General features: G+C 36.7%; 51 protein-coding genes and 1 tRNA gene (2 of these 52 running past the window's edge). 11 read left to right on the forward strand and 41 right to left on the reverse strand.

The genetic code is table 11. From position 1 onward, the window contains the following. Both MP477_RS03785 and MP477_RS03790 read right to left on the reverse strand, forming a co-directional pair. Positions 1-912, reverse strand: partial view of a hypothetical protein gene (locus MP477_RS03785; protein WP_257189202.1) — the 5' portion only. Its footprint begins 1977 nt before the window's first position; only the first 912 of its 2889 coding nucleotides appear in the window; its start codon is at positions 910-912; its stop codon lies off the left edge, out of view. A gap of 4 nt (positions 913-916) precedes the next feature. Continuing rightward, positions 917-2563: a T9SS type A sorting domain-containing protein gene (locus MP477_RS03790; RefSeq protein WP_257189203.1), complete on the reverse strand. Its 1647-nt coding sequence runs from the start codon at positions 2561-2563 to the stop codon at positions 917-919. Positions 2564-2829: 266 nt separating this feature from the next. Between MP477_RS03790 and MP477_RS03795 the strand changes: the two genes are divergently transcribed. Both MP477_RS03795 and MP477_RS03800 read left to right on the forward strand, forming a co-directional pair. Continuing rightward, positions 2830-3744, forward strand: a complete 915-nt coding sequence (locus MP477_RS03795) for a helix-turn-helix transcriptional regulator (RefSeq protein WP_257189204.1) — start codon at positions 2830-2832, stop codon at positions 3742-3744. 68 nt (positions 3745-3812) lie between these two features. Next, positions 3813-4982, forward strand: a complete 1170-nt coding sequence (locus tag MP477_RS03800; RefSeq protein WP_257189205.1) for an iron-containing alcohol dehydrogenase — start codon at positions 3813-3815, stop codon at positions 4980-4982. Between the two features lie 85 nt (positions 4983-5067). On the opposite strand, the gene MP477_RS03805 is transcribed toward MP477_RS03800, so the two are convergent. From MP477_RS03805 to MP477_RS03835, 7 genes are all read right to left on the reverse strand, one after another. Continuing rightward, positions 5068-5457, reverse strand: a complete 390-nt coding sequence (locus tag MP477_RS03805) for a hypothetical protein (protein WP_257189206.1) — start codon at positions 5455-5457, stop codon at positions 5068-5070. A gap of 223 nt (positions 5458-5680) precedes the next feature. Then, entirely contained in the window at positions 5681-6067 is a 387-nt protein-coding gene (locus MP477_RS03810; protein ID WP_257189207.1) for a hypothetical protein, read from the reverse strand. A 100-nt stretch (positions 6068-6167) separates the two neighbouring features. After that, on the reverse strand, positions 6168-8495 hold the full coding sequence (gene bglX, locus MP477_RS03815; RefSeq protein ID WP_257189208.1) for a beta-glucosidase BglX: 2328 nt from the start codon (positions 8493-8495) through the stop codon (positions 6168-6170). 188 nt (positions 8496-8683) lie between these two features. Then, the gene (locus MP477_RS03820; RefSeq protein ID WP_257189209.1) at positions 8684-9391 is read right to left on the reverse strand and encodes a prolyl oligopeptidase family serine peptidase; all 708 of its coding nucleotides are present in this window, start codon (positions 9389-9391) and stop codon (positions 8684-8686) included. Positions 9392-9602: 211 nt separating this feature from the next. Beyond that, on the reverse strand, positions 9603-10994 hold the full coding sequence (locus MP477_RS03825; protein ID WP_257189210.1) for a glucoamylase family protein: 1392 nt from the start codon (positions 10992-10994) through the stop codon (positions 9603-9605). A 69-nt stretch (positions 10995-11063) separates the two neighbouring features. Then, the gene (locus MP477_RS03830; protein ID WP_230036221.1) at positions 11064-12539 is read right to left on the reverse strand and encodes a RagB/SusD family nutrient uptake outer membrane protein; all 1476 of its coding nucleotides are present in this window, start codon (positions 12537-12539) and stop codon (positions 11064-11066) included. A gap of 4 nt (positions 12540-12543) precedes the next feature. Then, positions 12544-15381 carry a SusC/RagA family TonB-linked outer membrane protein gene (locus MP477_RS03835; protein ID WP_230036219.1) on the reverse strand — a complete coding sequence of 946 codons (2838 nt, stop codon included), beginning with the start codon at positions 15379-15381 and terminating at the stop codon, positions 12544-12546. A gap of 350 nt (positions 15382-15731) precedes the next feature. Between MP477_RS03835 and MP477_RS03840 the strand changes: the two genes are divergently transcribed. Next, on the forward strand, positions 15732-16403 hold the full coding sequence (locus MP477_RS03840; RefSeq protein WP_257189211.1) for a DUF4197 family protein: 672 nt from the start codon (positions 15732-15734) through the stop codon (positions 16401-16403). 40 nt (positions 16404-16443) lie between these two features. Further along, positions 16444-16749 carry a DUF493 family protein gene (locus MP477_RS03845; RefSeq protein WP_230036216.1) on the forward strand — a complete coding sequence of 102 codons (306 nt, stop codon included), beginning with the start codon at positions 16444-16446 and terminating at the stop codon, positions 16747-16749. Positions 16750-17110: 361 nt separating this feature from the next. Here the strand turns inward: MP477_RS03845 and MP477_RS03850 are convergent, their stop codons facing one another. From MP477_RS03850 to MP477_RS03950, 21 genes are all read right to left on the reverse strand, one after another. Further along, complete coding sequence (locus MP477_RS03850; protein WP_230036214.1) at positions 17111-17461, reverse strand: ArsC/Spx/MgsR family protein; 351 nt, start codon at positions 17459-17461, stop codon at positions 17111-17113. Positions 17462-17549: 88 nt separating this feature from the next. Next, positions 17550-18164, reverse strand: a complete 615-nt coding sequence (locus tag MP477_RS03855; protein ID WP_230036212.1) for a deoxynucleoside kinase — start codon at positions 18162-18164, stop codon at positions 17550-17552. Between the two features lie 22 nt (positions 18165-18186). After that, positions 18187-19152: a hypothetical protein gene (locus tag MP477_RS03860; protein WP_257189212.1), complete on the reverse strand. Its 966-nt coding sequence runs from the start codon at positions 19150-19152 to the stop codon at positions 18187-18189. A gap of 91 nt (positions 19153-19243) precedes the next feature. Continuing rightward, the gene (locus MP477_RS03865) at positions 19244-20269 is read right to left on the reverse strand and encodes a glutaminyl-peptide cyclotransferase (protein ID WP_257189446.1); all 1026 of its coding nucleotides are present in this window, start codon (positions 20267-20269) and stop codon (positions 19244-19246) included. An 83-nt stretch (positions 20270-20352) separates the two neighbouring features. Then, positions 20353-21375 (reverse strand): glutaminyl-peptide cyclotransferase, encoded by a 1023-nt coding sequence (locus MP477_RS03870; protein ID WP_230036208.1) that lies wholly within the window; start codon positions 21373-21375, stop codon positions 20353-20355. A gap of 35 nt (positions 21376-21410) precedes the next feature. Next, on the reverse strand, positions 21411-21794 hold the full coding sequence (locus tag MP477_RS03875) for a VOC family protein (RefSeq protein WP_230036206.1): 384 nt from the start codon (positions 21792-21794) through the stop codon (positions 21411-21413). Then, a complete protein-coding gene (locus tag MP477_RS03880; protein WP_257189213.1) occupies positions 21791-22297 on the reverse strand; it encodes a GNAT family N-acetyltransferase in 507 nt (168 codons plus the stop codon). The genes MP477_RS03875 and MP477_RS03880 overlap by 4 nt, the downstream gene beginning before the upstream one ends. Before the next feature lie 4 nt (positions 22298-22301). Beyond that, positions 22302-22727: an SRPBCC domain-containing protein gene (locus tag MP477_RS03885; RefSeq protein ID WP_257189214.1), complete on the reverse strand. Its 426-nt coding sequence runs from the start codon at positions 22725-22727 to the stop codon at positions 22302-22304. Positions 22728-22773: 46 nt separating this feature from the next. Further along, positions 22774-24384, reverse strand: a complete 1611-nt coding sequence (locus tag MP477_RS03890) for a Na+/H+ antiporter (protein WP_257189215.1) — start codon at positions 24382-24384, stop codon at positions 22774-22776. 127 nt (positions 24385-24511) lie between these two features. Continuing rightward, positions 24512-25516, reverse strand: a complete 1005-nt coding sequence (locus MP477_RS03895; RefSeq protein WP_257189216.1) for a bestrophin family protein — start codon at positions 25514-25516, stop codon at positions 24512-24514. A gap of 80 nt (positions 25517-25596) precedes the next feature. Next, positions 25597-26274, reverse strand: coding sequence for a DUF2490 domain-containing protein (locus MP477_RS03900; protein WP_257189217.1), 678 nt, complete (start codon positions 26272-26274; stop codon positions 25597-25599). 127 nt (positions 26275-26401) lie between these two features. Then, a complete protein-coding gene (locus MP477_RS03905) occupies positions 26402-26794 on the reverse strand; it encodes a DUF1398 domain-containing protein (protein ID WP_257189218.1) in 393 nt (130 codons plus the stop codon). A 146-nt stretch (positions 26795-26940) separates the two neighbouring features. Further along, entirely contained in the window at positions 26941-27390 is a 450-nt protein-coding gene (locus MP477_RS03910) for a VOC family protein (RefSeq protein ID WP_257189219.1), read from the reverse strand. Between the two features lie 63 nt (positions 27391-27453). Continuing rightward, entirely contained in the window at positions 27454-27825 is a 372-nt protein-coding gene (locus MP477_RS03915; RefSeq protein ID WP_257189220.1) for a VOC family protein, read from the reverse strand. Next, positions 27758-28231: a hypothetical protein gene (locus MP477_RS03920; protein WP_257189221.1), complete on the reverse strand. Its 474-nt coding sequence runs from the start codon at positions 28229-28231 to the stop codon at positions 27758-27760. Before MP477_RS03920 ends, MP477_RS03915 begins: the two co-directional genes overlap by 68 nt. Continuing rightward, a complete protein-coding gene (locus MP477_RS03925) occupies positions 28228-28698 on the reverse strand; it encodes a hypothetical protein (RefSeq protein ID WP_257189222.1) in 471 nt (156 codons plus the stop codon). The genes MP477_RS03920 and MP477_RS03925 overlap by 4 nt, the downstream gene beginning before the upstream one ends. A gap of 9 nt (positions 28699-28707) precedes the next feature. After that, entirely contained in the window at positions 28708-29163 is a 456-nt protein-coding gene (locus tag MP477_RS03930) for a DinB family protein (protein WP_257189223.1), read from the reverse strand. A gap of 331 nt (positions 29164-29494) precedes the next feature. Continuing rightward, positions 29495-30700: an ABC transporter permease gene (locus MP477_RS03935; protein ID WP_257189224.1), complete on the reverse strand. Its 1206-nt coding sequence runs from the start codon at positions 30698-30700 to the stop codon at positions 29495-29497. A gap of 71 nt (positions 30701-30771) precedes the next feature. Further along, a complete protein-coding gene (locus MP477_RS03940) occupies positions 30772-31725 on the reverse strand; it encodes an HlyD family secretion protein (protein WP_257189447.1) in 954 nt (317 codons plus the stop codon). A gap of 11 nt (positions 31726-31736) precedes the next feature. Continuing rightward, positions 31737-33155, reverse strand: coding sequence for a TolC family protein (locus MP477_RS03945; RefSeq protein WP_257189225.1), 1419 nt, complete (start codon positions 33153-33155; stop codon positions 31737-31739). Positions 33156-33544: 389 nt separating this feature from the next. Then, on the reverse strand, positions 33545-34339 hold the full coding sequence (locus MP477_RS03950) for a hypothetical protein (protein WP_257189226.1): 795 nt from the start codon (positions 34337-34339) through the stop codon (positions 33545-33547). A gap of 758 nt (positions 34340-35097) precedes the next feature. Here MP477_RS03950 and MP477_RS03955 point away from each other — a divergent pair. Then, positions 35098-36099: an AraC family transcriptional regulator gene (locus tag MP477_RS03955; RefSeq protein ID WP_257189227.1), complete on the forward strand. Its 1002-nt coding sequence runs from the start codon at positions 35098-35100 to the stop codon at positions 36097-36099. Positions 36100-36219: 120 nt separating this feature from the next. On the opposite strand, the gene eco is transcribed toward MP477_RS03955, so the two are convergent. Next, positions 36220-36708, reverse strand: a complete 489-nt coding sequence (gene eco / locus MP477_RS03960; RefSeq protein ID WP_230036176.1) for a serine protease inhibitor ecotin — start codon at positions 36706-36708, stop codon at positions 36220-36222. A 43-nt stretch (positions 36709-36751) separates the two neighbouring features. Beyond that, positions 36752-42646 carry an alpha-2-macroglobulin gene (locus MP477_RS03965; RefSeq protein ID WP_257189228.1) on the reverse strand — a complete coding sequence of 1965 codons (5895 nt, stop codon included), beginning with the start codon at positions 42644-42646 and terminating at the stop codon, positions 36752-36754. An 18-nt stretch (positions 42647-42664) separates the two neighbouring features. Between MP477_RS03965 and MP477_RS03970 the strand changes: the two genes are divergently transcribed. The 4 genes from MP477_RS03970 to MP477_RS03985 are packed head-to-tail and all read left to right on the forward strand — an operon-like array spanning position 42665 to position 45478. After that, the gene (locus MP477_RS03970; protein WP_257189229.1) at positions 42665-43420 is read left to right on the forward strand and encodes a hypothetical protein; all 756 of its coding nucleotides are present in this window, start codon (positions 42665-42667) and stop codon (positions 43418-43420) included. Positions 43421-43423: 3 nt separating this feature from the next. Then, on the forward strand, positions 43424-44503 hold the full coding sequence (locus MP477_RS03975; RefSeq protein ID WP_257189230.1) for a DNA replication/repair protein RecF: 1080 nt from the start codon (positions 43424-43426) through the stop codon (positions 44501-44503). Next, entirely contained in the window at positions 44500-45192 is a 693-nt protein-coding gene (locus MP477_RS03980; protein WP_257189231.1) for a hypothetical protein, read from the forward strand. Before MP477_RS03975 ends, MP477_RS03980 begins: the two co-directional genes overlap by 4 nt. Continuing rightward, positions 45182-45478: a hypothetical protein gene (locus MP477_RS03985; RefSeq protein WP_047486238.1), complete on the forward strand. Its 297-nt coding sequence runs from the start codon at positions 45182-45184 to the stop codon at positions 45476-45478. Before MP477_RS03980 ends, MP477_RS03985 begins: the two co-directional genes overlap by 11 nt. 408 nt (positions 45479-45886) lie before the next feature. Here the strand turns inward: MP477_RS03985 and MP477_RS03990 are convergent, their stop codons facing one another. The 3 genes from MP477_RS03990 to MP477_RS04000 are packed head-to-tail and all read right to left on the reverse strand — an operon-like array spanning position 45887 to position 49666. Continuing rightward, positions 45887-47917 (reverse strand): site-specific recombinase, encoded by a 2031-nt coding sequence (locus MP477_RS03990; RefSeq protein WP_230036164.1) that lies wholly within the window; start codon positions 47915-47917, stop codon positions 45887-45889. A gap of 13 nt (positions 47918-47930) precedes the next feature. Next, positions 47931-48575: a monofunctional biosynthetic peptidoglycan transglycosylase gene (mtgA, locus tag MP477_RS03995; protein WP_230036162.1), complete on the reverse strand. Its 645-nt coding sequence runs from the start codon at positions 48573-48575 to the stop codon at positions 47931-47933. A gap of 44 nt (positions 48576-48619) precedes the next feature. Further along, on the reverse strand, positions 48620-49666 hold the full coding sequence (locus MP477_RS04000; protein ID WP_257189232.1) for an ABC transporter substrate-binding protein: 1047 nt from the start codon (positions 49664-49666) through the stop codon (positions 48620-48622). A gap of 59 nt (positions 49667-49725) precedes the next feature. Here MP477_RS04000 and MP477_RS04005 point away from each other — a divergent pair. Continuing rightward, positions 49726-49799 (forward strand) — tRNA-Arg (locus tag MP477_RS04005). Here the strand turns inward: MP477_RS04005 and MP477_RS04010 are convergent. Continuing rightward, a complete protein-coding gene (locus MP477_RS04010; RefSeq protein WP_257189233.1) occupies positions 49765-51336 on the reverse strand; it encodes a recombinase family protein in 1572 nt (523 codons plus the stop codon). The two genes, MP477_RS04005 and MP477_RS04010, sit on opposite strands and share 35 nt — an antisense overlap. Positions 51337-51450: 114 nt before the next feature. Further along, complete coding sequence (locus tag MP477_RS04015; protein ID WP_257189234.1) at positions 51451-51681, reverse strand: hypothetical protein; 231 nt, start codon at positions 51679-51681, stop codon at positions 51451-51453. A 485-nt stretch (positions 51682-52166) separates the two neighbouring features. Here MP477_RS04015 and MP477_RS04020 point away from each other — a divergent pair, with 485 nt between their 5' ends. Then, positions 52167-52943, forward strand: coding sequence for an SOS response-associated peptidase (locus tag MP477_RS04020; RefSeq protein ID WP_257189235.1), 777 nt, complete (start codon positions 52167-52169; stop codon positions 52941-52943). A 113-nt stretch (positions 52944-53056) separates the two neighbouring features. On the opposite strand, the gene MP477_RS04025 is transcribed toward MP477_RS04020, so the two are convergent. The 4 genes from MP477_RS04025 to MP477_RS04040 form a co-directional block, all read right to left on the reverse strand. Then, a complete protein-coding gene (locus MP477_RS04025; protein ID WP_257189236.1) occupies positions 53057-53623 on the reverse strand; it encodes a hypothetical protein in 567 nt (188 codons plus the stop codon). A gap of 214 nt (positions 53624-53837) precedes the next feature. Next, positions 53838-54872 carry a helix-turn-helix domain-containing protein gene (locus MP477_RS04030; protein ID WP_257189237.1) on the reverse strand — a complete coding sequence of 345 codons (1035 nt, stop codon included), beginning with the start codon at positions 54870-54872 and terminating at the stop codon, positions 53838-53840. Positions 54873-54967: 95 nt separating this feature from the next. After that, positions 54968-55756, reverse strand: coding sequence for a hypothetical protein (locus MP477_RS04035; RefSeq protein WP_257189238.1), 789 nt, complete (start codon positions 55754-55756; stop codon positions 54968-54970). 226 nt (positions 55757-55982) lie between these two features. Next, positions 55983-57671, reverse strand: partial view of a hypothetical protein gene (locus MP477_RS04040; RefSeq protein ID WP_257189239.1) — the 3' portion only. The gene runs 2586 nt beyond the window's last position; 1689 of the gene's 4275 nt are visible here — the last part of the coding sequence; the start codon falls outside the window, past its right edge; it ends in the stop codon at positions 55983-55985.

Raw genomic sequence — 57671 nt, forward strand, 5'->3', positions numbered from 1 at the left:
AACTATATTCCCGCTATTATTTTTAAGCGAAACTTTGGCAATACTATATGGGTCATTCAATGTGTTTTCCAGAGCCTGGTCATAATTATAATCCAAAGTAATAGATCCCAATCCCGGAGATAAAATATCCTTCAATTTGCATGACTGATATAAAAGTAAATTGCTTCCGGGCTTTATTTTATTGTCTTTCTGATAATTAAAAGACAAAAGCTGAACATTAGCAGCATTTTTAATTTCAGTCAGGTAAAAAGCTGATTTATATAAAGTACCATCCAACAAAGTACTTTTGGAAAATCTACTCTGACTGTAGTCATTGAAGATATATTTGTAACCATTATCATCAGTTATGGTAAAAGAGTTAATTATTAAAGTGGCATTATTAGTGTTTCTTGTATATTCAATTTTAATATTGTTGGGAACAAGATTCACCACTTTAAAAGTATTATCACTTATATTTCTTTCTATTTTGAATTTTCCTGATATCCCCGGAAGATTGTAATAATACATATCATCAAACTTATTCTTTTTATAATGTGCCCAGCTGGCATCATCATACATTTCATCAAGTCCACTAACTATTTCTCTTGAAATGGTTCCTCCCGCAAACATCGTCCATCCTAAACCAATTTCACCGCCTGCCTGTGACTCTCCCATATTTGCCTGATGAAACTGCAACAATAAATTGGCAGAAACACTTTTATCATTCGTAGGAAGACCGAATAACGGGAATTTAATATCTGGTATTCCCGTAGCTAAAGATACTGGTGTTTCCGTATAAGTAGGTAATGAAGATACTGAGGGAACTGGTCGTGGCAGATCTCCAAAATTAATATCTCCCTGTTGAGCATTTACGATAATGGACATCATAAAATTTATGATTATCCCTTTCATTAAAATAGAGTTCCTTCTCATTATATTATTTTTTAATCAGTTTAGCATTCGCTGTTTTATTTGTATCCGTTTTTATGGTCACCAGATAAGCACCCTGAACAAGCGCTTGTGTATTGATTTTGGTAACATTGTTTTTAGTTTTTATATTCTGAAGCTGTCTTCCGCTCATGTCGTACAGCATAATGTCAGCTTCCTTAAAGTCAAAGCCTATTTCTACATAAGCATAATCTGAAACCGGATTCGGATAAATCTTGATGTCATACTTTTCTATTAACTGATCAATCTGTTTATCTCCCAGCTTCACAATCTTCCAGTTCTCTTTTCCTAATTCCTCCGCGCTCGTTCCGGCCAGAACGATAGAACCGTCTCTGTTAAGTTTCAAATCTGAAAGTCTCTCTTCTCTTTTTCTGGATTCTCCATTTACATGTTTTCGCCACTGCTCATTGCCGTTGCCGTCAAGATAGAGCATCCAAAAGGTTTCATCATCCTTCTCTATTCTTCCTTCCGCCTGAGTATACCCTCCCAGCAATATTCCTTTGGTGGCATCCTGATTCTTGGCTCTCGGCTCTTGGTTCTTGATTCTTGATTCTTGACTCTGTATCACATTCATCCCCATCAGAATATCCCTGTTCTTGAAATTATAGGATTTCTGCCAGATCTCTTCACCTCTTTCATTCAGTGAGATCAGCCAAAGGTCTGTACCTTCTTCAATACCTACTGATTTATTTCCTGATCTTTCGGATCTGGATTCTCCTCCGATAATGAAACCGTTTGAAGTTAAAGCCAGGGTTCTGATATGGTCATCCCCTTTTCCTCCAAAGTTCTTTTCCCATTCTAGTTTTCCGTTTTTATCTAGTTTGACGATCCAGTAGTCGCCTTCACCGAAGTTGGTGCTGGCTTTTGGCTTTTGGCTGATGGCCATTGAGACAGATGATCTTTCAGTCGAAGGTTTAGTATTAGGATTCCCAACCTCGGAACTCCTCGAATAGATCCCTAATAATGCTCCACCGTCTTTCGTTGGTATCATTTTTTCCACTTCGTCTAATCCTCTTCCTCCCAGAATAAGCTGAGACAATTCTTTTCCGTCTTTATCGAGTCTGGTGATCCAGACATCTTTTGAACCGTAACCTTTGGATGAATTTTGAATATTTCCGGCCACAAAAAATCCTAAATCTGTGGTTTGAATGACAGCTTTGGCTTCTTCATCTGAAGATGTCCCCAAGGTTTTTTGCCACAGTTCATCGCCAAATTCATTCAACCTGATCAGCCAGATATCCGATCCTCCTTTGGAATCTTCTTTTTTATCCAGTCCTTTGCTTGAATACGTGGTTCCTGAAACCAGAAATCCACCGTCCTGGGTGGTTACCGCTGCGGATAAATAATCGTGGCTTTGTCCGGCAATATATTTCTCCCAAACCTGCTCTCCCTGTTGGTTGAGTTTTACTAAATGGAAATCGTAGCCGTTGTTTTGCTTTTGGCTACCAGTAGCTGGCGACTGGCTTTTAGCCTGAATAGAGCTTCCGGTGATAAGATATTGCTGATCAATAGTGGTGATTACCTGATTGAGAAAATCCTGAGTGGAAGATTTGATGTCTTTCTGCCAGATCACTTCCTGGGCAGAAAGGCCCAAGATGGTGCATAAAGTCAATGCACTCATGTAGAGTTTTTTCATGGATTGTGTAATTATTATTATTTTAATTCGATTGCAAAAGTATTACTTTTACCTCACTGTGAAAAGATTTATTTTATCATATTGATTGTGAAATTTATTACAATACAATACTTTACTGTTTTATGTCTGCAAGATATAGTCTCAAAGCGACAGAACCTGTCGTATTTTTTAGTTAATAAAGAAAAAAACGAATAGTAGAAAATGCTTCTGTAATTCATACATCTTCCCACCCAGCCCTTGGAAATTGGGAATGTTTTGCTATAACTTTGCTGCCACGTTTTAAAATAGAAGCAGCAATGGGTGTCCTGAAAAAATTGGAGATAAAAAAGAAGAGTCAAAAAGCAGAGGATAAAAATCTGTCTTTCCGGGTTTTTGATTTGACCGTGGGAAATCTGAAAGAATATACCCAACCACATAAGAAAGACCATTTCTGTATTATTGTGATGGAAAGTGGAAGCCTTAAGATTCATATTGAAGAAAAAATACACCTGCTTAAAGCCGGAAAAATTTCTGTCATATTTCCTGAACAGGTTAGCTTCGTTTCTGCCGTAAGCGACAGTCTTAAAGGAAAAATAATTTTATTTGAAGAAATATTATTCTGTTCTGACATTCTTAAAAATGAATTAAGCACCTATAATGTCAATCTTTCTACCCAATTGAACTGTACCATTCTTTCACCCGAAGATCTTAAACAAAGTCTACATACCATTTCAATCATTCAGAAAATTTATCAACATCCCAGTCTTATCAAAAAAGAGCAGGCAAGGTTTCATATTAAAATTTTCCTGTTGGGACTCATTGAATCGGTGCATGGGCTCCATCCTATTCTTCATAAAGATACTGCAGACAAGCCCATATATGTCCGGTTTAAAAAGCTCCTGAATGAGCATTACAAACAACACAGGACGGTTCAGTATTATGCTGAAGAATTAGCTGTTAGTACGAAAAAGTTAAACTCTATTACCAAAAAACACTGCAGTGAAACTGCTATTCAGGCGATTCACAACCGGATTTTAATAGAAATCAAACGTCAGTTGATGTTTTCTGATCTTTCACATAAAGAGATTGCTTTTGATCTCGGTTTTAATTCTCCCTCAGCTCTCAACAAATTTGTAAAAGCAAAACTTAAGGAAACCCCTACGGAACTTCAGCAGGAGCTGGCGCAAATGTATAACGGATAGTCCTGTTTGTATAACATTACCTGTTTCGTCTTATCTAATTTTGTTTCATCAAAAATTAACTAAGAAAAATGAGTAAATTATTTATCGCAGGAGAAGTTTTCCATGGAGCGGGAAGCCTTGACGAATTAAAGAATATTACCGGTAAAAAAGCGGTTATTGTAACTGGAGGAAGCTCAATGAGAAAGAGCGGAACATTGGATAAAGCAGTTGCTTACCTTACTGAAGCAGGTATTGAAACACAGATTTTCGAAGGTGTGGAAGAAGATCCATCTTCCGGAACTTGTATGAAAGGGGCTGAAGTAATGAAAACTTTTGAACCTGACTGGGTGATCGGATTGGGAGGTTGTTCAGCCATTGATGCTGCCAAAATTATGTGGGTGTTTTATGAGTATCCTGATGCCGATTTTGAAGCCATGATCAAACCGTTTACAGTACCGGTTTTAAGAAATAAAGCTAAATTTATTGCTATTCCTTCTACCAGTGGAACAGGAACTGAAACTACAGGTTTAGCCGTTATCACAGACCGTGAAAAAGGAGTAAAATATCCCATCGTTTCTTATGAACTGACTCCGGATATTGCGATTGTGGATGGTGAGATCTGTGCTTCCATGCCGGCTCATATCACTTCAAATACAGGACTGGATGCTTTGACACACTGTGTGGAAGCTTATGTTTCAAATATTGAGAACAACTATGCTGATGCCCTTTCAAAAGGAGGATTGGAAATTGTTTTTGACAATCTTAAAGAGGCCGTAAACCACCCTGATAATATTAAGGCCCGTCAAAATATGCATGATGCCTCTTTTATGGCTGGGCTGGCATTCAATAATGCATGGTTGGGAATCGTTCATTCCTTATCTCATCAGGTGGGTGCTTTGTATGGAATTCCTCATGGGGCTTCCAATGCTATCTTCCTTCCGAATGTGATCCGTTATAATGCTCTGGCAACAGATCGTTATCCTGATCTGGCTAAAGTAATTGGTAAAGAAACAGCTGAAGACCTTGCTCAGGCTATTGAAACATTACGTTCTGAGGTAAATAATAATTCTTCTCTTAAAGCATTTGGAATTTCAAAAGAAGACTGGGACAAAAACCTTGATTATATCACAGCCAATGCTTTGGCAGATCCTTGTACGGGTTTCAATCCGCGTGTTCCTTCATTGGATGACTTAAAAGCAATATACAATGCATGCTATGAGGGTGTTATTTATGCTGAAGAGGCAGTAGCTGCCCTGTAACTTATTAAAGAAGAAGTGATGACTTTTGATAATCATTCGTCATTAAACAAAAACAGGAAATCGAATTGATTTCCTGTTTTATTTTTTATTGATAGATTACGACATTATCCTTTTTAAGCTGATAGCCGCTCTTTTTGAAAGGAACCAGTACATAACCGTCTTTTTTCCAAGCTTTTGCTTTTCCCGCTCTGGTAAGAATTACACTTCCTCCTTCAGCATCTTTAACGAAAACCTCCGCTTTTTTCTTGTCTTTGCTGAAAATAACTGCTGCAATATAACCGCCGTCAGAAGAAACCTCTTTTAATTTGATTTTTTCTTCAAAAGTTCTGATACAGTCTTTTTTGATCTGAGAATACGTATATCCTGCTGAACCGATACATCCGTGAGCATCTCTATCGCCACCTAATACAGGTGTTTTCTGTGCGAATACTAAAGAACCAAGGAACATTGTGCTAAGTAAAATTGTTTTTTTCATGTTTTGTCGTGTTGTTATAACTATCGTGGTATTATTAAAAATCGTGCCAAAACACTTACCTGTGAAAACTTTTTCGGATGCCCATTATAGAATTTCATTCTCCGGGTTGCTCTCATTTTAACGATTCTTCTTTGGAACTGTTATCCGTGTATCGGTGTAATAGCGGCTGATCATTCGTCATTAAATAAAAACAGGAAATCGAATTGATTTCCTGTTTTATTTTTTATTGATAGATTACGACATTATTCTTTTTAAGCTGATAGCCGCTTTTTTTGAAAGGAACCAGTACATAACCGTCTTTTTTCCAAGCTTTTGCTTTTCCCGCTCTGGTAAGAATGATGCTTCCTTCAGTATCTTTAACAAAAACCTCAGCTTTTTTCTTGTCTTTGCTGAAAATTACTGCTGCGATATAACCGCCATCTGAAGAAACCTCTTTTAATTTGATTTTTTCTTCAAAAGTTCTTACACAGTCTTTTTTGATCTGAGAATAGGTATACCCTGCAGAACCAATACATCCGTGAGCATCTCTATCGCCTCCTTTTATGGTCATTTCCTGTGCAAAGACTAAAGAACCAAGGAACATCGTGCTAAGTAAAATTGTTTTTTTCATGTTTGTTGTTGTATTGTTATAATAACTATCGTGGGTACTATAAAAAATCATGCCAAAACACAAACAAAACACTTTGATGTGAAAAATCTCCTTCAGCTTCTTACTTAGTCCAGGTGATTTTTGAGTGCTTCACCTCGTCAGAATTTGTTCCGATCATCACATCGAATTCTCCTGATTCCCAGTCGTATTTCAGCTCTCCGTTATAGAATTTCAGATTCTCAGGGCTGATCTCAAAGGTTACTTTTTTGGATTCTCCTTTTTTCAGAAATACTTTCTGGAAGCCTTTCAGTTCTTTTACAGGTCTTGTAATACTTCCCACCATATCTCTGATATAAAGCTGAACCACCTCTGCTCCATCATAGTTTCCGGTATTAGACACGGTCACAGATGCCTGAATGGTTTGGTTTCCTTTTGGATTGGCATTAGAAACAGTCATATCCGAATAACTGAATTTTGTATAGCTCAATCCATATCCGAAAGAATATAATGGAGTATTACATTCATCCATATAATTGGAACGGAATCTTTGGTATTCACATTTATCAACAGACTTCTGATCTAAAGGACGGCCTGTATTTTTAGCATTGTAATAAATAGGCACCTGCCCAAGGCTTCTTGGGAAAGTCATCGGAAGTTTTCCTGAAGGGTTTACTTTTCCGAATAGCACATCAGCAAGTGCATTTCCTGCTTCTGAACCCGGGAACCATGCGTTTACAATAGCGTCGGGAATATCTTTTACATTCGTTAAAGCTAATGGACGGCCCGTGAAGAGAACCATTGCAATAGGCTTTCCTGTCTTTTTCAACTCGTTTAGCAAATCAACCTGAGACTGAGGGATTGTAATTTCACTTCTTGAAGAAGATTCCCCGCTCATTTCTGCAGATTCTCCGATTGCTAAGACAATAACATCGGCTTTATTGGCAATATCCACGGCTTCTTTTAACAATTCTTCTTTGGAACGGTTATCTCTGTCGGTTTTCTTCCCGTGAGCCGCATAGATTTCTTCTAATTTTGCATCATAATCGATGTTCGCCCCTTTAGCAGAAAGGAACTTAACTTCCTTACCATAATTAGCCTGCAGCCCCTGTACCAGATTAACAGAAATATTATGTTTTGTAGCTACACTCCAGGTGCCGGCCATATTCATTGAGTTATTAACCAATGGTCCGATGACAGCCACTGTTCCTGATTTTTTCAAAGGCAACACCTGGTTTTCATTTTTCAGTAAAACCATCGACTGAGCAGCAGCATTTCTTGCCACATTACGGTTTTCCATATTGTAAACCTCTTTTGCCGCCAGCTTGGCATCTCCATGTTTGTATGGATTATCAAATAAGCCTAAATCATATTTCGCTTCAAGAATTCTTTTGGCAGCCATATCAATTTCGGCCTGTGTCACTTTTCCTTCTGATAAAGATTTTTTTAAGGTTGTTAAAAAACCTTCTCCTACCATATCCATATCCACTCCGGCTTTTAAAGCCAAAGCAGAAACCTGCTGAATATCCCCCATTCCGTGATCAACCATCTCGTTGATACCGGTATAATCGGTTACTACAAAACCTTTGAATTTCCATTGGTTCCTCAGCACTTCAGTCTGAAGCCATCTGTTTCCTGTTGCAGGAACTCCGTCCACCTCATTGAAAGAGGCCATCACAGAGGCTACACCGGCATCAACAGCTGCTTTGTAAGGCGGAAAATATTCATTGAACATTCTTATATGGCTCATATCTACGGTATTGTAATCTTTACCCGATTCGCCTGCTCCATATAGTGCAAAATGCTTTACACAGGCAAGTATATTGGTCCCATTGGCTAAATCTTTCCCCTGGTATCCATACACCATATTTTTTGAAATTTCACTTCCTAAATAAGGATCTTCACCCGAACCTTCAGACACTCTTCCCCATCTTGGTTCACGGGAAATATCAACCATGGGCGAAAAAGTCCAGTTAATTCCGTCTGAAGCAGCTTCTCTGGCAGCCACTCTTGCAGACTGCTGTACCAGGTTCATATCCCATGATGCAGCTAAGCCTAATGGAATTGGAAAAGTCGTTTCATAACCATGGATAACATCCATTCCAAAAATCATTGGAATTTTCAAACGGCTTTTTTCAACAGCTACTTTTTGAACGGCTTTGATTTTGTCAGCTCCTTTTATGTTGAACAATCCGCCTACCAATCCTTGCTCTACTTTTTTTCCAATATCGGAACTTTGAGCCATTCCTGTAGTAAAATCTCCGGAAGTCGGCAGGTTGAGCTGACCGATCTTCTCGTCCAAAGTCATTTTAGATAACAGATTATCTACAAAGGCTTTCTTTTTCGCCTGATATTGGGCTGTCTGATAAGACTGTACGGGTTTATCCACCATCTCCTGTGCCGAGAATACCGGCGAAAGGGCTAATGCAGCGAGTACGATTAGTTTTTTCATAAATCTAACTTCTTATTGTTCTATTATAATTAACGTGAGAACGTTATTTTTTGACTGATTGTATCTGATTGATCTATTTTTATTGTCTCCAAAAAAGACAATATTCAAAAATATAAAAATTATTCAATATGCCTTCAATAAAATCAAGGTTTTACGATGACTGAGCATTGCATTTCTTTAAGTCCTGTCTACTTTTCTTTTTTCTTTGATAACATCCATTCATACAGCTGAGGATTAGAATACGCCGAATCCCAGGAGTTGTGGTTATCATTCGGGAAGATCACCAATTCTGCAGACGGATTTACCGGATGTAGTTTCTGATAGAATTTAAAGGCATTTTCCGGCAGTACGATATCATCCATTCCGCCATGATATATTTTCATATTCAAATTTTTATACTGCTGAATATTGGCTGTCATCACCTGATCTGTAGGTGCACATACTGAAACTACTGCGGCAAACATTTCAGGATGCTCCATAGCTAATTTCAACGTACCCCAGCCTCCCATGGAAAGTCCGGTAAGGTAAATCCTGGAAGCATCAATTTTATATTTCTTCTGAATTTCTTTTATTAAATTATAAATGGTCACCGTATCCCACCACGAATCCGCAGGACATTGCGGTGCCAGAATAGCCACCGGCTCCTTGATCAGTTCTTTATAGGTGAAAGGGCTGTGTGCTTTTACCATTTCCAGGTTGCTACCTCTTTCCCCCGACCCGTGAAGAAATACAATTAAAGGAACATTTCCTTTTGATTTTTGAGGATAATCCAGAATGTAGGATATTTTTTCAGGTCTTTTAATTTCTTTGTTAAGTTCAGCTTTTATTTCCTGGGCCTTCATCTGTAATGAAAGGGGAAGGAGCAAAAGGGGAAGGTGTTTTAATTTTAATTTCATATTGTTATTTAGGTTTTGGCTAAAGCCAGTGGATAGCTTTTTATTTATTTAAACGGGCTAAAGCCCGTTTCTATTGATGTTAAATACTCGCAAATTAACAGATTATCATAGACTGACTTCATTGCGTAAACGGTATAAAGCCCGTTTTTATTGATATCAAAGTAGCCACGGGTGCACAATGATCCTGCACTCGTGGCTCATTGAAAGGTATCTATTTTATTCCGTATTTCGGGGACTGGAAGCTTAATTTTTTTAATCCCTGCTGAATTTCCGGTGCATTCATAAACAGTTTCCAAAGGAATCCTGACCTGTAGTTTTCTATCATTGGAGCTATTGTCCCCTGATCAATCGCCAGGTATCTTGGGGTAGACCAATTGTTATAATGAATAGAAGTAGCATCATAAGGCCCGGCGCTTCCTATAAATTCAGGTTTTTGGGTATACAGAAACCTCAGGAAATTCATTGATTCTTTTGGGGTGTATGGGAAACTGCTTAAGGCAGCTGTAGGGGTGATCACTCCGTTATCATTGGTGGGCATATGAGCCGTGTAGCCCGCAGTTCCGTCTTCATTTCTGGTATAACCAGCTGTTAGCCCCCAATAATTGGGACCATACCCTTTCCATTGCTTTGGATTTTCCACGCAATATTTGTAATCAATAAGAGTTTGGTTTTTATTTAATTCAAAATAGTTTTTGATCAGTTTATCGGAAAGTCCGGTTGGATCAAGTCCTATATATGAATATTGTGACCAAAAAAGCGGTCCGCCATATTCTTCGGCGTAATTATGTTTTACGTAAAGTGGTAATCCGTATTTTGTTTTGTCGGTAAGGTAGGTTCCGTTTCTGGTCCAGCCTTTATAGTAGGTTTCTGCATCAATGGCATACGTAGGTGAAGATGCTGCCAGGATATAGGTGATTAAGCATTCATTATAACCTTCCAGAGGAAAATTCATGTCCCACTGATATTCCGGAGACCAATGCCAGTATAATACTTTTTCGCCTCCTTTTGTATACCAGTTCCACTGAACCCCTTTCCAAAGTTCGTCGCATTTTGCGGCCAACTCTTTTTCTTCGGCATTTCCATTTTTAAAATACTCACGGGTCATCAGTATCCCTGAGGTAAGGAATGCTGTTTCTACCAGATCTCCTCCATTATCTTTTTTACCGAAAGGTACGGTCTTACCTGTTTCACCATTAATCCAATGCGGCCACGCTCCTTTATGACGGTCTGCTTTTGCCAGAAAATCCATGATATGGGAAAGTCTTTTTACGGCTTCTTTTCTTGGAATAAATCCTCTTTCTACTCCAACCAGAATGGTAGCCAGTCCAAATCCTGAACCGCCGGTGGTTATTACATGTTTATCATTATCCGGGTAGATATTATCTTCGTGATAACGCTCTCTCCCCAACATTGAATTGGGTTCTGCATAATCCCAGAAGTAGGTAAGAGCATCTTTCTGTACCTTATCCATCAACTGTTCATCTGTAATAGTGCTTTTGACTATTTTATCCTGCGAAGCTTCCTGTTTGGAACCCTGGATGTTTTTGCATGAATACACAAAAAACAGGGAGGCTACTGCAGCTGATACTACGATCCTTTTCATTGGTAAATGGTTTACTGGTTTATAAAATGAGAGGAGAATTTTCACTCTCCTCTTGTTTATGTATGTATTTTAGTAATTCGGGTTTTGCTGAGACAATCCTCCGGCTTCCATGATAAACTCATAAGGAAGCGGGAATAATTCATGTTTTCCAACAACGAATTTCTTATTACCGTCTGCTGCCATAGCTGCCTGTGCCTGCCCCGTTCTTACAAGGTCAAACCATCTGTCGTGTTCGAATGCCAGTTCCAGTCTTCTTTCTTTCCAGATAGCCATTCTTACATCTGCCTGGGTGGTAGCTGTTGTTTCTGCAATTTTAGCTCTTGTTCTCACCTGATTCAATAATGGAATTGCCACACTGGTTTGTCCCAATTCATTAAGTGCTTCTGCCTTGATCAACAAAACTTCTGCATATCTGAGATAACGGATATTGGTATCTGTAGCATCTTTGTCATAGAATGCTGATGAGTATGCCTTATAATTATAGAATTTATTTTCTACAGTATTTGGAATGTATCTTCCGTCGTATAACGTCATATCTCTGTGAATGATCGTGGCATCTCTTCTTTCTGTATCTCCTTCTGCTGTGTAAGCATCATACAAACCTTGTGTAGGGGTTGCAAATCCCCAGCCCCAGCCTCCGGAACCACGAACTCCCTGTACTTTACTGTACTGCTGGATTGCTCTTCCGGCATCACTTCCCGATCCCTGGATTTCAAAGATAGATTCTGCATTATTTTCCCCTGAAACTTTATAAATATCGATAAAATTAGGAGTCAATGAATATCCGGTAACCAAATCACACTGTTCTGCGGCCAGCTGCCATTTTTTCTGGTAAAGATATACTTTAGCCAGTAATGCGTGAGCTGCCCCTACTGAAGCTCTTCCCACATCAGTAGCTCCATATGCAGATTTATTAGGTAATGCTTCTATAGCATCTTTCAGGTCTTTTTCAATAAATGCATAGATCTCTTCTTTGCTTACTCTGGTAAGCTGCATCTTTTTATCTACCTCATTTCCAAGAACCGGAACACGGTCTACTAAAGGAACTCCTCCAAAAGATCTTACCAGGGTAAAGTACATAAAAGCTCTCAGGAACTTAGCTTCTCCCATCAGTCTTTTACGTAATTCAGGATTAGCCTTATCCAGTTTTGGAATATATTGTAAAGCCTGGTTACACCTGTTTATTCCCTGATAGTTAGAAGCAAAAAGCTCTTTAAAGGAAGGTGTAGTTGCAGTAATATTGATGGCATCCAGAAGATTTTTATCTGATCCTGTATCTCCTTCTGATGATCCTTTATCAGCATCATCAGAGATAATGGAAGTTACCCCTATCCAGGCAAACGTACTCATATTCCAATCTAAGAATTTGGCATAGATAGAATTTACAAAATAAGTTGCCCCATTGTCATTATTAAATTTTTCAAGGTCATCAATCGTCATTGACTCTGATGGTTTTACATCGATAAATTCATCACTGCAGCTTTGTACAGCAGCTACAGAACCTAATAACATTAAAGATATTAACAGTATTTTATTTCGTTTCATTTTTTTAAAAGTTTATGTTTACACCGAATACAAAAGATCTTAACGTAGGGTATGCATTCAATTCTACCCCTGCCATTTTATAAGGATCTCCCTCTGTTTTTGCATCAGTAGGGTTATATCCTGACAATTCTGTTGAATACCCCGAATATTTCTGCCATACTACCGGGTTGATAGCACTTACATAAAACTTTATAGACCTTACGTAGTCTACAATATCTTTTACGGTATATCCGATTGATATATTATTAATTCTGAAATAATCTCCGTCTTCTAAGAAATAGGTAGAAGCAATAGGATTATCTGTATAAGGCTTAGGGTTGTATGAATTAGAGTTAGAAGGGCTCCAGTAATCCTGTGCTACTGAAGATTCAACATTAATACTGTTTCCTCTCTGCGCTTTCTTACCGTTGTATACTTTAAATCCGAACGCTCCATATCCATTGGCTGCAAAATCCCAGTTTTTATAGCTTAAGGATACATTGATCCCCAGGGTAGATTTTGGAATATAAGAATCGAAATACTTTCTGTCTTCGGCGTCAGCACTTCCTGTAACCCCGTTTCCGTTAAGGTCTTTATATTTCATATTTCCACTGGCATCTACTCCATCATACTCCCATAAATAGAAACTTCCCAACGCATGTCCAACTGTAGAACCGTTAAATAGTTTTACCCACTGCCCGTTACCCAGATCTCCACCACTCAACTGAGCAATATTCTTTTGAGTATCCACTCTGGTAAGCTGGTTTTGATTGAAGGAATAATTGGCTCCAAGAGAGTATGACCAGTCGTCTCCTACTTTATCAGCCCAGTTCAGGGAGAATTCCATCCCTCTGTTTCTTACTGCACCTACGTGAGAATAATAAGTTTCTGACTGACCGGAAGTTGTATAATTGGTAATTCCTAAAATAAGGTTATTTGTTTCTCTGTTATAAGCATCAATGCTACCTGTCAGTCTTTTGTTGAACAATCCAAAATCCAATCCTGCAGAAGATTCTTCGGTAACCTCCCATCCTAAAACAGGGTCAAAACCTTTGTTTACGGTGATTCCGTTACTTACAGGATTTGCATTTCCATATCCATAATTATAAGGGGTACCTGAGTTTAGGGGAAGATAGTTCAGAGGAACTCGTTGGTTTCCTAATTTACCCCAGCCTCCTCTCAGTTTTAAAAGATCAAAGAAGCTGTCTTTCATGAAATCTTCTTCAGAAATGATCCAACCGGCTCCAAATGATGGGAAAGTTCCCCATTTTTGTCCTGCGGCAAACTGTGAAGATCCGTCGCGTCTTACCGTAGCACTCAGCAAATAACGATTCATCAATTTATACTGTGCTCTGGCAAAATAAGAAACCGTAGTATTTCTATCATATTTTACAGAATTAAGGGTCTGAACATTATTTACATAGTTCGTGTCCTTAATGTTCCAGTAGTTCTGATCATTTAAAAGTAAGTTCTTTCTCTTTACAATCAGCTGATCGATACCGTTTCTTACGGTTGTTTCCGTACCAATTGTGGCTTCAAGATCATGAACCCCGAATTTTTTATTATAAGTTAAATAATTTGTTAAAGACCAGTTGTAATAATCTTCTCTTGTATTTTCCAGGGTATTGTATGGATTGCTATTGGAGAAACCTGCTGCCGTCCTTGTAGGGTCCTCTGCAAGCCATATTGCCACTTCATCTCTGAAATTATAGGCTTTATAATTAGAATACTCTCCATTAAACTGAGAAGTAAACTTCAGTCCTTTAAGGATATCAATATCCAATTTTAACCCTCCCTGCAATAATGTATTTTTATTTTGCTCATTATTCAGCAACAGCTGGCTTACCGGGTTGGTTACATCATTAAATTTATTTCCTGTATAATCTACAAGACCTGTGGAGGTGTTTACATAAGGCATTCCAAACTGTCCTGACGGATAGTAAACAGGGACCATCGGAGACTGTTTATATGCTGTTGTAAAAGCATTAAAAGGTTTCGGGGTAGTTTTTGTAAAAGCTACACTGAAATTTTGCTGTAACGTAATCCCTTTAGCAATTTTAAACTCATTGTTGGATCTGATGGTGGCACGGTTATAATCTGTACCTCTCAGAATCGACTGTTCGTCATAGTTACTTAAACTAAAGAAATATTTTACAGCTTCTGAGGATCCTGAAATAGAAAGGTTATGCTGATTATACACTCCTGTTCTTGTAATTTCTTTAAACCAGTCTGTATTTACCGGCTGGTCTGTAGAAAATCTGTTAACCCCTAAGGCTGCATTATTATAAGTGGCAAATTCTGAAGCATTGGCCATTTTTACTGTTTTCAATGGAGTTCTTATCCCCATTAACCCGTCATAGGAAACACTCAGTTTTCCTTTTCCGCTTTTTGTGGTAATAATGATTACCCCATTAGCGGCTCTGTTACCATAGATGGCCAGGGCTGCTGCATCTTTCAGGATATCATAGGTAAGGATATCATTAGAGTTGATATTATTAATATTCTCTAAAAACATACCATCAACTACATAAAGTGGCGACCGTCCTCCTGTTACCGTTCCCAGACCTCTGATTAATACAGAAGGTGTAGATCCCGGCATATCCGAAGCTGTAATCTGTACCCCGGCAGCTTTACCCTGTATAGCCTGCGAGGCATTTAAAACTTTAGTTTTTGTTACTTCTTCGGCACTGATAGAACTGATGGATGTTGTATTATCTACCTTTTTACGGCTACCATATCCAATCATTACGACCTCATCTATTTTCTGGACTTTAGCAGAATCTTGTGTAACCTGCGCATCCACGTTCATACCAAAGTATAAAACAGCAATAAGGCATGAATACTTTAAATTACCTTGTTTCATATAGTTTCAATTTTATTCGTACAATCAAATTTTGTGAAATGTCCCTATTTGACAGCAATTCAATTTCTCAAAAAAAGACATTAGCCAAAAATATAAAAAAAAATGAACAATGTTAATTTATCTTAAAAATTGAAAAAAAATTACATAATTTTACACAGAAACAGACGAACAGTTTAATTTTATGAATTTAAGATCAGAATATTTATCAATTTATCATCATATTATTAATTGTAAAAACAATGTTTTTACAATATAATTCACCAAATGACGGTGCTGAATTTAATATTTTGTTAAATAGATAATAGTATCTACCTTTGGTGCAGTTTTTGAAAAACCTAGAAAAAGGATCAATGAAAAAATATATTGTTGCAGCCGCTTTCATTATTGGAACCGGAGCAGTTATTACTACTACTGTACAATCCTGTACAACGCTGGCTACCTCTGATATGGGACTTTCCATTATCAAAAAGATGCTTCTCAACGGAATAGACAAAGGAATGGGTGTTTATGCAAATAAGGAGGCCTTCCTACAGAATAATATGGTGGATAAAGCCCTTCCAAAAGAGCTCAGAGACATGAATTCCATCCTTGAAAAGGTTGCACCGTCATTGGTGGCTAAGGAAAGAGATTTCATTGCCCAGGCTGCCGCCTATACTGTAAATACCTCAAAACCGATCTTACAGGGTGCCGTTAACAGTCTAAATGCACAGGATGTAACAAGGATCATCCAGGGAACAACAGCTACACAAATCCTAAAAGAAAAAACATCTCAGCAGCTTGTTGCGGCTATTGCTCCAAAAGTAGATGAAAAACTGAACGAATACGGAATCGTTAAAACCATCAACACGGCTTTATCAGGGAGCAACTTTTTGGGGAACCTTTTAGGAGGCAACAGCAACACTGTAAATGCAGGCGGGCTGAGCCAGCTTGCTTCTGAACAGCTTGTGAATGGAATATTCAACATTATTGAAGACTACGAGAACCAGAACTCCAAAGCCCTGTTGGGACCATTTGGAAAATAAGGGAAATTTCGTTATATTTATACTATATTACTAATTGCAGATGGATATATTACAAGGAAATCAACACGCAAGTCCTGAGGATTTTTACAAATCTTTAAAGGAAAAACTGGAGGATCATCATGATTTTCCAGAGGATTATTTATTTAAATTTATTATCCCTACAGACCAGGCAAAGCTTACTGAAATATATAAGGTTTTTGATGGTATTAAATTTACCTTGGGAAACCGTGAAAGTAAAAATGGAAAATACACAGCCTGTAATATCAGTGCATTTGTTTTGGATGCTGATCAGGTGGTAACAATTTATCAGGAAGTAGCCAAGATAGAAGGCGTTATTCTACTATAAAAAATTTCAGCTACAAAATACATTTGTGGTTATAAACCCGGCTGGCCTATCCATAGACCAGCCGGGTTTATTTATACTACCATTCAGGGATAACTTTTTAGTAAGTAAATTATCCCGGAATATTTTACTCTACTGCCAAAACTATATTCATTCTCTTTGTCATCCCGGAGGGATCTCAATCGCAAGCTTTAAAAATAATATTTAGATTCTTACAGAACAAATGGAGTGTTTAAAATTGCCTATTACTTCTTATTTGAAGAGAAACCAGCGAACGTCAGTAAGACACACAAATCATTTATAAACAGAAAAGAGGCTGCTTCAGATGAAACAGCCTCTTTGTATTTGGTCTTTATTTATTATTTTATTTCTCAATAAAGAACTTCACATTGTCTATAGGTCTACCCAACATGGCTACAGAGCCTTTCACCAGAATAGGTCTTTGTATCAGGGATGGATTTTCAGATAAGATTTTGATCCATTCTTCTTCAGAAAGGTTTTTATCTGCATAATTTTCGATATACAGCTTTTCTGTTTTACGGATAATATGAAAAACACTTTGATTCAGTTTTTTCAATACTGTTTTTATCTCCATCACGCTCAACGGATCTTCAACAATATTGATAATTTCAAAAGCTACCCCATTTTCATCAAGATACTCTAATACAGCATTTGATTTCGAACAGTTCCCGTTATGTAAAACCTTAACTACCATCTTCTATTGTTTTAAAATTAAAACTTGCTTTCTTACAAATTTAGCAAGAATCTGACTGATCTTCTCTTAATAGTCTGGTAAATATTTGTTAAAACAGCCCATGTAATTCGGCTTCAATTTTTTCCAGAATAAGTCCAAAATCTTCCGGTTTTTCTACAAAATCCAGGTCATCCACTTCAATAATCAGCAACTTACCTTCTGTATAATTGGAGATCCATTTTTCATACTTCTGATTAAGCTTTGAAAGATATTCTATACTGATAGATGCTTCATATTCACGTCCTCTTTTGTAAATTTTCTTTACAAGATTGGGCACATCAGATTTTAAATAAATTAACAGGTCCGGTGCAGACACAAAACTCTTCATTAAATCAAAAACAGATGAATAGTTACTGAAATCTCTGTCGGAAAGGAGTTTCATATCATTCAGGTTTTCTGCAAAAATGTGAGCATCTTCATAAATGGTACGATCCTGAATAATATTCTTCCCACTTTCTCTGATCTCCTTTACCTGACGGAATCTGCTTCCCAGGAAGTACACCTGCAGTGCAAAGCTCCATTTGCTCATATCCGAATAAAAATCTTCCAGATAAGGATTATGATCTACGTCTTCAAATTGTGCATCCCATCCGTAATGCTTGGAAAGCATTGTGGTTAGGGTTGTTTTTCCCGCTCCAATGTTTCCTGTAACTGCAATATGCATATTTTTCCTTTGTATTTGCTTATTAATTGATAAGTTTTTCTACCCCTTCAGTCTGAACTGCTGAAATATCTTCTAACAATTTCTCTAAGGTATGGTCTGAAGATTTCACTTCCGGCAGGGTCTCATCTGCTGTTTTTTCAGTGCTTTCTACCGATTGTCCTGTAGGTTCCTGAATAATTTCCGGTTGAGATTCCGGTTGTTTTTCCTGTTCGGGTTTGCTTACTTTTTCAAAGCTGTAAAGATAAAGTTTGTTCCCCTTGATTTCAAAATAAGAAAGGATATTTTTATCCACAATTTGTGCTTCCGGATCTTCAAAAACAGTAGTCATCCCTTTTTCAGGAATATATTTTAAAATAGAATTATTGGTGATCACCAAAATAGTATCATTTTCTCTCCTGAATCTTTTCCCGTTTACGAGGGGAACTTCAAAAATTTTCTCAAACTTTGGCGTGTAAATTCTAACGTGATTCCTTGTTAAAATGTAGATTTTATTTTCATAGACCAGCATATCCGTAAGATCCTCAAAACTGATATCAAAAGGATAAGAGTTGATGGTTGTATCATTTCTGAAATTATACTGTATCAGCCGTTTTGTACTGTCATCTAAAAGCCATAACTGCTGCTGATCTTCAGCGTACACCATTCTTATAAATCCAAATTTCTGCTTAAAATCAATCCGCTGGATCTCATTCATATTCTGATCAACAAATTTCATTTCCTGGGCATTTTCTGAAAATAAAGGAACGTTCAGTGGATTCTGAACATTTTGTACTTTATAAGGAACAGTAAACATCAATTTCCCAAGCTGCTTCCCTAACGAATCATATTTGGTAAAACTGAAGTCTTTACTTTTATAGATATACAGATTTCCATAATCATCCGCAAGCATATCTTTAGCCTCCTTCAGCTTCAGGGTATCCAAAGGAAAAACTTTCTGCGCTGCGGATGAGCAGAAAACGAAAATCAATAATAAATATATTAGCTTCAAATTGTATGGTATTAAAGATAATCCTCCTTGTTGGAATGCCGGCAATTTACATACTTTTTCTGTAAACTGAAATTAAGTTTTCAATGGTCATTTATTTTATAGCAACCTCATAGATTTTAGCCCAGTTTTTTCCTGTCACTAACATATTTTCACCCTTAAAAGCAATTCCGTTTAACACATTGTCATCATTCCTCTGATTATTTTCTTTGGTTATTTGGGTAAAATCAAATTTTCCGACAGCTTCTCCTGTTTCAGGATTTATTTTCAGAACAAAAGGTTTAAACCAGACATTTGCATAAATAAATCCGTTGTGGTATTCCAATTCATTTAATTTTTCGTACGTCTCCGTTTTTCCTGCTACGGAAACCGTTTTTACCACTTTGGAAGGATTACTGACATCCAAAAAGTAAAGATTCTTTGAACCATCGGTAGCGATGAGGTTTTTTCCGTCATAAGTTAGCCCCCAGCCTTCTCCGATAATATTGGGTAGAGGAAATTCTGAAATTTTTTCCAATGTATTTTTATGGTAAACAAAACCAATTTTACTTTGATAGGTCAACTGGTAAATCTTGTCTCCAACCACCGCACAGCCTTCAGAAAAAATATCGGCGGGTTGTTTTTTCACCATTGCCGGAGTTGCAGAACCCAGTGTATATTTTATCAGCTGGGAAGCTCCTTTCAGTCCATCACTTTCATATATGGTATTGCCTTCTGCCAAAAATCCTTCCACAAAGAAAGTAGGATCATGCGGATAATCTGCTATTATGGTATACGAAATATTTTGTTCGGGATTTTTAGCAAAAACATTAATGGTAGCATCCTGGCTCAGGGTTTCTCCATTTTTAGTTTTAATTACAAAAACCACTTTATTGTCCCCTAATTCAAAAAACTGAGGATCTACTGTAAGATTAGCTGTTTCTTTATCTCCAAAGCTTATGCAAATACTTTCTGCATTATCTGTCACTTTTTCCGGAAGGTCCAGCTTATCTCCAAAATGATACCCTTCTGCCTCCTTTGCATTATTATAATCAGCCAGGGAATCAAGCATTTTTTCATTATTATTACAAGATACCAGCAGAAGAACTGCTGCAAGGCCGGTTACTATATTTCGTCTTATCATTTTTCAAAAATACTAAATTTTAGTCCTTACATAAAAATAGCGCTCCATGGGAACGCTATTTTTATACTTTATCTGTGAAATTATTTCACCTGAACTTCATAAATTTTCGGCCAGTTTTTACCTGTTACCAGCATATTTTCTCCTTTAAAAGCAATTCCGTTCAACACATCATCACTTCCTTTGGTATTCTGTTTTGCAATATCTGTAAAATCAAATGTTCCCACCACTTCTCCGGTAGCCGGGTTGATCTTTAGAATAATAGGCTTTTGCCACACGTTGGCATAGATAAATCCGTTATGATATTCAAGCTCATTAAGCTGATCGTATGCCTGGGAACTTCCTGCCACCGCAATATACTTAATCAGTTTTGAAGGGTTAGCCGGATCAAGGAAGTATAAAAGTTTACTTCCGTCTGATGCGATAAGGTTTTTCCCGTCATAGGTTAATCCCCATCCTTCTCCGAACAGATTTGGATACGCAAATTCTGAAAGCAGTTTTAAAGAATTTTTATCATAGATATATCCTTTTTTGCTCTGCCATGTCAACTGATATACTTTATCTCCTACAATGGTACTACCTTCAGAAAAATCTTCCGGAGCCTGCTTTGTAGAAGCAAGCGGTGTAGTGGTTCCCAACGTATATTTCAGAATCTGTGAGGATCCGTTCTGCCCGTCACTTTCATAAATTGTATTTCCTTCAATCTGAAAGCCCTGAACAAAATTCTTAGGATCGTGAGGATATTCTGCGATAATCTGATAGGCAATATTTTTTTCAGGAGTTTTTGCAAATACATTGATGGTAGCATCCTGATTGAGTACTTCCCCCCCTTTTGTTTTAATATTGAAAGTAACAGCATTATCTCCCAATGTGAAAAATTTCGGATCCACAACAAGATTGGTTGTTTCTTTATCTCCAAAGCTTATGGTAACACTTTCTGCATTCTCCGTCACCTCTTTTGGAAGTTGAAGTTTATCACCGAAGTGATATCCTTTTGCTTCCATAGAATTATTATAGTTGCTTAGTGTATTAAGGATCTCCTTATCCTTATTACAAGATGCCAATAATAAAATCGCTGCGAAACCTGCTATTATATTTTTTTTCATTGATATTCTAAATATTTCTCCAAAAATAGCAAATTTTATTCCGTATTGCCAACATTATCCACAGCTTCACCAAATTGTAATATATACCCGTTATTGTCATAGATTGCAAATTCCCTCATTCCCCATTCAAAAGTTTCTATTTCATAGCAGATTTCTGCTTTTGCATTAAGTTCTTCCCAAAGTTCATCCACATTATTTACATTAAAATAAAATGAGCCTGTAAAACCTATCCCATGGTTTTTCTCATGTTTATTGGGTTGGGAAACCATAATATATACTTCATCTTTACGAAGCGAAGCCCATTGCCATTCATCATTTCTGCCCATTAATGTAAAGCCCAGGATATGCATATAAAAACCGATGGTATCATCCATATTTTCTGTCCACAACATAGGGCGCAGTGCTTTAAATTCTGTCATGATTCCTGTAATTCAAAATTTGTTTTATTGATTTTCATATTAATAGACAGCCATGTTTCACCATCTATATTCACTTCACTTTTGGTTTCCGGACCAATCCCGAAACCTACTTTCCGGTAGCATTCAATAGCTCCTGTATTCCAGTCATATACATTAAGTTCAGCGGTTTCTTTATCGAAATGGCTGAACCCATATTCGAGCAGTTTTTGTACTACTTTTTTGCCATAGCCTTTTCCTCTGTTATTTTCATCCCAAATTAAAATTCTTCCCAACAGGAACGTATTTTCTTTTAAACAGATCTGTGCATGACCAATGGTATGGTGATCTCCATCCGTTATTTTAAATAAGGTCCTGTTTTCATCCAAAAGATCGGCTTCCAACTGTTTTTCAGTTAAAGGAAAGTGATAGGCAGGACCGGCAAACTGAAGAAGCATTCTTTCATCTTTTACTTTTGAAATTAATTCTGATGCATCCTCAGTGGTAAATAAAAATAAGTCGATCATCGCTTTAATTTTCTAAATATCCTTTTAAACTTTCTCCAATAATCATATTCCAGCCTTCCGTAAAGCTTTTTCTTGAAAAACCTTCACCCAAATTATCGAAACTCTCAATACCCTCATGAACCAATGTAACCACTGTTGCGTTGTGTTCGGAAAACACTTCCCATGTTACCACGGTTTTCAGTGGTAAAAAATCGGGATAAGCCCAGCTATATTTCAATATTTGAGAAGGAACAATCTCTAAGATCTCACATTGATGGTGATATTTTTTAGCATCTCCGGGTTCATAAAAATTAAATATCTTTCCTACTTCCGGTTCAAAATCCGGAATATTGAAATACCAGGATTTCATTTCGTGTTTATCCGTCAAGGCCTTCCAGACCTTTTCCGCCGGAGCATTTATCTTATATTGGACAACGATGGGTGTATTCATATTAAATTAACTGAGGTTAAGATTAATGTCAGAAGGTGTACAATGATCAGTGTGCAAACCCTGTAATTTTTGCTTCATCAAAATCCAGCTGCATTTCAATAGCCCTCATCACATGGTCATCAAATATTTTTTCCTTCTTCATTCTGTGAAGCTCATTTCTCTGAGCCTGGATCACCTGGCGCAACACATCTTTATTTTCGTTGATTGCCGTCACATAATCACCTGTAGAAGCCATACACTGAGCTTTATCGGCCATCAGCATCATTTCATTTTCAAGTTTATGTTTTTGGTGTCTTACCAAGCTGTTTCTCTCCGCCAGATCAGAAAAATCATTATCTAAGGTATGCAGCGCGGTTTCCTTTAGTTTACGCATCAAAATCACTTCCTGTTTTTCTTCAGGCAGTTCACTTCCTGCATCTTTTATATTTAACAATTTCAGAATGGGCGATAATAATAATCCCTGTCCCACCAATGTGATCAATATAATAACGAAAGTTACGAATAAAATAATATTCCGGTGCGGGAATGCCTCTCCATTGGGAAGAAAGGCAGGAATAGAAAGTGCTGCAGCTAATGAAACCACTCCTCTCATGGCGGCAAAACTGATGATAAAAGGTTCCCGCCAGTCCGGTTTTGGGGCTTTTAATCTCAATTCTTTTGAACAAAGCCTTGGAAAATACATCAAAGCGTAACTGTACAGTATTCTTGTTCCGATAATCGCTCCTCCAATGACCACACTATAGAAAATTCCTTCTGAGAATGTATAATCTGTCAACCCTTCCACAACAATAGGCAGCTCAAGGCCGATCAGGATAAAGATGATCGTATTCATTAAAAATATCAGCACACTCCAGACATTTCCGGACTGGATTCGTGAAGTATGACTCAGGTAGCAATGCGAATTATAAGACATTAGCAATCCTCCGGCAACTACCGAAAGGACTCCTGAAAAATGGAAATGCTCTGCTCCTACATACATGATGTAAGGAACAATAAGTGTAATAACGGTATCTATATTAGAATTGGTAGGTATCATTCTCAGTAAGGCTCCAAACAGAAAACCTATAGCCACTCCCATAGCGATCCCACCGATGGCCATGGTAAAGAAATCCTGCACGGCATCTCTCCAGATAAACTGCCCTGAAATAACTGCCGCTAAGGCAAACTTAAATACAATTAAACTGGAGGCATCATTAATAAGACTCTCCCCTTCCAGGATGCTGGTTATCTTTTTCGGGATTTTCATATGCTTCAATACAGAAGTAGCGGCTACTGCATCAGGTGGTGAGTTTACTCCTCCCAACAGGAATCCCATAGCCACTGTAAGCCCCGGAATAATAGAGGATGAAAGATAAGCCACCACTATGGATGTTAAAAATACAAGCCCGAAAGCCATAGAAAAGATCTGCTTTCTCCATTTATGAAAATCCTGCCACGAGGTAAACCATGCAGCTTCAAATAAGATAGGAGGCAGAAATATAAGAAAAACAAGATCGGGTTCTATCTCGATACGCGGCATTCCCGGAACAAGGCTTATTAACAGCCCTGCAATCACAAGGAAAATAGGATAAGCCACTTTCAGCTTCTGCCCAATCATTACTAATATCATTACAGAGAGCAGTACTGCAATAGATATAATAACATAACTGTGAATCATTTTGATTTAGTTTTTTTAAGTGTTATTTTGTTAACTCAATAAAAAGTTTCTATCCATCTCACAGATCTTCAACCTCCGAAAAGAAGAGAAACTTTCAACCTTTTACCCATCGTTTAATCCGGATATCCTAGAGTACAATATTATTTTTCGGGAGAATTGCCGGCGGAAGGTCAGATTCATCCAGCATATCTCTCATATCAATTTCAATGGTACGGCTGATCTGCGTAATGGGTACATCATTAGGGCTTCCTTCAAAAGGATTTACAGAAGCTTCCCCTACACTGTCTAAAGTATGGAAACACCATGTCACCAATAATGAGAATGGAATATTAAACCATACTGTCCATCCTTCCAGCGTTGTTCCTTCTCCTAATTTATCAAACTCTTTCAGTAATCCAAAGGGAACGAAAACAATGAATAACAGCAAGAGATAAGTGGTAATGGATGAAAAATTCCGTGGATAAGGAAAATTTTTAATTCTTTCTGCTTTCCCCTGGCTATCTGTAAACTTTACCAACTGTTGGTTGATCTGCGTCCACTGAAAGTCGTTAATTTCTCCTTTTTCATAAGCTTCGGAGAGTTCTTTGCTTTGGCTGGCCATCAATTGTGTGGCTCTGTTTTTTTTGCTTACAATATATTGAAGTTCCGTTTCCGAAAGATAGTTTTTCAGCTCATCCTCCAGTTTGGAAAGTTTCTCAGGAACATCATATTTCCTTGAATATTCATCAAACTGTACGGTGTTCATATTTTCCCAGGCTCTCGGTTCACGAAGCTGAAATCTTAAAGCCGTAAGCCAGGCATAATGACGAAGAAACATCTCTTTTACTTGATGGGGATTTTTTGAAGAGAGCGCATCTCTTAGAATATATCCAAAACTACGGCTGTCATTAATGATAGCTCCATAAATCTGCCTCGCTTCCCAAAGCCTGCTATAACTCGCATTATTTTTAAATCCTACAATAAAAGCAACTGCCGTTCCCATGATTGCAATAGGTTGCCATGGAACATACAGAAATTTCCATCCCAAAAAATACAATAAGGTGGGAATGGCTGATAATAGGGTTAAAACGTAAATACTGCGCCTTGTCCAAATAATGAACTCAAGGGTTCCAAATCTTTTTCCTGAATGCATATATGCTTTTTTTTGTGTTAATTAATCTACTTACAATAATGACTTTTTTTCATCAGGCATTCAGCATCATCGGGTCATTACTAATTTTTCGTAAACGGGATATTATTATAAAAACCGATCTGAATCTGTCCACGGTTTCTGTTTTCCTGGATCTGGTTCATATAGCCCGCTTCTATTCTCATATTCTTATTGATGACATATCCTAAGGCTCCGTAAACCCTGTTTCTATCGAACACAGGATTATTGAAGTGGAGGAATATTTCATTATATACAGAAGCATAAAGGGTTTTCGGCAGCATTTCTTTTTGGGTAATCGGTATCGTTACTCCCAGCATATAACGGAATCTCATTCTAAAGTCTTCTTCCAGAAAACGTTCTTCCAAACGGTAACGGTGCTGAAGATTGAAACGTCCAAACTTCTGTTTTGTAATAAACTGCTGGAAAATCCTGTGTTCTATATTTTCTTTTTTCTCTCCGTTTACATAAGGCTGGCTTAAAATAAAACCATATCCCAACAAAACATTATTGTTATTCTCAGTAAGGTCATATCCAATTCCCGTACGGATTAAAAGCTGTTCCAGATTTCCGACTCCATCAAAGTTTCTGTACTGGATCTCATTATGGAAATTCAGCTTTTTGCTGATCTTATTATTTCCAAAATACATATACCACGCTCCAAGGTCACTTTTCTGTGCCCATGTAAATACCGAGCCCAATCCTAATATAGTGAATGCCAACTTCGTAAAAACCTTTCTCATATTTATCAATTACTATTATCTATCGTTTTAACAAAACTAATAATTTAAATCAATAATAACAAACAATATTTACATACACTTTAGATTAAATCCCTTTAAATCTGACACTTTCATATATGCTGTAAGTTTATCCCGGGATCTGTTCTATCAGAACTTCATCATTATTTTTACTGAAATAAGTACAGGTCATGGTGTTCAGGTCCATTTTCCAGCCTTCCACTCCATTATCCGCACAGTCATTACAAAATGTCATATAATCAGTTCCTCCCTTCTGATGAAGTTTTAATCTCAGTTTAAAATTTTCAAGGTTTATATTTTCTGAAGCGGTGATATTATGATATTTGCTTCCGGTTTGTACCGACTGGTGATCTGTATCAAAATATTCAGTATTCCCATCAGCTACGTAAGCGATATAGTGGGAAACACCTAATTTTTTTATGGCCTGGATATAGGAAGGGAAATCTGCTCCGCTCTTTACCTTTTGGTGCTCTATTTTAATATCTTCAAGTATGAATTTCATCTATTTACCATTTTTAAATGAACAGATAAAAAGTGTCTGTCTGTTCAAATTTAGAAATTTTTGGAATGCCAATTATTATTCAATAAAAAACCGGCAGTATGACTGCCGGTATATTGTAACTCTATTCAGAATACAGAATATAATTTTTATGGATGCTGCTGCATTTTAGCAGGATCATCATAGTTTACCATCCAGTTGATTCCGAACTGATCCGTAAACATTCCGAAATAAGCTCCCCAGAAAGTATCTGCCATTGGCATTGTTACCTGTCCGCCTGCAGAAAGCCCATTGAATAACTTATCGGCTTCTTCTTTGGATTCTGCATTGATAGAAATGGAAAAATTATTTCCTTCTTTAAAGTTTGAAGCCCATTCTCCACCGGTATCGCTTCCCATCAGTACTGTTTCTTTAGAGATAGGAAGCGCCACATGCATGATTTTATTTTTATCTTCTTCAGAGGTTTCTTTGCCTTCCATTGGAGGCATTTCTCCAAAAGTCCCGATATAAGGGTATTCTCCTCCGAAAACCGATTTATAGAAATCAAATGCTTCTCTGCAGTTTCCATTAAATGTTAAATAAACGTTTACTGTTGCCATGATGTTTAAAAGTTAAGTTTTAATTAGTTTTGATTTAGATTTTTGTATTTTCAGGAGTAGAAACTACCTGTGCTGATCTATCAGGATCATATTTCCATCCGGATCTTTAAGATAGATATGCTCCGGCCCTGAAGTAGTTTCATCCGCTGGCCTTTCAATCTCTATTCCACTTTCTTTTAAGTGTTTCTGTATGGTTCTTACATCGTCAAAAGAGTCGAGATTCTGGGCATTCTGGTCCCATCCCGGATTAAAAGTAAGCATATTACCATCAAACATTGCCTGAAAAAGGCCTATCAGGGTAGATCCATTTTTCATGATCAGGTAATTCTGTTCTGTATCTCCTGCCATTGAGGTAAAACCCAGTTTTTCATAGAAATCTTTGGACTTCTGAAGGTCTTTTACACTTAAGCTGATTGAAAACGCTCCTAGTTTCATATTTTTTTGTTTTTAAAGCAAATTGACTTCCTGCCAATACAAGTGTCCAGACCAGTATTCCTAAAATCCAGAACCAGATTGGAGTAGGTAAAGATACCATCATATAAATGGTGATCAGTAAAAAAATGCTTCCACAGATTACCGCTGCAGTATGTTTTCCGCTGTTAGAAATTTTTGTGGCTGTAAACCCGGAAACAAATGCCGCTAAGGCATATGCAATAATGATATAGAACAATGCCATGAACGGTGCTTTTCCTACATATTCTTTTAGAGCTTCCCTATTATCAGGATCCGTTCCTGCAGGAGGTGGATATAGCTGATGGCCTATATTCTCAACAATCGTAATACCGATAGAACCCACAATAAGCCCTACCACAACAGCCAATATCTGTCTCAGGATACTCATTTATTTTTCAGATTGGTTTTAAAATCCAGACTACCGTCATAGCTTTTCCAATCACCAACAAATTCAATATACTGCCCTTCTACCTGTTCTGTTTTCTTATTCCATCTGAAAGTATAAATGAATTTACCTTTAAACACCCCCGAATGTTTTCCTTTATTTTCTTCTGCCCACTCATATTCTCCGAATACCGTTCCTTTTTTCTTGGCATCTTTATATTTTGAGATGGTAATTTTCCCTTCAAATTTTGCATAGTTAGCATCTACCAGAGAATACCCGGATACAAAATATTCCTGATCATTCTTTTTATTCTGTTCAGAAATAGTAATTTTCAGTTTCAGCTCCTTTGCTTTGCTTCCTATCACTCCAGCATAAGGTTTACTGTTATTTAACCACACATTCGAAATATCAGGCATTTGCCCCAACACAAAATTGGCAGCAAGAATGAAGACTAATAAAAGTTTTTTCATAGATTATTTTTAAACACCAAACTGTGATAAGTGGTGATTCAGATGTTTTGCAAACATATTATTCCACTCCTGAGCATTTAGTTTTCCAAAAGAAAAAGATTCCTTACCGTCAAAAGCAGCAGCTCCCAACTGTTGTGTTTTTTGGATAAAACCTATTAATCTGGTTTTCTCTTCTTCAAAGTTTTTTCTTCCTGTAATCAAAAACTGAGGAGCTGTTGGGGAATCTCTGGGATACGCTTTTTCTCCAACGATCTTAGGCTTTAAAAAAGTCTTCAGAATAAATTTCGCAATAGCTCCCGGCTTTTTATGTTTTTCAGGCTCATATACCATTTCATAAGTTACACTACAGTGGGCCAGCATCTGATCAACCGTCATCTTCCCCCATAACCCGTGGGTATCTTCAACAAGCTTATGTATTCTATCAATATAGTTCTGAGCATCTTTTGCGTCAAACACGTTTTCCATATTTTCTCTAATTAAATAAAGACAAATATATCAGTTTTTTCTTTTTGATTTTATAGTTAATAAAAAAATGAATTGTAAATGATAAAATGATGTCATGGGTGGAAAACTGACGCCATCAATAGCCGCTAAGCCTAGTACCGATCATTAACAAGGAGTGAGATCAGACCCGAGTAGTGAAGACCACAAAGGTCAGGATAAGACAGTTGAGATGATAGCCACTGTTTTTTATTGACATCAATCACTGCAAACCAGCAACTAGCAACTAGCAACTAGCAACTAGCAACTAGCAACTAGCAACTAGCAACTAGCAACAAAATTCAACTAAAAAACACTAGTCCGCATCCTCATGAGAAGCAGTCTCCACTCCTGTTTCCTGAGGCACCTTTTTAAAGATAAGCCAAAGTTTAATCTTTAAAGCTATCCAGCCTATAACGGCATATACTACTACAAGAATGCTCAAATGTTCCAGATAAGGAAAAGTAAGCTCTACTGATCCTTTTTGAATCAATAAGATTTTAAATGCCTGTAAAAAAGGTGTCAGTGGGATAATATTAGCTATAAACTGTACAAAGGCAGGCATTGCACTTAACGGCCATGTAAATCCACTGATAATGAATGCAGGTGAAGCGATAACCATCAGGATTTGAGTCGCTTTTAAGGCATCCGGAATCAATATACTGATAAACACTCCCAAAAATGATGCAGATCCTACAAATACCGCAGTAAGAAGGATAAAATTGAGTATTCCTTCCGGCATCGGAACTCTAAAAACCATGTGCATAAAGTAGTAGATTCCCACAATAAGAATGGAAAATATCCATATTGGAATCACTTTAATAAGCATTGTTGGGAATGCCCATTTTTTCATTTTAAGATATTCTTTTACAAAAGACCCTCTTTCAAATTCTGCAGCAAAGCTTACCGCCATTGCCAGCAGTATGACCTGTTGCAGTACGACAGCCAGCATTGCCGGCCACATAAAGATAAGATAGTTTCCTGTAGTATTGAACAGCGTGATATAATTTGCTTTGAAAGGCTCATATTGTGTAGCTGCCTTTGCTGCCGGCATTCCGGCTTTCTGTAATGCTTTAATGGAAGCTCCCGCCGAAAAAGTTCCTATAGTAAGCTGAAGGGCTTTGGAGGCAAAGTTTGCTGTAAGAACATTTCCGGTATTGATATACACATTCAGTTCAGGATATTTTTTCTGAAGCATATCCCCTTCAAACCTGGAGGGAATAATGACTACTGCCGCGGCCTCATGCCTGATCACTTCATCTTTAATACTCAGCGGTTCCTGAAGGTATTTGATAATTTTAATGCTTTTGTTATCATCCAGCATTTCCGTCAATTGGTTAGATAAAGGAGTATTATCCCTGTCAACCACAAGGACGGGGGTATTTTCAACTTTTCCGCTTTTGTAGACAAACCCCAGCAAGGTTGCATAAAAGACCGGTGCCAAAAAGAACACTGTCCTTAAGGTAGAATTGCCGATAAAAAGCTTGAACTCACGTTTTAAAAGACGGAAAAATTCTTTCATTTATTTATATTTTAAATGACCAGATGGTAACGTTCTAAGAAAGTTATCCATCGTGCTCCGTTTCATATTATTTATTTAAGGATAACATTAGCATTAACCAGGATATTTTTAGCCTTATTCATATCTTTAGGCTTTACTTTGATCTCATAAATGGCATCCTGCAGCTGGTAGTCAGGATAAGCTGTGGTGATATCCGCATATTTTGTCAGCTGTTTGATGTATACAATATTTCCCTGCAGGTTTTCTTTGTTATAAACGACCTGCATACTGACATCCTGTCCTTTTTTATATTTTGAAATGGCGCTTTCCGGGATCGTAAACCTGAAGAAAGTACTTTCCGGAATATATCCGTTGAATAGTGCAAAACCGGCTGTCGCCAATTCTCCGGTATTCAGGCTTATGGTTTCAATCTCCATATTATTGGTGGCAATGATATACCTTTCTGAATAGGCAACATTAGCTTCCTGCAATGCTCCTTTAGCCTGGGATGCCTGCCCTGCGGCCATTTCCACTTTTTCAACACGGGTTCCTCTTGTCACATCGTCCAGCTCTGCCACTACGGCATCATATTGGGCTTTTGCTCCCTGAAGTTTTGCATATACCTCATCATGAGCCTGTGGAGACATCAGGCTGTCACGGAACATATTGTTGGCTCTGCGGTAGGACTTTTGTGCAAAATCATACTGCTCTTTAAGACCCTTATATTTTGCCTGAAGCTGTCTCAGCTGATCTGCTGTGGCTCCGTTTTTAGCCATCTGTTCCTGGGCTGTTGCAGCGCTTACCGCACCCTGAGCCTGAGCTATTTTTGCGGAAACTTCCGGAACATCAAGCTGCGCAAGGGTATCTCCCTTTTTTACAGTCTGTCCTTCGGAAACATATATTTTCACAATTCTTCCGGTCACTTTTGGGGCAAAAGAAATCACATCTTTTTTAGTCTTTCCTTCCGGTTCTTTTATTTTTTCATTTTTACTACAGCTTCCGAACAGAAACAGGGCAGCAAAGAGTACAGCTATATTTTTATGCATCATTTTAATTTTTAAGGGATTAAATAAAATTTGGTGATATCCAGCTCCTGGGTAGACCTCATCAGTTCTATCCCCGCTCTTCTCTGGTTGAAAATTGCATTCTGGTATTCCAGTTCCACGGATTCCAGATCATTTTCAGCTTCAATAAGCTGTGAAGATTTGCTCATACCATAACGGAATTCCTTTTCAGCCTGTACTAAAGCATTTTTTGCCAATTCTTTTTCCTTTGCTTTCAAAGTGATTTGTGCGGTAGCAATATCATAGTTGGTTTGATTGTTGGCAAGATTCAGTGTTAATTTTTTTAAAGCATCTTCTTTTTGATTCTGCAGCACTTCTTTCCCCACTTTAGCAGTTTCTTCAGCATGTTTCCCTTCTTTTCCGTCAAAAATCTCCCATTTAAAGCCTACTCCGGCTGTAATTAAAGGAAATACATTGATATTGTTAGGATTCCAGTCCAGCTTTCTTCCTTCATATCCTAATACCGGAACAGCAGGCACTACATTTTCAGAAGACTTAATCCGGTTTCCATACAGTCCGATATAATAAGCAGAAGCCATGAGCTGTACTTTAGGAATCATCCATGTTCTTTCAGATTTTATCTTATAATCTGCAGCAGTAATCCCATGTTCCAAAGCACGGACCTCCGCCCTCTGCTCTATTCCTTTTTCCGGAGAAAGTAAATCTACCGGAGTCAGGACAGGCTCTATCATTCTTAGCCTTTCTCTATTGATTCCTGTGAAAATATAAAGCTGGGTAAGAAGCAATTCTTTTTTCCCTTCATATTCTACCATTTTTGCATTCAGAGTTGCCTGGGCAAGTTCTATTTTCTTATGATCATAAGGAGTGATCAGCCCATATCCTAAAGCTTTATCTGCTGTTTTTTTATTAATATCGAGTCTTTTTTTGCTTTCATCCAATACTTTTTTAGACTGATGGATCAATGCCAGTTGGTCATACGCTCTCGAAATACTGGCTGCCACTTCATCTCTTGTTTTCTCCAGAAGAATATCTTCAGACTTTTTCTTTTCTTCTACGGCTTTCTTAAGGTATTTTACCTTCCCCCCGGAATACAGCAGCATTTTAGCTTCAGCTTTGGCTACTCCCGAGAACCCGGATACATTAAAATTATTGTTGAAAGTTCCTTCCGGAATACTGATAAAGGGAGCCAGGTTAATTTCCGGCGACGTCAGTCTTGCTGTTCCGTTTAGATACCCCATCTTTCCACTTAGTTCCAGAGTAGGAAGAAAGATATCTTTCAGCTTATGCTCGTCAAGATCGGTAAGTTTATTTTGGGTAACCTGCATTTTCAGGTTCGAGTCCCGAACCATTGCACTGTCTAAAAGTTCTTTAAAATCCGGCGCAGACTGTGCCCAGCCAAAAGCAGGAAAAGCAAAAAAACCAAACGTAAAAATCAATAAATTGTTTTTCATGGTTTATGTTTATAACAAATATAATGCAAAATATGTTAAAAATCTCACAAATAAGTTAAAGAAAACAGTGAATATGGGCTAAGTTTAAAACAAGTTTAACCACAATCATTTATTTATCAAAGCCCTCTCCAAATCGTTTAGTTTTAATTTGAATTCTATTTAAGGGGTAAAAAAATATTAGTTCTGTTGTTTATGGGAAGAGAAGAGCATCTTAATCTAATACAAATCAGGTTTAATAAATTTCTAATTTAATTTATATTTAAATAATGATCAATAAAAGCAGGCCCTCTCTTACAACAGAAATGCTCCGATAAAATATCGAAGCATTTCCTTCCTTGATTATAAAAAAAGTAAACAAACTAGTCTACTACCCCATTTTCTGTTTGATGTTAGAATACCTCAGCAGCCAGTGAGTACATTTCATCACTCCCATCCCTTTGAGGACCTGCTGCAATAGAATTTCCATAGCCACAAATTCCATATAAGTTCATGGCAAAATCTTTAGGGCTTTTTACCGCTCTTACTTCACTTGAATAAAGCAGGTAATAGTACCCCCACTGGTTGTTCCAGGCTTCGGTATCTGTATTCTGCCACTGATCAAAATTAGCAGAAGTAAATGATAAGTTCACTCCCCTGCTATTGTGGGTAACCTGTCCATGCCAATGTGAGTAGCTGGTAATCGTTACATCCGTCGAAGGCTGATTAATTAGCCTTACCTGAAGTCTGTTATTCCCAGTCAGGGCATTACTTCCTGATGTGGTAGATCCTCCTACAATTGCAAAACGAACCATTAAATTTAATTCAGGAATAATGAGATCCGGTTTCGAGTAAACACCAGCTGAATTGGCAGCATTCCTACCCCGATACTTAGCCTTATACACAGTGCTTCCATGAGTTTCTGAATTTTCCTGTCCCCCTGCTGATTTTGTCCATTTTGGTGCGGTGGGCGTACCAATATTAACATAAATTCCAGCTCCCATAGAAGCACTTCCTTTATGGTAGACTACCAGGCCTGTTGCCGGATTAGGAATGGTTGTCCCGTCTGTAGACGATATAAGTGTAAGCCTGGTAGGTAAAAATCCTTTATTGGGTGATTCCAGATGCAATATTGCAGAAAGATCCGGTGTACTGGTATTTATTCCCACTTGGCCATTAACTAGGCTTAGACAGCAAATTGCGCACATTGCTAATATTTTTCTCCCTTTCATTTGATAATTGTGTTTTAAAATTCCTTTTTTCGTTATGTGTTTGTTCTAATAATTGTAATAAATAATATCTCTTTATCCTGAATTATAATAAAAATAAGAGGGGCTCATCGGTGTGTGTTTTTAGAATCATTATTTTTAAATTTTTAATCACCCCTCTTTTTCTGTACATAATGAATACACCTTTTATCTGTATCCATTATTGATATAAAAATTTCTTTTAGAAGATTATGATTTAAAAAGAGTGAGAAAATTGCTACAAAATAATTTTGAATAATCACTCACCCTACAAAGCATCAAATCAAATAAAAAAAATTCATGACTGTTATAATCCAGATAATAATTATGACTTGCTTTCTGCTTTCCAATCTTTTTCACCTAATATTTCATTCATCAAAAACGAATCATTTACATCAAAAAATCACTTTCTATGTAATTTGTATTATTAGATAGGTTATATTGAATAAAATGTGTGAAAAAGTGTAAAAAATTCATTCTCCATACAAATAAGTCATTCAACTATCATGTTTTTTTATAATTTTACATGACAAACTTAGTGGTACCGTATCTAAAATAATCAGCAAAACAAAAAAAGATAAATCCATAACAAAAAAAATAATAAAACACTGAAAATGAATGAATTAAATTTAAATTTTATATTTTCATATACGATAATATCCTCCATAATCACATATGAGTTTATAAAAAGTGATTTCTACTTGTAATGATATTGTATTATGGAAAACATTAAAGACAAATTACGTGAGTTAGAATATTCATTTGCCAAAAAGCTCATATTTTTACTCTTACTGAAACAGATTATCATTGTATTTTCTGACCTTTATTTCGTGGGCAGCCAATACTTATTTTATGATGTAGTTTTAATATTAACCGTTACTCCCTGTTATGTATTCACGTTGGTTTCGGAAAATTATAATTTTCAAAAAGTAGGTAAGTTCGCAGTAGGCTATCTAATGCTTTTAAATATCATTTTGAGTATTGTGTACTACGAAGACTTTCCAAGCGTTATTTCCTATATTTTTATGTTCCCTGTAGCCCTAATGTTTTATTATAACATCCGGAAATCTATTTACATCTCAGCATTTTTCTTTCTCACGATCCCTTTAAGCTTGTTATACAACTATTATTTTGTTCATAACGTGGAAAAAAGTGATCTTTTGTATTATAATTTTTCAAATACTTACACAATAGCCTGCGCATTTATCTTGTTTTCCGTTTGCTTCTATTATCTTATACAGATTCAAAAGTTAAAAGCAGTTTTAGTTTTTTTAGAGGAAAATACTATTACAATTGATCCCTTTCCTGTGCTGGAAAAGAAAGAAAAAATCAAACTTGTTCAGGAATATTCTTTGGAAGAGACAGATTTCCCTATCCCGTTTTATGAAGATTTATTTTCAAAAATTGAAGATCATATGAAAATCCAAAAGCCCTGGAGAAATCCGGACTATAATCTGAAACAACTCGCTAAGGATGTAAGCTCTAATACCCAGTATGTTTCTTCAGCAATCAACAGCTGCACCAAAAATAACTTCAAATCTTACCTGAATGATTTCAGACTGAATGCTTTTATAGCACTTATTAATAATAAAAATGAAGAATTTTCATTAGAAGATGTATATCTGACTATTGGTTTTTATAACAGATCAACTTTCAACAGGGTTTTTAAATCTAAATTCCAAATGACCCCTCAAGAGTATATCAGTACTAAATCCATCTAAATTATAAAGCATTAAAGCTTATAAAATCAGATTAAAATAGTTAGAGTATTCCTGGAATAAGGTACAACAAAAAACTCCCCACATTGCTGTGAAGAGTTTTTGTTTATATAAGCGAGCTGATTATTTCTGAACTGCTTTTTTCATGTCAGCATCCGGACGTAAAACCCTGTAGCGCACTTCAAAATCTTTAGGCACATAGAATACAATTGGTAATTTACTGTTGTAGCCCATTGTTTCCGGCTTAAGAGTTACAAACTTCTTTGTAAGCTTCTGTCCCGGACAACCCATTAATGTACCTGCGGTCTCTCCTTTGGATTCCACTTCATAATAGTTGTATCCCCATCCCTGAAGATCCTGGTTTTTCATTTCTCCCATCATGAAGTACTTATTACAGTCCAACATTTTTTCAGCCCCTACAAAAACCTCAACTTTTAAATCGTTTTCATTTTTTGCTACCGGTAACTGAATATATACTTGTTTATATCCTTCTTTAGCTTTTGGGAACATTTCAATCTGTAGTTTTTCAAACTTTTCAGCTTTCTTTTGTGCGAAAGCATTTACCCCAGCCATCAATATCAATCCTGTAATTAAAGTTTTTGAAAATTTCATTTTATTTGGTTTTAAAATTCTAATTACCTCCTATAGCCAAAAATCATTCCAAAATCTGAACAGCGGTTCCTTTTGTATGGGCATTCATCTGCGGAGCATAGTAATTCTGCATGGTTGTGATCCCGTTAGAGAACTTCCCGGATGCATTGGCAACTACATCATATTCAAAAACATATTTTCCTTTTGGCATGTACTGGATATAGAAATTGGTAGAAGCATCTTTTGCTGACTGGTAATAGCCCAGATTATTTTTCCACTGATATCCTGACAGCGCATCGATAGGCTCAAAACCTGCAGCACGCATATCTTTAATATGAATAAATTCCATAGCTCTGTCTGTATTCAGAATCATTCTTACCGTCACTTTATCCCCTACTTTTAATGGGGTTTCAGGGGAGATTTTCTGAAGCTCTTCTCCGTTTACTGTTTTTACTTTTTTATACAGCTCTTTGGTTACGGAAATATAGTTTTCTGAAGATTTAATCTTATCAAGATCTTCATAATACTGCCAGAATAATCCTCCCTGAACAATTCCGGGACCAGGTTTGGTAACCGTCACACTAGCCAGGTTTTTATCTATTCCATCTGTTTTTACCGTTGATTTCACATAGCCTGTAGCCTGAGTCTGCGGAACCAGCTCTTTTCCACCCCAAATAATGGTTGCTTTATCACTTTCGGCACCGGTCCATGATTTTCCTGAATTTAGTATGGTAAAGATCACTTCTGAAGTTCCTCTTGAGCTTCCCCATGAATTCACTTCTTTCTGTGTCACCAGCCAGATCTTCATTTCTTCAATCAATTTCTGATCGTTAGGTTTTAGTTTATTGAAAGCTTCCAATGCTCCTGCATGGTTCACGACTTTTGAACTGAACCATCCCCAGTCATTTAGATTCTGCTTCCAGTATACACCCTGTGTTTGTGTATCTGTAGACGTTTCTTTAAGGTAAGTCATTAATTTATCCGATACATCTTTCAAGCCGTAATCATTCATCAGTAATGCAGCACGGTGAAGGCCGAAGAATGTAAAGTCAGTAATTTTTGCCGTTTTTGCTTTCTGTTTTACCAGCGATTTCAATGTAGCTCCTTTACCTTTCAAAGGATATTGTTTTTCCCAATAGTTTCGGGTATCCAGATAATCTATAGCCCAGTTATTCCAGATATCTCCATTCTTCGAATCATAATATTTGCTGATCTCATTATCCACATACTGAATCAGGTTGGCCACTAAACTCTTCTGTTCTGAACTTTGGTAGTCTTTCAGATTATCTTTTACCCATGAGTTGATTTTTCCCAGGTTTTTAAGAATGTATAATGAAGTTCCGTAAGAGCTTGGATATCCCGCATACCATGAAAAGCCTCCGTCAGGATTTTGAAGCTTTTTAAAATCATCCCAGTCCTGGTTGATTGAATTTCTCATGGTGTTGGCATCAAACAATAATGCCAGTTTCTGCATCTGCTCCCCTTCATTTTTACTTTCCAATACCCAAGGAGTCTCTTCTAATAACAACTGCTTCAGCTCCTGATTTTTTTCAAGATTGGAGTTTAATAATCCTTTGTTCTGATATTCTTCAAAAATGGTTTTCATTTTCGGATTAGCCTTGAAAATTTCAGAAGCCACTACATCTGCAAACCATTTATTGAAGATTACATCTGCAGAGCTGTTTTGGTCATTTTTAAGACTTGGAAGGGCAAACATAATTTCCCAGATCGGATTGGTAGTCAGTTCCAGGGTATTGGAAACATTAGACGCCGTTGCAGACCTATTATTTTTAAGGTTATCCAGTACAAATGTTTTTGTTTCGCCTTCTTTTACAAAAACCGGAACAGCATCCGTCACCAGCATTCTGTTTGGCAATACTGCTACAGCCTGCTGTTCTCCGTCAGAATAAGCTCCTGCTTTTGCCACTACTTTTAAAATAATAGAAGATACATTATCCGGAACTTTTAATTTCCATGTTAATGCGCCGTTCCCGTTTTCAGGAAGATCAAAATTCTGCGTTCCTGATACCACTCCAAATTTTGAAGAGATATTTTCATTGGTAAACGCATCTATAATCTGCAATTCTGCAGAACCATTTAGCTTTTTATCCGTTAGGTTAGATAATTTTGACTGTAAATTCAACTCATCCCCTTCTCTTAAGAATCTAGGATAATTTGGAGTAACAGAGAATTCTTTCTGTGTTACCACTTCTTTTTCCAGGGTAGCTGTTCTTGCATCTTTGGTATGTGCCAGGAACATCAGCTTCCATTTTGTAAGGGCTTCCGGAGAAGTAAACTCAAAGTTTACATTTCCTTCGGCATCAGTTTTAAGATTGGGATAGAAGAATGCTGTTTCGTTCAGGTTCTGACGAACAGGAACTTTTTCCAGCGCTTCTTCTTTATCTGGTTCAGCTCCTCCAACAGCATCTGCTTGCTGCTGCTCAACAATCGCAGCGTTTGTTTTTCTTGCCATTTTTTGTGTACTATACCCCCTCACTGCTACTTGTTCAATACTTTTTTCTCCTGCAACAGGAGGAGCTGGCATAACTTCTAGCCCAGCAACATTACCTCTTAATTCCTGAAAGATTAAATTGCCATCAAACCAGTTAAAATTAGGAACTTCAACATAATTTCCGTTAAAATATTTCAGTCTTTTCTGATAACTTTTCTGTTGCAGATAATTTCTGACATCATAAGAGGTAAGAATACTAAATGGTACATATAATTTATTCCAGCTAAAAGTATTGGCAGCAAACTGATCCAGGGACATATCGTACATATTGGCTAATACCTCAGCATTTACCTTTTCTTTCTGATTTCCTGTTACTTTTACCGTCCATTTTTCTTTCGAATCAGGTTCCAGCTTATCTCTGAATGTTATGGTTTCAATTTTTAAAGGCTGTTCGGAATCTTTTATTTTTAAAGCTACGGCCTGGGTATTCACATCATTAAACGCAACGACCTGGAACTGGATATTCAACTGTGAAACTCCTTTGTCTTTTGGAACATCAGCAGTATATTCCAACAGTCCTTTTTTAAGCTGATGGGTTTCTGAAACTGTTTTTCCTGATCCATCCTGAACAAAGACATTCACCCACGCATCAGGAATCGCAGAATACACATATATTTTCACTTTCTCACCCCTTGACACTTCATCTTTCGGAGCTATAACAGTCAGGAATGTTTTTTGTACAGGTTTCAAAGAAGTTTTGTCCCAAACACTGAAATATTGGGAAGATTTAATAGTATCCTTTCCTTCTATATTGAATAGCTCCAGCTGATAATCTCCTGCCTCAAGCTTTCCTAAGTCTAATTGAGTTGAAAGCTGAGCATTATCCGTTGATGCCGGCTGTTGTTTTTCTATCAGAACTTTTTCTGTTTTCCAGTTTTTAATTTCATCATTCTTGTCAAACAGATCATGCGGAAACTTGCTGATAAATTCTTCTTTTGAATATTTCGGAAGATTTTGAATTTCAGACTTAAAATTATCCCTGAAAATACGATCCGGTGCGCTAAGTTTAGATAATTTAACCTGGTAAGATTTCTTAAGATTCTGTTCGTTATAGTTCTTTGTTTCTACTTTCAGGTTTACATTTTCACCAGTGAATGTATTTTGAATATTATCGGCTTTAATGTAGTGAGAAACTGAAGCTACTTTCAGCTGGGTATTGGCAGACTGTGTCTCCCCATTAATGTCTGTCACTGAAGCATTGATCTCGTAATTATCAATCTGTATGCCTTCCAGCTTTTCATCTTTTTTAAGATCCAAATGAATCACAAATTCTCCTTTTTCATTCGTTTTAGTCTCTCCAAGGATAGAATTTTCATTGGTATCATTCTGTGGATACCATGAGAAATACCTCCACCTGATATTGTGCTTTTTAATTTCGTAATGCACAGTGGTATTGCTTAACGCCACTCCCGAAAACATCAGTGCTTTTCCTTTCAGATCTATGGTTTGTCCATATTTATATTCCTCTTTTACAGGATCGAAACTTACTTCAAACTTAGGTCTTTTGTACTCTTCAACCCTGATGTCTTTATAACCCTGGGTTTCTCCGTCTGTTCTCAGGTAAAAAGTACCGTTCAGCTTACCTTTTGGAAGAATAAAGCTGCCATGATAAGAACCAAACTCATTGGTGGTAAAGTCTTGTGAGGAAACGTCCTGGCTATTGGTATCCACCAGCGTTATTTTCTGCTTCCATCCTGAAAGTACAGATTCCACTTCTTTTTCCAGCTTCGTATTGACTACTTTGAAATATACCGTCTGTCCGGGTCTGTATATCGCTCTGTCTGTAAAGATCTGCGCCGTAGTACGGGATTGTTTGTTCGGATTATAATCTTCCACATTTCCTCTGTTTCCGTACACCTGCATGATCTGGAAATCATTAGTCTTAGGCTGTTGGATCAGGAAGGTTCTGTAATATTCATTGCTTGCTGTAGAAGGAAATTTAAAAACTCCTTTTTCATTGGTCTTCCCCTCTACTTTATTTAATGTTTTATTCGCTATAAATTCATAAAACACAAGATTTTCATTAGCAGCAGGCTGTCCGTTTCCACTATTCACCAATTTCAATTCGTTGGAAAGCGGATTTCGGTCTGTTTTATTCTGATAGATAATTTTGTTCCCGGACACCAGGAAGTAAAAATTCTGTTTAGCATCTATATTCTTTAAATCTGCTCCTGCCACCGAATATTCCACAACATACACCCCTGAAGGAAGGGGCTTTATCTCCAGCGAAGTTTTGTGAAGCTGATAATCTTTAGGATCCGAAAGCTGATACGTTTCTTTTCTTACCAGATTCTTTTTAACCTTCTCAAATGTATTGCCGTATGAGTTTTGAATATACTGGAGCAGTGAAGTGAAATTATCTTTTACTTCATAAATATTCAAAGAAAACTCTTCAACATTTTTATATTCTGCCATAAAGTGGATCGGCAGGTTGTTCTGGGTCTGCTGCTCATATTTAATGTTCAGCAATGGGTTGATAATCTGATTTTCCTTATTTTTAATATTCTCCAGAAACGGAGATTTTGGATATTCGCTTTTAGCCTGTGCAGCAATGGCAATGGCTTCTTTTGTTTTCTTTTTGGCAATCAGCTCATTCATGATATCTTCCATGATGAGCACTTTATAATCGCCGTCTACATTAGATTTTACAAGTCCCCTCAGCTGTTCAAGTTTATCTTTACATTGATTAAAATTACAGTTTTCAACCAATTTTTCTTTCATAAAGTATAACTTCGGATTCCCTTCATTCTGTGCAATCAGTTCATCAAAGACCGCATTGATTGACGTACGGTTTTCTGCAAGTTCATTCTTTGTGAATATATTGTTTTCGGACAGAAAAGAGATCTTCTTCAACGCATACCAATCAAATAAGGTAGGAAAATAAGCTATGTTTTTAACCCCTGAAAATACTTCCTTATATTTTATTAAAGAGATTTTTTTCATTTCTGCCTTCTGCTGATCAAGATCCTGATAAGCTTTGGTTAAATAATTTTTAAAATCCAGTTTACTCCAGGTCTCAATTTGTGAAAGATCCTGGGAATTGATATTCGTTCTTCCGTCTATTTTCCAGGAATTTTGGTTGTAATAATCCAGAAAAAAGCCATTTAACAGAACTTTGTATACCAACTTTTCTTCTCCTTTCAGCTTTTCCTCCGCTTTCTGAAGTTTTCCAAAGAATTTTGAAGCAGCATCATTCTGATCATCATCTACGGTTTGGTTTACAATACTGAATTCCGCCTTTAAAGAACGGATCAGCTGGAGTGCATTATTTTCTTTCATTGCCTGGTTTTGTATGTCTAAAATAATGGGAAGATTAGATTTGTAAGCTCCCTTGGTACTGTTTTCAACAATTTTTTTCCACTGGGCATCATAATATTTTTGCGCAAAAGCCGGTGAAAAGCACAGCATTAGAAGCAAAAGCATAAATATCTTGGAAAATCTTTTCATATATATTAATTTTGATAAATGAACATTTTAAAAATACTGAAAAAAACCTTCATAGACAGCCAAATTTATGTCTCTTTAATGGGAACTTTTTTTGCAGTATTTTTCATGAAAGAGCAAAACACATTCCGTTTGCCTACAATCCTGTTAATTTTCATCACGTATTTCAGTGGGTATCTGTACACTAAGTATCAATACACTAAGCATTTTCTCAAAATACTGGTTTTAAATGCTGTAGCCGGGATCATTTGTGCTTTTTTAATCATCCATAATCACAATGAAATAAGACTTCTGAAATGGTTTATTATTGTTGTACTTGGATTACTCTACAACAGCTTTTTTCTAGATGTGTATATCCGGAAGATTCCGTTACTGAAGGTTTTTTATGTAGGATTAGTCTGGGCATTGGTCAACTGCTGGCTGACACTCCCTGAATTTGATATTCCGATTTTCCTGATCAGTTTTTTCTTTATCACGGCATTGGTTCTTCCTTTCGACATCCGGGATATGAACAGTGACACGGTAAAAACATTTCCGATGCTGATAGGTGTTCAGAATACCAAATATATTGCTTACGCGCTGGTGTTCATCAGTACTCTTCTTGGAATTTTTTACCTTCAGCCCCTGTATGCCGCAGCATTTTTCTTATCCGGCATCTTCACTTATATTCTCATCTATTTCGCTGATAATAAAAGAGATGACGCTTACTTTTCATTTGGAGTGGAAACCTGCTCTGCACTTCCTTTTTTATTTTTACTAATAATGGAGTATTTTTGACGAATGATTATCAAGAAACTCTCTCTTTACAATTTCAAAAACCATTCAGAAAAGAAGTTTGAATTTTCGCCGCAAATTAACTGTTTCGTTGGAAATAACGGTGCGGGAAAGACCAATATTCTGGATGCCCTGCACTATTTATCGGTAGGGAAAAGTTTTTTGGGAAACACCGACCTCAATAATATTAAAAGAGAAGAAGATTTTTTCACCATCGACGCTGAAGTGCAGCATGAAGACAGTGAAGATATCATTAGAATCACCCAGCCTAAGGAAGCTAAGAAGGTGATCAAAAAAAATGATAAAAGCTACGACAGAATGGCTGATCATATCGGGTATCTTCCGAGTGTAATGATCTCTCCTTATGACTCCAACCTTATCTCGGATTCAGGGGAAAGCAGACGGAAGTTTCTGGATTCTATGATCTCTCAAACGGATTCCGAATACCTTTTTGACCTGATCCAATATCAGAAAACCATCCAGCAAAGAAATGCTTTGCTAAAATATTTTGCTAAAAACAGAGTATGGGACAAGGATTCATTGGAAATTTATGACAGTCCGATTACCCAATTCGGAACCAAAATTTTTAAGAAAAGAAAAGAGTTTGTAGAACAGTTAAATCCTATTGTCCAGAATTTTTATCAGATTATTTCTGGAGGAAAAGAAACCGTATCGGTGATCTATGAATCTCATTTATTAGAGAAGTCTTTTGAAGAACTTTTAAAAGAAAATATTGATAGAGACCGGATGCTTACCTACACTTCAAAAGGGATTCATAAAGATGATCTTCTTTTCGAAATGGACCGTGTTTTAATCAAAAAAATTGGCTCTCAGGGGCAGCAGAAATCTTTTCTGATCTCCTTAAAACTGGCGCAGATGAGTCTTGTAAAAGAGCTCACCAATAAAACACCTATCCTTCTCCTGGATGACATCTTTGATAAGCTTGATGACACCAGGGTTTCCCAGTTGATTGAACTCGTGAATAAGGAAAGTTTCGGACAGATCTTTATTACCGATACCCACAGGGAACGTACCGAAAGTGTGGTAAAAAAAATTAACGAGGAAAGTATAATTTTTGAGATATGATTCAAAGAATTTACATCATTATATTTTCACTGCTTTTTTTCTTTTCTTTTAGTCAGAAGAAAAGAAAAAAAGCAGTAGATCTGCTGGATGATTATCATTCTCATCAACATGGTGAAGTTAATAAAGATTTCAAGCCTATCCCACTACAGAAGAGAATCAGCAGGTTTCCTTTTAATAAAGCTGCTAAAATTAAAATTATTTCTTATAATCTGGATTTTAGTGGAAAAAACAACTATGTACCTCCTCCACCCACTCCAAAAACAAAATCAGACAGTTCTGATCTCAAGGGATATTATGAAAGTTTTAAAAAAAGTCCTGAGCCTGTTGAACTAAGAGAGTTGATTGAAAAAGAATATCATGAAGGAATAAAGGAATCAAAAACCTTAACAATCACAGAAATATCAGAACTTACTGCGATCCTATATGATACCTGCAACAAGTATTATATCGATTTCACCTCTAAAAGCGGATGTTTTTTCCCAAGAAATGCCATACTTTTTTATGATGAGAATGATAAGGTTTTTGCTTACTTTGAGATTTGCTTCGAATGTTCCGAAATAGAATCTTCTCCAAAAGGTATGTTGGAACCCATTGAGACCTGTGAATTTCTTTATCCTTATCTAGAAAAGTTTTTCAAAAACAAAGGATTAACAACTGACTATCTACAGAAAAAACAGCATGAAAAATAAGAAAAAACGTGAATATCAATCGTCTGAACTTGTAAAATCTTTTGCCAGAATCTATGGTTTTGAGGACAAACTGGTGGCCTTTGAAATCAAAGATTTTCTGGAAGATTATCTTGATGCCAGCCTCTTTAATGAAATCAGGAGTGTGAATATTGAAAAAGGATGCATCATTATTAAAATTGACTCTCCTTTATTGAAAAACGATTTTAAAATGCGTAAAAGCTTTTATCTGAAAAAGTTTCAGGACAAATTCGGAACAGATAAACTGAATGACCTTCAAATATTGTAGCTTAACTCTATTCGATTTTCACCCTGTTTTTTTCACTAAAATAAGGAAGTTATCTCAAAATTAATTGATATATTTAGCATTATAAAATAAATCAAATTACCATGAAAAAAGTACTTTCTTTAAAAAAGTTAACAAACAAAGAACTTAAACAAATTAACGGAGCTGGGCGCATGATATGCTGTCAAACGTATTGTGATACAGGAGAATGCGCACTTTGGGGACAACTTCCGGCTATGTGCCCGATTGTAATACCTTGTATCTAAAGACTAAAACAATGTGTTTTTTGAAAAGAAAAACAGAATATCCTCTCCGTAAAATACTGTAATTTCTTTTTACAGATGAACTCATAAAAAAAAATGCTACCTGGAGTAGCATTTTTTATGTATTGTATCTATATCCTGAAACAGTTTAATGTTCTTCAGATTTATTAGAGATTGTATTGCTCATGAGGTCATCTGCTTTTTTATCCAAGCCTGAGCTCAATGGCAGGAAGAACTTCAGCGGATGTTTCACAAAATACCTGAATATTTCCTTATATATTTCGCTCACCTGACCGAAATTCATTTTTCTTGATCTAAAGGCTAAGAACATCGATAAACTAAAACTCACCAGGAAGTTGAAGAATCCTATCAGGAATACGGTAAAGAAAGATATCCAAAAAGTATAGGAATCTACTGAGAAATCTTTTCCGTAAAGTCCTAATGCAAAGTTTCCGGCTGCGAAGGTAATGTGTCTGATATCAAGATCCAACCCGAAGAACATTCCTACCGGAGCAGTGGCCCCAAGGAATACACCAAACCAGAAATTGGAAACAATTCCGGGCCAGTTTTTAGCGTAATATTTCGACAGTCCTTTCGCAAACTTCTTTCCGAGAAAATTTCTGATAGACAAATTTTTGGCAATTCTTTCCGGGATCTGATAAAATACAGAGTTGTTTCCAATATTCCCTGAGATGATTCCTGAAATAAAAAGATAAAATCCGGCAATACTCGCATGCAGAATTGCTTTGGATTTGAAAGGATCGAGGTCTTTTAACAGCTTATCGGATCTCTCTACTGCAAGATTTTGAGAGAAAAAGACATCCAAACCATAAATAATGGCAAGGGCAATAGGGAAAGCCAGCAGTACATTTCCTACAAATGCTATAAACTGACTTCTGAATAATTTTGATACCAGATGGGCAAATTCCGTATTGTGTCTTTTGCTGTTTCCTTCTTCAGACAGTACTTTTGTCATCGTAGCGGCAGTCATTGCAGGCTGTTTTGTGGCCAGAGTAAATCCCATCAGATAAATCATCACAAATCCCATGGCATAGTTCATAGAGTATAGGAATGCGTGCGAAAAATCACTTCCGGGGATATATCCGTATAGCATTTTTAATACGCAAAGCGCTCCTACAATAATTCCACCACCACTCGCTTTATAGAACATAGTCATATATTCTTTACGGGTAGAGGTGATATAATGGGTTCCTGCTTCTGCCGTATGGTTGGTAATAAGATGGGAAATCAACCTTGTACTGTCGTTGATCAGGTCTGCTATATTATTTTTATGAGATTTATAGTTCAGGATATTAAAGATCAATTGCTTTGATTTGATCATCACATCTTCCTCCGTATCAATAACAAGCAACTGCACAATTTCATAGATCCTTTCCGTCTGCTGGCGGATCTTCAGCAATGATTGATTAATCTTTCCTGAAATACCATATTTAGCTGAATTTTTAAAAGCTATGTTTACAAATTCCTGACAATGTTCTGTATAGATTTTGATCTGCTTATACCGGCTATCTTTAGAGTGCAGCTGTAAATCGGGATCTGTAGTAAGGTCTTCGGCTAATGCCTCCAACTCATTCTGAAGGGCAAGAAACGGATTATCAAGATTTCTGTACTGTGGGGCCATTCTCACCACTTCCACTTCCATAGCCATCCCTGTAACCCTCCAGGAAAGGATATTCATAGAGAAAATAAGCTCCTTTTTAATGTTGGGCTTGATTATAAAATCAGAAGCTCCTAACATTACCAAAAACTCATCCATCTCATTTTCAGGAAGATTATGCATGTATTTCAGATCCGTTTTAGGCCTCATACTTACATTATCAATCATATACCACACCGTCTTTTCATTTTCTACGGGAGGTAAAACCTTATTCAGGATCCTTTTTTTAAGTTCCGGAAAGAAAGCATTTTCAGAAAGGATATTGGCTTCTGTCAGGGACAGGTTGAAAGGCCTGCCTCTAAAAATATTGTGTATATAGTATTTAAAATTCTCAGCAAAATTAGGATTGCTTCTGAGAAAATTAAGCACATAAGTAAAATCTGCCCTTTTAATGCTCTCTAAAAACTCTGCAAATGGTTCTAAAGAAAGGGTTTCGTTCTTAAAAGAAAAGTATTTTTTAAGAACTGACTCAAAATTTGTGCTGGAATTAAACAATTTCATTAGTACAAAGATACTATTTCAAACTCACATTCCTCATCTGCCTCATGATCCAATTATGTTTCTTCCTTAAATAAGGGGATGGATTTTTAGGATCATATTTTTTCGGATTGGGCAATACTGCGGCAATCCACGCTGCATCTGAAGCACTTAAATCCCTGGATGATTTACCAAAATAATATTGAGCTGCAGCTTCTACTCCAAATACACCCTGCCCCATTTCAATAGAGTTCAGGTACCTTTCAAGGATAATATCTTTGCTCCATACTTTTTCAATGATAAAGGTATATACGGCTTCCAATCCTTTTCTTATCCAGCTTCTGCCCTGCCAAAGAAAAACATTTTTTGCCGTCTGTTGGGAAATCGTACTTCCTCCTCTTATTTTTTTGCCCTGTTCATTATGCTTCATTGCTTTTTCAATCGCAGTATAATCGAATCCGTTATGATCAAAGAATTTCTGATCTTCGGAAGCAATGACTGCCTTTTTCACATTGTTTCCCATTTCATCATAGGAAATATAATCTCTGTGTAATTTTCCGTACTCAAAAAGCCCTCCTATCTGGGTAATGGTAACAGGCGGATTGAAAAATCTACCCCAAATGATAAAAACGACATTCAGAACAAGAACAATGAAAATCAGCTGTTTAATTTTTTTCCACATAAGTTATCGTAAAAGGAAGTGCAAAAATAAGCAAATAGTACGAGTTACTGCAACTCTTTCATATAGGTTAGCTGATAATCCGGCAGAAGTTCGGGATGGAAGATTTTAATATAATCTTTAAGGATAAGATCTGCTCTCACCACTCCACTTTCAAAGAAATCATTGGCTTTTTGCTTTTCTTTTCCGGCAATCGTATATATTTTCCCTTTATTGAATACATTCAGTTTTCCATAGAAAGCATTCATTTTCAGCATTTCTTTTTTTGAAGCGTGGCTTCCTGCATTCACCCAATACTGTACATTGCCTGTTTTCGCGTAGACTTCTTCAAAGCTCATCGTTAAGGCCTTTTCATCTTTATTGTCCTTTAAGATATAGGAAGCATTGGCATCAGCAATATAATGGGCAACAGAGGTATTACCCCCCGGAAGGTACCAAACATTACCATACATTTCATTAGCTAAAACAACAGGTTTTTCTTTTGCTTTTAATGCCAGCTTTTTCAGATCACCATAATTCTTTTCCACTTCCTGGTATTTTGCCTCCGCTTCTTTTTCTTTTCCTAAAAATTCTCCAAAAAGTTTTATATAGGCTGTTTTTTCCATGGGTTGCTGCTCCATGTACTCATCGAGAAATATCACCTGAATTCCATTATTTTTTAACAGTTCATATGTATTATCAAAACTTGCGATATGATTGGTAAAAATAGCATCCGGTTTCATAGAAATAATCTTCTCTACATCGTATTTCTGCTCACTTCCCACATTTTGGATCTTTCCTTCTTTAAGCAGGTTCAGAATTTTTTCCGAATAAATATATTCCGGACTTGAAACTCCAATGATTAGGTTTTCTGCTCCAAGGGCTGAAATATAGCCAGCCATACTCGCATTTAACAGGATAATTTTCTTAAAAGGAGTCTGGTTTTTATTAAAATTATAGGTAAAATTTCCCGATTTCAGTTGCAGAGCCCCGTCATGCTCTTTAAATTGGGTACGATTGGAGATATGGGTCCAATCTAAGGACGAAATTTTTGATTCTCTTTTACAGGCAATTAGCGAAAAAACCGTGAATAGAAGTAAAATTCTTTGTTTCATCTTTCAAAGAAAAGAAAAAAGTGCTATATTTGCAAACCGTTAAACAACAAGGTAACAACGGCCTCGTGGCGCAACTGAATAGCGCATCTGATTACGGCTCAGAAGGTTACAGGTTTGAATCCTGTCGAGGTCACAAGACGGGGGTTTAAATTTTTCGAATTTAAATCCCCTTTTTTTTGCTTAGATAACTCCCTCCTAATCAGTAAGATATTGTCAACAAAAGAATTGATTTTGCTAGTTTGAAAATCGCTTCCATCAAAAATTATCTTTTCAGGGTATATCAAACTTACAATTGCTCGCTTGTCTATAGGGCTAGCATTTATATACCTTTCTGAAATATTTCCAACTATTTTTAGTGCTTTGCTAATTTTATCTTCTACCCCTTCTTTTTTATCTGACTTTACCAATTGGCTAAGTTTATATTCAAGGTCATCCAGTTCTCCTTTATATCGATTTTTAATATCCCTAAAATCCTCTTCATCAATTTTGTCCGATAGGTACATATCCCGTGCCTTACTAATTCTATCATTTAATTCAGTGATTCTGCTCTTAAGATTACTACGCTCACCATCAAAATTCTCAGAAGTAGACTTTGTATTTTTTACGATGATCTTCTTTAATATTTCTAGGATTCCTGTCGGAAAATCATATTTGGAAAGCTCTTCTTCAAAAAGTTTGTTAACTTTATCAGAATGGTGTCTAAATCCGCAGGCTGTGTTACAATGATAATAGTAATAATGTTTTGTATGCCCCTTTGAACTACTCGCCGTCAGATTCTTTCCGCAATTAGGACAAAGCAGAAGACCACGGAGAGGATATCTTTCTTCATTGATTATTCTGCCTCCTGGCAATCTAAGATCTTTTGTACCTTTCTTTTTCAGGACATGCTGAACCTTTAAAAACAACTCCTCTGAAATCAATGCCTCATGTTTTCCTTGTACAATATCCTCCTCTTCATTTTTATAAGCACGCACATATATTTTACCACAATACGTAACATTCCTCATTGCAACCATAAAGGCATTACTTGAAATATTTTTACCCTCTCTCTTATTCATTTCAACTCTCACCTTTGCAGTGGGAAGATGGCCTTTTGCCACTTGTTCAAAAGCCCAAATTATATTCGAAGCTTCTGGTTGTTTAACTGCAACATACTTTCTACCATCCTCAGTACACTTGTTTACATATCCGTAAGGGGCTATCCCCATCAACCGCCCCTCCTTAATTGCACGTCGCATACCATTGGTCACGTTTAGTGCTCTCCTATCATTCTCTACTTCAGGAGTTGACAGGTAAATAGCCAAGAGTACTTTATTTTCGGGTATACTTAGATCCAATGGCTGTTCAATTGCCTGAGGTAATACATTATTTTTTTTAAGGTGACCAATCATTTGGTAGGCTTCGGAGGTATTCCTGCTGAATCTGTCCCATTTAGTAAACAATATTAACCGCTCCTCGCGATATCCGCGACTCCTTTTGAAACTTTGTAGATAATTTTTCCATTCCGGCCGATCAAAACTTTTGGCAGAATGGTCTTCGAAAATTACTCTGTCGATCTTTATAGCTAGCCTATCACAGTGAAGACGCAAACGCTCTTCCTGATCCCTCTGCGAGTACCCCTTATCCGCCTGTTCGTCTGTAGATACTCGTATATATAAATCTGCGATCATAATTCAGTTATTTAATTTGGTAATGAAATTAGAAGTGCCAACAAGAGAATTGGCAACCGTCTGATCCTTAAAAATTTACTAGAAAATCTAATTACACAAAATTACAAAAAACTTTTAATCGGGAGAGAATATTTCCTTGATGGTGATCCATGCCAATAGATGCAAAAACTCCATAATTTTAGTAGCTTCCTCTTCATCCACATCAATACCAGCCTCTTTTAACATTATCATTGACTGTTCAATGGGCAACTCATCTAATTTCATAAGGTGGTCAAGTCCAATATCTTTTAAATTTGAACCATTCCCACTATAACTGCTTCCATTTCTTCTTTTTTTTGTAGCCATTATGCATAATTATTTTCGGAATCGAAAAATTACCAACATTGCATGGCCACCATTTAAATCAGTGTAGTATTTACCCTAAATAGCCTACATTTTCCTAATAATCTCTGTTTAATGGAATGCTTCGTTTTGCATTGATTATCACCAAGAATTGCTAAATTTATATAGGCGAATAGTAATGTTATATAATATGGGTAATTTGTTCGAGAACAATAAGTTTGAAATCGAGGTCAATGGCTTAAAAGTTGTTGTAAATGAACACACCGTACGGGATCAGCAGATTTTTCGTCTCGTTTTTGACGATAATAGAGCTCCCTTGGTAATAACTTCAGCCAAAACGTGGGCAGGTGAAGTCTGGACTAGTGTTCCACAAGGAAGACAAATAGAGGCAGAGCTATTCGGTAGAGAAATTAGTGAACATTTAAAAACTTAATCGTATGTGTTATTACAATGGACAACGGGTATCTAGAGACGAATTCATTCGCTTAATGGATCTTGAAAAGGCGGTCATGAATTATGATTTTTTAGATCAAGAAATACATGAAGGCTTCAACTACGGAAATATCGCCGTTTTACGACCAACAGAAGATAAATGTAACTTCGACATCGTGCAAATGGAATGGGGCTTCATTCCGACGTATGTAAAAAATAGAGAAAATGTAAAAAAGATGCGTTTTGGCTACAAGGACGATAATGGCAAATGGCATCAGCCTTATACAACGTTAAACGCCAAAGGTGAAGAACTTTTATTGATAGATGAAACTACTGGTCGTGAAAAAATGTTCCGGAAAGCAGCGCTGGAAAGAAGATGCTTAATCCTATCTAGTGAATTTTACGAATGGAGACATATTTACCGTCTTAACAAGAAAACCAATAAACCCCTGAAAACAGCAGACAAATATCCTTACCATATCGGACTTAAGGGAAAGGAATATTTTTTCATTGCAGCTATCTGGCAAAATTGGACTGACAAGGATACAGGCGAAACGGTGGATACGGTAGCGCTTGTAACTACCGAAGCAAATCCGCTCATGAGACAGATTCATAATTCAAAAAACCGGATGCCTACTATGTTACCGGATGAACTTGCGTGGGAATGGATGATGGAGGATCTGAGTGAAGAGCGCATTACAGAACTTGCAACTTATCAAATCAGCGCTTCTGAAATGGATGCTTATACGATCGAAAAAGATTTTAAGACAACCGGCACTCCAACCAAAGCCTTTGTGTATTCGGAAGTCCCTGAACTTACCTATGAGGTTTAATAGAAGAATTCATACTTATTGCTAAAAGATCAATTTCCAAAACTATGAAATCGAGGGTATGCTCAATTCCTTTTGATATGATGTCGTCCTCAGTATAATTAAATCGCTAATGTCTACTTAATCCAAGAAGGAGCCGGACCATGTGGAAACTTCCATTCTATTCCGGTTTCTTTCGTTAAAGAAGCTAGTTTGCCCTGAAATGTATCATACATGTAGCCATCTAGCCATTCAAACAATGGAGCCCATTTTTTAGGAGCGCCTAACCATACTCCTACTTCAAGCTTGGGATTTATAATAAAGCTTGAGTCTACGTAATTAATTTCTATATCTTTTTCAAAACTTGAAAGTTCTCCATGATGAGCATACTTAGCATGCCTAAAGTCAATAATTTCGTTATGGATATGAAGAAGATCTAGCGGTATAATTTTCGCTTCAAGCTTACTAGTTCCCGTTCCTTTACCAAAAATTCTTCCATATGATATAATTATGCTCGTTGCGAATGCATCCATCTGCATGATATCTTTAAACATGTCATCTGACTTACGAAAGTTGGATAAACATGAATACCAAAATCTGATATTAGCAACAGCATAGATGTTTAATAACATTTTACGCATTTGCTCAATCTGTTTACTGTATTTTTGTTGAATTTCGTTAATTTCTTGTTGTGACTTTTCCATTAGAACAGGATAGTTTTTAAATTGGTTATGAGTTAATTGTGTTAATAAAAAAAGATTTACTTTGACAAACTTAATAAACTGAATTTATACCTCTAATATCGTGATAACATAAGCATTCCTTTCAATGAATCATGTATAGAAACGCCTTTATGGAAAAGACAATATTCTAAAATATGTCACTCCATATTTTTAGAGGTCGAAAGAATATGTTATGTTAAAACGTATCTACTTTTGGAACGTTATAGTCTAAAATCAACGGTCCTTCTAAAAAATCATCGCTCCTAGCAATAATTTGTAATTGCGCTTCAACTGGATTTTCGAATAAAATAGCTATCTGCCCATTAAAGATATCTTTTGTTTCCGATTTCTGTTTCACTTTCACAGCCACTTTGTCAAGTCGTTCTGGGGTACGTTCAAAAATATGATATTTCTGATTATTGCTATGCTCGACATATGTATTTAATAGTATATTTGGTGGAGCAATATCCACTAAAAAATTAGGCATAAAGTTGCTCCTCGAGGCTACCTTTTTTTCTTCGTGAATTCTTCTCGCAAGATCCTGCGTCTGTACTACGTCGTATTCTTCTGATTTTAAAATTCGTATCTCCACATCAAACTCAAGCGATTTCTTCGAATTATTGATTGCATCAATTCTTATATGCCTGTAACTGGTTCTACGCAAATCATGCTCTGTAAAAAATGAATTAGCAACGCGGAAAGAAAGATCATTTTTTCTATCCTTTACCTTAGTATGTCTTGATGCATACATTTTTTCAAAATCATCACGAGTTAATTTTCGAGTAGAAGTTCCCATCCTTACAAATCCGCTACCTGTATCAAAGCGGAAGCCATTTATATGCAGGTCTTTTTTAAATAAGTAGGGGAACTTATCATTCTGAAACAATCTAAAATATGCCAATTTATGTTCGTTAAGCATTAACTCACAATATTCAAAATTGATTTCCGGTTCGATATATTCATTAATATATTGCTGATAGCTAGCTTGATCATTAAGTTTATCTATTGAAGAAAAATCAGCAGCCATCCCATTTGATTCTTCAACTCCGATGATGATGTACTTATCATCCGGGGAAATAACATTGGCAAAAGCTATCATATCTTTTAGAAATTCAGGCTTTTTGGGTGCTTGCTTTTCTATTGGGTATTGCTCCTTTTTGAAGTCAAGATGGGAGTATTCGCTTTCGTTTTCAATTTTATTAATGACAATATCTTTAATTTCAGATTTCATATTATAAAAATAATAACTCTATGGTAATTTAATGGCTCAAATTGCTTTGAAATAAAAGCATCTTTTATTTTGATGATAGCGGTCTGGCAAAATGCTTACTCACTACTAAAACTATTCATTTCGCCGGTCGAAGTCGAGTAAACCTCGATCCTTCTTTTGCATGGGTCTTTGATAAAGTAGTAATTGGAAGTTTTATAAAGAATATATCTACACTTTTCACCTTCTCTCATAATAGGTATATCGGAGTAGCTCTTCAACACGATATCCATTGTAGGTTTGTGATTCATTCTATATTTTGCATCAAGATTTGCTCTCACTTCAGCATAAAGAAAGGCAAACAATATTGCTAATCCAAATCCTAGATTTCTGCTTTCAAAGAGATAAATGTAACTTGCAACTCCACCCAAAACTAGAAAAATAGCTATAATTCTTAAATCAAAGTGATAGGCTTTCAATAAAACAAGCAATCCTAATAGAACAGTGATTACCGTTACATAAACAGTAAACTTTGAAATCCGCTGTTTTTTCTGTGTTCCGTTTTCTTGATCACCATTTACTCCCTCATCACTTTCTAATTGCTTGCTCCTTGTCTTTAATATGATCGGAACCATAATAGTTAACATTAAGGATAATACTGTTGATATATATATTATCGGCATAAGGTTCTCGTACAAAACAGCAAGCGAATCTTTTATTTCAAAATATAAATAATAGGGCATATTGCATCTGTTAAAATATTCCCATATATAAAAGAATCCCAATGCAGGCAAGATCACTACCACTTCAGCAATCTTGATAAAGGGTTTGTCTTCGGGGGCTTGATATGTTTCATCGAGGTGATTCAACCAATTCTGCATCCGATCTTTTAGAATTCTAGTATTCATCTGTTAAATAATTAGTTAGTATTTTTACGTCTATTTTAGCTTTTGAGATATTGCAATTTTTATTATTAAGGATATTTTTCCATCCAAGATCATTAGGAAGTCTCAAGAGTAACCCACACTAAACCTGCTAGGAGCTTCATAGTACTGGTGTACCTTTTGAGACAGCCTCTACTAATAGTTTATTTACAAACTGATCCACAACAAACTACTGTTCATTCAAATAAATTCAACGTTTATTTGTAAACCTCGCGTCCCAGAATTTCTGAACTTGAAATTCATTACCGCTATATTTTACCATATATTTTCTGACCTTCTGATAATTTGGAACCGCTTCTAATGTTTTGTTTGAGTAGTTAGTATGTTGAAGAAACTCGGCAAACCAAATCATTTCAAATCCTTCCTTGGCCAGACTAGCCATCATCCTATCTTTATCAATAACCAATAATTCCTGGTAATTTCCTCTGTTATCTTTTATCTCTTGTTGCGTACCAATTACTTTTCCATCACGATCTTTAAACATACCGTCTGACAAATCGACAATGCCAACTAACTTTCGTACTGCTTTTGCTGGAATTATTGATGATTGCTCGCCATCACTTGAATCATCTGTTGTTACTTTAGTAATAGTTTTAAGAACGACTTCCTCAGCTCCCTCCACATTTATGAAATAATCCTCACTTTCAATTTCTCCTATCCATTCCATCCACACAAGATCCGTTGGATTACTGTAGGTATGGGTGTCAGGATGTGCTTCAAGACTGTCCAAATTTTCGACGAAATAAAGTTCGTCTTTGGAATCGCTTAATCCATCCATGCTGCCTTTTTTAACAAAAGTCGCACGCACAGTCAACAGCCCCATATATAATTCCTGCGAGTCATGAACTTTTGTACTGTTATATAAAGCAAGCATCGGCTTTTCCCCTTTTAGAGCAAAGTCGTTTTCACTAAAATCTATCCAATCACAAAAATTTAAACCTGGCTCAGCCTCAATAGACTCTTTAATAAAATCAACTATTTGCTCATCATCTTTCCTCTCTTTTACAAGAGGACTTTTAATAATCCATCTTGGAGGATTTCTCTGTGTTCCAGCTCTTGACCGAAAATATTTTGATTCAGCCGGATTTGGAATAGGTGACAATAACGAATAATCACTGATAACAACATTTTCCGCTAAGTCTGCCGGAGGTAGGTTATCGGAAAGGTAGCCCTGTAAATAATGGACAGCAAGCCAGGTATATTTTTCTTCATAAGTGAAAATCTTGCTTTTACTTCCATGTGTATCATCAGTAAATGAATTTCCTTCACCCCTATTAAAACCTAGATTTTTAATGTAAGCAATTGCAGCTGCCATTCCCCAGACATGGGGATACAGCTCCACAATATTATTTTCTAAACTAAACCGATGCAGAAATTCAACAGCCTCATCGGTGTCTTCGTGGTCCAAAAATTTATTGTAAGCTTTCTTAATCACATACCAAGCCAGATCACTTACAATTGGATAAATCTGTTCACTGCCATCTTCCAGCACATCGCTGTCCAATGGGATCAAAACATCATTTGCAAGTTGTATTGGCCTCGAGGTTTCAACTTCGGCGATGTTGAGCAAACCTAAGCCATATGCCCTTTCTACAATTCCCCGCATCCCCTGTCTCACAATTACATTTCTATGCTCCACCACACGATCAAATATATTATTGAGTGACCATCTGGCTAATCGTACTATTGAAATGGGGTCTTTTAACTTCCCTGCTAGTGCTAACATTATGGATGCCAAGTCTTCCTGAATCTGTGGATCATTTTCCGGAAACAGTTTGTCAAGTAATTTTTCAAATTCCTCAGGTTGTTTCAATGCCCACACAGTCAAAGAAGCACGTAATCGGCTGCGTAAATCCTGGTCTATATTTGAAAGCGCCCA

It is taken from the genome of Chryseobacterium sp. WG23 (assembly GCF_024586575.1).
Lineage (GTDB): Bacteria > Bacteroidota > Bacteroidia > Flavobacteriales > Weeksellaceae > Chryseobacterium.

Bases quoted from the DNA above. Each gene is read 5' to 3' on its own strand.
- MP477_RS03790 (WP_257189203.1), bottom strand. From the start codon at position 2,563: ATGAAAAAACTCTACATGAGTGCATTGACTTTATGCACCATCTTGGGC.
- MP477_RS03800 (WP_257189205.1), top strand. From the start codon at position 3,813: ATGAGTAAATTATTTATCGCAGGAGAAGTTTTCCATGGAGCGGGAAGC.
- MP477_RS03805 (WP_257189206.1), bottom strand. From the start codon at position 5,457: ATGAAAAAAACAATTTTACTTAGCACAATGTTCCTTGGTTCTTTAGTA.
- MP477_RS03810 (WP_257189207.1), bottom strand. From the start codon at position 6,067: ATGAAAAAAACAATTTTACTTAGCACGATGTTCCTTGGTTCTTTAGTC.
- bglX (WP_257189208.1), bottom strand. From the start codon at position 8,495: ATGAAAAAACTAATCGTACTCGCTGCATTAGCCCTTTCGCCGGTATTC.
- MP477_RS03820 (WP_257189209.1), bottom strand. From the start codon at position 9,391: ATGAAATTAAAATTAAAACACCTTCCCCTTTTGCTCCTTCCCCTTTCA.
- MP477_RS03825 (WP_257189210.1), bottom strand. From the start codon at position 10,994: ATGAAAAGGATCGTAGTATCAGCTGCAGTAGCCTCCCTGTTTTTTGTG.
- MP477_RS03830 (WP_230036221.1), bottom strand. From the start codon at position 12,539: ATGAAACGAAATAAAATACTGTTAATATCTTTAATGTTATTAGGTTCT.
- MP477_RS03835 (WP_230036219.1), bottom strand. From the start codon at position 15,381: ATGAAACAAGGTAATTTAAAGTATTCATGCCTTATTGCTGTTTTATAC.
- MP477_RS03840 (WP_257189211.1), top strand. From the start codon at position 15,732: ATGAAAAAATATATTGTTGCAGCCGCTTTCATTATTGGAACCGGAGCA.
- MP477_RS03845 (WP_230036216.1), top strand. From the start codon at position 16,444: ATGGATATATTACAAGGAAATCAACACGCAAGTCCTGAGGATTTTTAC.
- MP477_RS03850 (WP_230036214.1), bottom strand. From the start codon at position 17,461: ATGGTAGTTAAGGTTTTACATAACGGGAACTGTTCGAAATCAAATGCT.
- MP477_RS03855 (WP_230036212.1), bottom strand. From the start codon at position 18,164: ATGCATATTGCAGTTACAGGAAACATTGGAGCGGGAAAAACAACCCTA.
- MP477_RS03870 (WP_230036208.1), bottom strand. From the start codon at position 21,375: ATGAAAAAAAATATAATAGCAGGTTTCGCAGCGATTTTATTATTGGCA.
- MP477_RS03875 (WP_230036206.1), bottom strand. From the start codon at position 21,794: ATGACAGAATTTAAAGCACTGCGCCCTATGTTGTGGACAGAAAATATG.
- MP477_RS03880 (WP_257189213.1), bottom strand. From the start codon at position 22,297: ATGATCGACTTATTTTTATTTACCACTGAGGATGCATCAGAATTAATT.
- MP477_RS03885 (WP_257189214.1), bottom strand. From the start codon at position 22,727: ATGAATACACCCATCGTTGTCCAATATAAGATAAATGCTCCGGCGGAA.
- MP477_RS03890 (WP_257189215.1), bottom strand. From the start codon at position 24,384: ATGATTCACAGTTATGTTATTATATCTATTGCAGTACTGCTCTCTGTA.
- MP477_RS03895 (WP_257189216.1), bottom strand. From the start codon at position 25,516: ATGCATTCAGGAAAAAGATTTGGAACCCTTGAGTTCATTATTTGGACA.
- MP477_RS03900 (WP_257189217.1), bottom strand. From the start codon at position 26,274: ATGAGAAAGGTTTTTACGAAGTTGGCATTCACTATATTAGGATTGGGC.
- MP477_RS03905 (WP_257189218.1), bottom strand. From the start codon at position 26,794: ATGAAATTCATACTTGAAGATATTAAAATAGAGCACCAAAAGGTAAAG.
- MP477_RS03910 (WP_257189219.1), bottom strand. From the start codon at position 27,390: ATGGCAACAGTAAACGTTTATTTAACATTTAATGGAAACTGCAGAGAA.
- MP477_RS03915 (WP_257189220.1), bottom strand. From the start codon at position 27,825: ATGAAACTAGGAGCGTTTTCAATCAGCTTAAGTGTAAAAGACCTTCAG.
- MP477_RS03920 (WP_257189221.1), bottom strand. From the start codon at position 28,231: ATGAGTATCCTGAGACAGATATTGGCTGTTGTGGTAGGGCTTATTGTG.
- MP477_RS03925 (WP_257189222.1), bottom strand. From the start codon at position 28,698: ATGAAAAAACTTTTATTAGTCTTCATTCTTGCTGCCAATTTTGTGTTG.
- MP477_RS03930 (WP_257189223.1), bottom strand. From the start codon at position 29,163: ATGGAAAACGTGTTTGACGCAAAAGATGCTCAGAACTATATTGATAGA.
- MP477_RS03935 (WP_257189224.1), bottom strand. From the start codon at position 30,700: ATGAAAGAATTTTTCCGTCTTTTAAAACGTGAGTTCAAGCTTTTTATC.
- MP477_RS03940 (WP_257189447.1), bottom strand. From the start codon at position 31,725: ATGCATAAAAATATAGCTGTACTCTTTGCTGCCCTGTTTCTGTTCGGA.
- MP477_RS03945 (WP_257189225.1), bottom strand. From the start codon at position 33,155: ATGAAAAACAATTTATTGATTTTTACGTTTGGTTTTTTTGCTTTTCCT.
- MP477_RS03950 (WP_257189226.1), bottom strand. From the start codon at position 34,339: ATGTGCGCAATTTGCTGTCTAAGCCTAGTTAATGGCCAAGTGGGAATA.
- MP477_RS03955 (WP_257189227.1), top strand. From the start codon at position 35,098: ATGGAAAACATTAAAGACAAATTACGTGAGTTAGAATATTCATTTGCC.
- eco (WP_230036176.1), bottom strand. From the start codon at position 36,708: ATGAAATTTTCAAAAACTTTAATTACAGGATTGATATTGATGGCTGGG.
- MP477_RS03965 (WP_257189228.1), bottom strand. From the start codon at position 42,646: ATGAAAAGATTTTCCAAGATATTTATGCTTTTGCTTCTAATGCTGTGC.
- MP477_RS03970 (WP_257189229.1), top strand. From the start codon at position 42,665: ATGAACATTTTAAAAATACTGAAAAAAACCTTCATAGACAGCCAAATT.
- MP477_RS03975 (WP_257189230.1), top strand. From the start codon at position 43,424: ATGATTATCAAGAAACTCTCTCTTTACAATTTCAAAAACCATTCAGAA.
- MP477_RS03980 (WP_257189231.1), top strand. From the start codon at position 44,500: ATGATTCAAAGAATTTACATCATTATATTTTCACTGCTTTTTTTCTTT.
- MP477_RS03985 (WP_047486238.1), top strand. From the start codon at position 45,182: ATGAAAAATAAGAAAAAACGTGAATATCAATCGTCTGAACTTGTAAAA.
- MP477_RS03990 (WP_230036164.1), bottom strand. From the start codon at position 47,917: ATGAAATTGTTTAATTCCAGCACAAATTTTGAGTCAGTTCTTAAAAAA.
- mtgA (WP_230036162.1), bottom strand. From the start codon at position 48,575: ATGTGGAAAAAAATTAAACAGCTGATTTTCATTGTTCTTGTTCTGAAT.
- MP477_RS04000 (WP_257189232.1), bottom strand. From the start codon at position 49,666: ATGAAACAAAGAATTTTACTTCTATTCACGGTTTTTTCGCTAATTGCC.
- MP477_RS04010 (WP_257189233.1), bottom strand. From the start codon at position 51,336: ATGATCGCAGATTTATATATACGAGTATCTACAGACGAACAGGCGGAT.
- MP477_RS04015 (WP_257189234.1), bottom strand. From the start codon at position 51,681: ATGGCTACAAAAAAAAGAAGAAATGGAAGCAGTTATAGTGGGAATGGT.
- MP477_RS04020 (WP_257189235.1), top strand. From the start codon at position 52,167: ATGGATCTTGAAAAGGCGGTCATGAATTATGATTTTTTAGATCAAGAA.
- MP477_RS04025 (WP_257189236.1), bottom strand. From the start codon at position 53,623: ATGGAAAAGTCACAACAAGAAATTAACGAAATTCAACAAAAATACAGT.
- MP477_RS04030 (WP_257189237.1), bottom strand. From the start codon at position 54,872: ATGAAATCTGAAATTAAAGATATTGTCATTAATAAAATTGAAAACGAA.
- MP477_RS04035 (WP_257189238.1), bottom strand. From the start codon at position 55,756: ATGAATACTAGAATTCTAAAAGATCGGATGCAGAATTGGTTGAATCAC.